The organism is Melaminivora jejuensis (assembly GCF_017811175.1).
Classification (GTDB): Bacteria; Pseudomonadota; Gammaproteobacteria; order Burkholderiales; family Burkholderiaceae_C; genus Melaminivora; species Melaminivora jejuensis.
In genome coordinates this window covers 1,361,965-1,419,009 of the sequence record NZ_JACWIJ010000002.1, presented here as the reverse complement: position 1 = coordinate 1,419,009, position 57,045 = coordinate 1,361,965, and the positions used below count along the sequence as shown (strand labels likewise).

Sequence of the window (57,045 nt, the reverse complement as noted above, 5' to 3'; positions counted from 1 at the left end):
GCGGCGCACGATGTCCTCGGCGCTTTGCACCGCTTCGCCTTCGGGTACGCCGGCATGGATTTCCAGCAGATCGAAGCCGCCGCCCTGGTCGTCTGGGCCTTCGAAGTCGCCCAGGTTGGTGAACACGGCGTTGCGCGTCTTCTGGCGGCGAAACCAGTCCAGCGTGGTATTGGTCAGGATGCGCTGGAACAGCCTGGGCAGCTCGTCTGCGGGACGGTCGCCATAGTGCTCGGCCAGCTTCATCATGCTGTCCTGCACGATGTCCAGCGCCGACTCCTCGTTGCGCACGTGGTAGAGCGTGCGCTTGAAGGCACGCCGGTCCACGCTTTTGAGGAAATCGGACAGCTCTTGCTCGGTGGCCAAGGATCGAAGGCCCCGCAGGCGGGGCAGGCGTATGGGATTCCGGCCCGCATGAAGCGATGCTCCGGCGCTTTGTTGGAAAGCCGACAATTATTGCACTGGCGCGGAAAATATTTGCCCCGGTCGCGTCCTGCCTGTTATTGCAGTGCAATAATCGCCCGATCCAGACAAGGCAAACGGGTCCCGGTCCGGCGCAATACGTGATGCGTCCATGTCCTGGGCCTCAAGTCCCGAGGCTGCTTCACGAGAGCAGGGCCGAGGGGCACCCAAGGTTTTTCGTCAGAGAAATTCGCAAAGGTTGATCATGGAAATCTCCAAGGCCGAAATCGCATCGGCAGCCGCCGCATCCGGCGCCAGCACCTCCCCCGCCTCCTCCAGCGCGCCCCAGGAACTGATGGGCGCCGACATCCTCGTCAAGGGCCTGCAGGCCGAGGGCGTGCAATACATCTGGGGCTACCCAGGCGGCGCCGTCCTCTACATCTACGACGCCCTGTACCGCCAGGACAGCATCCAGCACGTGCTAGTGCGCCACGAGCAGGCCGCCGTCCACGCCGCCGACGGCTACGCGCGCGCCACTGGCGATGTGGGCGTGGCCCTGGTCACCTCCGGCCCCGGCCTGACCAACGCGGTCACCGGCATTGCCACGGCCTACATGGACTCCATCCCCATGGTCATCATCTCCGGCCAGGTGCCCACGCCCGCCATCGGGCTGGATGCCTTCCAGGAATGCGACACCGTGGGCATCACGCGCCCCATCGTCAAGCACAACTTCCTGGTCAAGGACGTGCGCGACCTGGCCATGACGCTGAAAAAGGCCTTCCACGTCGCCCGCACCGGCCGCCCCGGCCCGGTGGTGGTGGACATCCCCAAGGACGTGTCCTTCAAGAAGACGGCCTATGCCGGCTATCCGGCAAGCGTCGAGATGCGCTCGTACAACCCGGTGAAAAAAGGCCACGCCGGCCAGATCCGCAAGGCGCTGCAGCTGCTGCTCACCGCCAAGCGCCCCTACATCTACACCGGCGGCGGCATCCTGCTGGGCAATGCCTGCAACGAGCTGCGCACCCTGGTGGACATGCTGGGCTATCCGGTCACGCACACGCTGATGGGTCTGGGCGCCTATCCGGCCTCGGATCGCAAGTTCCTGGGCATGTTGGGGATGCACGGCACCATCGAGGCCAACAATGCCATGCAGAACTGCGACGTGCTGCTGGCCGTGGGCGCGCGCTTCGACGACCGCGTGATCGGCAACCCCAAGCACTTTGCGCAAAACGACCGCAAGATCATCCACGTGGACATCGACCCCTCGTCGATCTCCAAGCGCGTCAAGGTGGACATTCCCATCGTCGGCGATGTCAAGGAAGTGCTGACCGAGCTGATCGCCATGATCCGTGAGAGCACCATCCGCCCCGACGCCGGCGCGCTCGCCCAGTGGTGGAAGCAGATCGAAGCCTGGCGCAGCCGCGACTGCTTGAAGTACGACCGCGGCAACACCGAAGTCATCAAGCCGCAGCACGTGGTCGAGACGCTGTGGAACATGACCCAGGACGCCGACGCTTACGTCACCTCCGACGTCGGCCAGCACCAGATGTGGGCTGCGCAGTACTACCGCTTCGACGAGCCGCGCCGCTGGATCAACTCAGGGGGGCTTGGCACCATGGGCGTGGGCATACCCTACGCCATGGGCATCAAGCTGGCCAAGCCCAAGGCCGAGGTGTTCTGCATCACCGGCGAAGGCTCGGTGCAGATGAACATCCAGGAGTTGTCCACCTGCCTGCAGTACAACACGCCGATCAAGATCGTGTCGCTGAACAACCGCTACCTGGGCATGGTGCGCCAGTGGCAGGAGATCGAATACTCGGGCCGCTACAGCCACAGCTACATGGACGCGCTGCCCAACTTCGTGAAACTGGCCGAAGCCTATGGCCACGTCGGCATGTTGATCGAGCGCCCGCAGGATGTGGAAGGCGCGCTGCGCGAGGCGCGCAAGCTCAAGGATCGCACCGTGTTCATGGACTTCCGCACCGATCCGACCGAGAACGTCTTCCCCATGGTGCAGGCCGGCAAAGGCATCACCGAGATGCTGCTGGGCTCTGAAGACCTCTGAACATAAAAAAGAGTCAAATCGGCCAGAAACGCTTGCCAGTCAAGCGTTGATAGCTATCATCAAGATAGCAAATTTCTTCACTGACGAATCTATTGCCTGCCAAGCCTGGCGCTTACCGGCGCCAGGGGAGGGCAGCGAAAAACGACAGTTTTCTGCGACCACTTGTTGATCGTGCTGTCGTCGCAAAAAGAGGAAGCTCACCCATGAAACACATCATCGCCGTCCTGATCGAGAACGAAGCCGGTGCGCTGTCGCGCGTCGTGGGCCTGTTCTCGGCGCGGGGCTACAACATCGAATCGCTCACCGTGGCGCCGACGGAAGACCCGTCGCTGTCGCGCATGACCATCCAGACCACCGGCTCGGATGACGTGATCGAGCAGATCACCAAGCACCTGAATCGCCTGATCGAAGTCGTCAAGGTGGTCGATCTGACCGAGGGTGCCTACACCGAGCGCGAACTCATGATGGTCAAGGTGCGCGCCGTGGGCAAGGAGCGCGAGGAGATGAAGCGCATGGCCGACATCTTCCGTGGCCGCATCATCGACGTGACCGACAAGAGCTACACCATCGAGTTGACCGGCGACCAGCCCAAGAACGACGCCTTCCTGCAGGCCATCGACCGCACGGCCATCCTGGAGACCGTGCGCACCGGCGCCAGCGGCATTGGCCGGGGCGAGCGCATCCTGCGCGTCTAGGGCGTTGTAGGACAATCGCCTGTTTTCCACTTCACCCATCACTACTCAATCGGAGCCATTCAGACATGAAAGTTTTCTACGACAAGGACTGTGACCTCTCGCTGATCAAGGGCAAGACCGTGGCCATCATCGGCTATGGCTCGCAAGGTCACGCCCACGCCCAGAACCTGAACGACAGCGGCGTGAAGGTCGTGGTGGGCCTGCGCAAGGGTGGCGCGTCCTGGGACAAGGTCGGCAAGGCCGGCCTGAACGTGCTGGAAGTCAACGACGCCGTCAAGGCTGCCGACGTGGTCATGATCCTGCTGCCCGACGAGCAGATCGCCGAGGTCTATCGCAACAACGTCGAACCCAACATCAAGCAGGGCGCTTCGCTGGCCTTCGCCCACGGCTTCAACGTCCACTACAACCAGGTCGTGCCGCGCGCCGACCTGGACGTGTGGATGGTGGCGCCCAAGGCGCCCGGCCACACGGTGCGCAACACCTACACCCAGGGCGGCGGCGTGCCCCACCTGGTTGCCGTGCACCAGGACAAGTCGGGCCGCGCACGCGACCTGGCACTGAGCTATGCCATGGCCAACGGCGGCGGCAAGGCCGGCATCATCGAGACCAACTTCAAGGAAGAGACCGAGACCGACCTGTTCGGCGAGCAGGCCGTGCTGTGCGGCGGCGCGGTCGAGTTGATCAAGATGGGCTACGAGACGCTGGTCGAAGCCGGCTACGCGCCCGAGATGGCCTACTTCGAGTGCCTGCATGAGCTGAAACTCATCGTGGATCTGATCTACGAAGGCGGCATCGCCAACATGAACTACTCGATCTCCAACAACGCCGAGTACGGCGAGTACGTCACGGGCCCCGAGGTCATCAACGAGCAGTCGCGCGTGGCCATGCGCAATGCCTTGAAGCGCATCCAGGACGGCGAGTACGCCAAGATGTTCATCCAGGAAGGCCGCCTGAACTACCCCAGCATGACGGCCCGCCGGCGCAACCTGGCCGACCACAGCATCGAAAAAGTGGGCGCCCAGCTGCGCGCCATGATGCCCTGGATCGCCAAGAACAAGCTGGTCGATCAGAGCCGCAACTGATGCCCCGCGCCCGCTGCGCGGGCGCCGCATTCCTCGCAGGCCACTTCGGTGGCCTTTTTTGCGTGCTGCGGCGCGGCTACACTGCAGGGCTTTTCCGCAGCCTGCGGATACTATTGAAATAGTAGCTGCCCGCGCTTGACTGGCGGGCGTTGGAGGTCGATTTGATGCAAGAAGGCCAAGGCGGCGATACCACGCGCGGCGTGCTGGTGCGCAAGCGCCGCAAGGGCATCTACATCCTGCCCAACCTGTTCACGCTGGCGGCGCTGTTCGGCGGCTTCTACGCCATTGTCATGGCCGTGGATGCGCGCTTCGATCTGGCGGCGGCTGGCGTGTTCTGGGCCATGGTGTTCGACAGCCTGGATGGCCGCGTGGCGCGCATGACCAATACGCAAAGCGCCTTCGGCGAGCAGATGGATTCACTGTCCGACATGGTGTCCTTTGGCGCGGCGCCGGCCTTGATCGCCTACATGTGGGCGCTGCAGGGCCTGGGGCGCTGGGGCTGGATAGCAGCCTTTGTGTACTGCTCGTGCGCGGCGCTGCGCCTGGCGCGCTTCAACGTCAACACCGGCGTGGTGGACAAGCGCTGGTTCCAGGGCCTGCCGTCGCCCGCTGCCGCTGCCCTGGTGGCCGGCTTCATCTGGCTGCTGACGGATGCTGGCGTGCGCCCGGGCGAGGATGGCTGGCTGGACTGGAGCACGGTGACCTGGATCATGTTCGCCTGCACGCTCTACGCCGGCCTGACCATGGTGACCAATGTGCCGTTCTACAGCTTTAAGGACGTGCAGCTCAAGAAAAGCGTGCCCTTTGCCGTCATCGTGCTGATCGCGCTGGCCATTGCCGTGGTCAACATCGACCCGCCCAGCGTGCTGTTCGGCGTGTTCGTGCTCTATGGCTTGTCGGGCTATGGGGTCTATGCCTGGCGCAAAGCCAAGGGGCAGCACACCAGCGTCATCAGCACCTCGACCGACGAACCCGACGAGCGCGGGCTGCACGACTGAAGGGGGTGTGCTACATTCGCCGCCATGCATTTGCTGTCGCTAGCCCTACTACTGATGTCCAACGGGCAGGCAAAGTAGCGAGCGACAGGCACCGTCCCTACTTCTTCGGCCCGTTTGCACCAGCAACGGGCCGTTTTCGTATGGATGCAGGTTGCTGGTGGTTTATCCAACCCCTTGAGCGAAAGACCAGCACCATGTTGAACAACCCTGCCAGCAAGTACCGCGCCTTTGCCCCCATCGCGCTGCGCGATCGCACCTGGCCTGACACGCAGCTCACCCATGCCCCGCGCTGGCTGTCCACCGACCTGCGCGACGGCAACCAGGCGCTGATTGAGCCCATGGATCTGGCGCGCAAGCTGCGCATGTTCGAGCTGCTGGTGCGTATCGGCTTCAAGGAAATCGAGGTGGGTTTTCCGGCCGCCTCCCAGGTCGAATGGGACTTTGTGCGCCAGCTCATCGAGGAAGGCCGCATTCCCGAGGACGTGACCATCCAGGTCATGACGCCGGCACGCGAGGAGTTGATCGAGCGCACCGTGCAGTCGCTTGCGGGCGCGCGCCGGGCCATCGTGCATGTGTACAACGCCGTGGCGCCGGTGTGGCGCGAAGTAGTGTTCGGCATGAGCGTGGCCGAGGTCATGGCGCTGGTCGAGCAGCACGTGCGGCAAGTACGCACACTGACCGATGCGCGCCCCGAAACCGAATGGGTGCTGCAGTATTCGCCCGAAACCTTCAGCCTGGCCGAGCTGGAGGTTTCGCTTGAGGCCTGCGAGACGGCGATCGCCGCCTGGGGGCCAGGCCGGCCCATCATCCTGAACCTGCCCACCACCGTGGAGGCAGCCACACCCAACATCTTCGCTGACCAGATCGAGTGGATGGCGCGGCGCTTTGCCGACCGCCCCGAAGTGGTGCTGTCGGTTCATCCGCACAACGACCGAGGCACCGGCACTGCAGCCGCTGAGCTGGCGCTGATGGCTGGCGCACAGCGCGTCGAGGGCTGCCTGTTCGGCAATGGCGAGCGCACCGGCAACCTGGACATCGTGAACGTCGCGCTCAACCTGTATGTGCAGGGCGTGGCGCCGCAGCTCGACTTTTCCGACATCGACGCCATTCGCGCCGAGGCCGAGCACTGCAACCAGCTGCCCGTGCCGGCGCGCCACCCGTACGCGGGCGATCTGGTGTACACGTCGTTCTCGGGCTCGCACCAGGACGCCATCAAGAAGGCCTTTGCCACGCGCCGCGCGGGCGACGTGTGGGCTATTCCCTACCTGCCCATCGACCCCCAAGACCTTGGCCGCAGCTATGAGGCGGTGATCCGCGTCAACAGCCAGTCGGGCAAGGGAGGCATTTCCTATCTGCTGGAGGCCGAGTACGGCGTGCAACTGCCGCGGCGGCTGCAGATCGAATTCAGCCAGGTGGTGCAACGCACCATGGACGTGCAGGGCAAGGAGCTGGCGGGTGCCGACCTGTGGCGCCTCCTGTGCGACGAATATGGGCTGGAGAGCACACCCGATGTGCTGCAGCGCCACATCGCCACGCGCGAGGATGCCCAGGGCGTGGCGCAGACCGAGCTGCGCGGCAGCATCCAGTGGCAAGGCCGCGAGCGCGTCTTGCAGGGCTGCGGCAACGGCCCCATCGATGCCTTCGTGAATGCGCTGGGGGCGGCTACGGGCCACGGCATCCGTGTGCTGGACTACCAGGAGCACGCCATCGGCGGCACTGGCTCCGTGGGCGGCAACGCCCGGGCTGCAGCCTATGTGGAGCTGCGTGTGGACGAGGGTCAGCAGGTCTTCGGCGTGGGCATGGATCACGACATCCTCAGTGCCGCCCTGCGCGCCGTGACTTCCGGCGTACTGCGCGCGACACGCAGCCAGGCCCGGGCGGCTGCGCCCCAGGAGCAGGACAATCCGCGCCAGGAGACCGTGCCCGCCGCCTGACTGCGCTCGTCCCCAGATTCCACCTGCAGCCGCCCGCCCCGCCCGGCCAACCTACCCACACCCACACCAAGAAAGACCCTCATGACAGACAAGCTCATCATCTTCGACACCACCTTGCGCGACGGCGAACAGTCGCCCGGCGCCAGCATGACGCGCGATGAAAAACTGCGCATCGCCCGGCAACTGGAGCGCCTCAAGGTGGACGTCATCGAGGCCGGCTTTGCCGCCAGCTCCAATGGCGACTTCGAGTGCGTGCAGGCCATTGCCCGCGCCGTCAAGGACTCCACCATCTGCTCGCTGTCGCGCGCCAACGACCGCGACATCGCCCGCGCCGCCGAGGCGCTCAAGGACGCCAACCGCGCGCGCATCCACACCTTCATCGCCACCAGTGCGCTGCACATGGAGAAAAAACTCCGCATGTCGCCCGAGGAGGTGCTGGAGCAGGCGCGGCTGTCGGTGCGCTTTGCACGCAATCTGCTGGGTGACATCGAATTCAGCGCCGAGGACGGCTACCGCAGCGAGCCGGACTTCCTGTGCCGCGTCATCGAGGCGGTGATTGCCGAGGGCGCCACCACCATCAACATCCCCGACACCGTGGGCTATGCCATCCCCGAGCTGTACGGCAACTTCATCAAGAACCTGCGCGAGCGCGTGCCCAACAGCGACAAGGCCATCTGGAGCGTGCATTGCCACAACGACCTCGGGATGGCCGTGGCCAATTCACTGGCTGGCGTCAAGATCGGCGGTGCACGCCAGGTCGAATGCACCATCAACGGCCTGGGCGAGCGCGCCGGCAACTGCTCGCTCGAAGAAGTCGTCATGGCCGTCAAGACGCGGCGCGACTACTTCGACCTGGAGGTCGGCATCGACACCCAGCACATCGTGGCCGCCAGCCGCATGGTCAGCCAGATCACCGGCTTTACCGTGCAGCCCAACAAGGCGGTGGTCGGCGCCAACGCCTTTGCCCATGCCAGCGGCATCCACCAGGACGGCGTGCTCAAGGCACGCGACACCTACGAGATCATGCGCGCCGAGGACGTGGGCTGGAGCGCCAACAAGATCGTGCTGGGCAAACTCTCGGGGCGCAACGCCTTCAAACAGCGCCTGCAGGAGCTGGGCGTGGAGATGGAAAGCGAGGGCGACATCAACGCCGCCTTCGCCCGCTTCAAGGAGTTGGCCGATCGCAAGAGCGAAATCTTCGACGAGGACATCCTGGCGCTGGTCAGCGACGATAGCCTGAGCGGCGGGGGCGACCAGTTCGGCTTCGTCTCGCTGGCCCAGCGCAGCGAGACCGGCGAGCGCCCGCAGGCCGAGATCGTCTTCACCATGGACGGCAAGGAAGTGCGCAGCAGCGCCGAGGGCAACGGGCCGGTGGATGCCTCGCTCAAGGCCATCGAAGCGCATGTCAAGAGCGGGGCCGAGATGATCCTGTACTCGGTCAACGCCATCAGCGGCTCGACCGAGAGTCAGGGCGAGGTGACAGTGCGCCTGCAAAGCGCAGGCCGCGTGGTCAATGGCGTGGGTGCCGATCCGGACATCATCGTGGCCTCGGCCAAGGCATACTTGAACGCTCTGAACAAGCTGCAAAGCAAGGTCGAGCGGGTCGCCGCCCAGGGCTGAGTCGCCTGCGGGACAGTTCAAGTAACTTCTCAAGGAAGCCGCGCAAGACATTGATCTTGCGCGGTTTTTTTGGTCTTAGTACACTGCAACACGGTTTTTTCTCCCTGGAGCATCTGATGCCTGTGCGCCTGCCATCCGCCCTCCGCGCGTCTCCCCGTGTGTTTCACCTGGCAGCCCTGGCCACTTTGACCCTGGCGCTGGCCGTGCCGGCGGTGCAGGCGGCTCCGCGCAAGCAGGCCAGTGCCAAGAAGCCGGTCAGCACGGCGGTGGCCAAGCGCGCTGCCGCACCCTCCGCCGCCAAGGCGCCGCGCGCGGCCCGCAAGGGCGCGGCCAGCGCTGCCCCGCGCGTGGCCGCACGCAGCTCGCGCAATGCGGTGCGCGCTGCGGCGGTTGCGCCAGTGCCGGCGCGCCTGTCCTTCGGGCAGATCGCCGGCCTGCACAACACGCCCGACCCGCTCGACCTCAAGTCCAGCGTCGCCCTGGTCATGGATCAGGACACCAAGGAAGTGCTGCTGAGCAAGAACGACCGCGCCGTGCTGCCCATCGCCTCGCTGACCAAGTTGATGACCGGCCTGCTGATCTCCGAGGCGCACCTGCCCATGGACGAGGCCATCACCATCACCCAGGACGACGTGGACACGGAAAAGCACAGTGGCTCGCGCCTGCGCGTGGGCAGCACGCTGACGCGCGGCGAACTGCTGCACCTGGCGCTGATGTCCAGCGAGAACCGCGCTGCCCATGCCCTGGGCCGCACCTACCCGGGCGGTATGCCGGCCTTCGTCGAGCGCATGAACGCCAAGGCCCGGCTGCTGGGCATGGCGGACACGCGCTATGTGGAGCCCACCGGCCTGTCCAGCCAGAACCAGTCCAGCGCGCAAGACCTGGCAGCGCTGGTCAACGTGGCCCATGCTGATCCGCTCTTGCGCGAGCTGTCCACCTCGCCGGGCCATGAGGTCGCCGTGGGCAACCGTGTCCTGCAATACAACAACACCAACCGCCTGGTTAAAAGCCCGGCCTGGGATATCGGCCTGCAAAAGACCGGCTACATCTCCGAGGCCGGGCGCTGCCTGGTCATGCAGACCCAGGTGGCCGGGCGCAAGCTGATCATGGTCTTCCTGGATTCGGCCGGAAAATTCAGCCGCCTGGGCGATGCCGAGCGCGTGCGCTCGTGGGTCGAGGCCTCGGCAGCCGGCACGGGCACCATGCTGGCCGGCGGAGCGGGCAGCTTCAAGCCCTGAAGCGCTACCTGCCGAAGGGCAAAAAGCTGCTGGCTGCGCAGTGCAGCCAGCAGCTTTTTTTTGCCCACCGCCGCCCCAGCCAGCGCCGCCGCCGGCTTGCAATCAACCTGCGGACGTGTTCAGGGCAGCCGTGCGCGTCGCTGCCGCTGCATAGCCCAGGGCGCGCGAGATGTCCTGCGCCGCCGCCTGCAGCTTGGGCAGCCAGCCCTCGTCGAGCCGATTGGCCGGCGCCGAGATCGACAGGCCGGCCACCAGCTGGCCCTGGTCGTCGAAGACGCCGGCGGCCATGCAGCGCACGCCCAGCTCCAGCTCCTCGTTGTCGTGGGCAATGCCGTATTGGCGCGCGCGGCTGAGTTCGCGCTCCAGCGCCGGCAACTGGGTGATGCTGTTGCGCGTGTGGCCGGGCAGGCCGGTGCGCGTGGCATAGGCGCGCACGCGCTGCGGATCGTCCGCCGCCAGGAACAGCTTGCCGGTGGAGGTCAGATGCAGCGGCGCGTGGCCGCCGATGGCGCGCACCACCTGCATCCCGGAGCGCTCGCTGTAGGTGCGCTCGATATAGACGATCTCGTCGCCCTGGCGCACGCTCAGATTGACGGGCTGCTGGATCAGCTTGTGCAGCTGGCGCATGGGCACCACGGCGGCGTCGCGCACCGACAGGCGCGCCTTGACCAGATTGCCCAGCTCCAGCAGGCGCATCCCCAGCCGGTAGCTGCCGGCCTCGGGCCGATCGACGAAGCGCCCGATGGTCAGGTCGTTCAGGATGCGGTGCGTGGTGGAGGGATGCAGTCCGGTCTTCTCGCTGATCTCCTTGAGCGAGATGGCCTCCTCGCGCGAGGCCAGCACGTCGATGAGCTGGAACATGCGCTCCAGCACCTGCACGCTGGGTTTGGCGGGCGCATCCGCAGGGCTTTTCTTCATGGGCGGGCTACAGGGGCGAAAAGCGCCGGATTTTATCTAATGAAAAAAAAGGGCGCTTGCCGCGCCCTTGTCAGCCGGTTTTCCTGCGGCCCGGTCAGCTGCCGCGCGTCACTGGCGTCGGGGCGTTCTTGCCATAGTTCCCGTACTTGCCCAGCTCCCACTTGGCGATGGCGTTGCGGTGGACTTCATCCGGGCCGTCGGCAAAGCGCAGCGTGCGCGCATTGGCGTAGGCGTAGGCCAGCGGATAGTCGTCGCACATGCCGCCGCCGCCATAGACCTGCATGGCCCAGTCGATGACCTGGCAAGCCATGCTGGGGGCGACGACCTTGATCATGGCGATCTCGGCCTTGGCGACCTTGTTGCCCACGGTGTCCATCATCCAGGCGGCCTTGAGCGTGAGCAGGCGCGCCATGTCGATGCGGCAGCGCGCCTCGGCGATACGCTCCTGCGTCACGGTCTGCGCGGCGATCGGCTTGCCGAAGGCCACGCGGCTGCTGGCGCGCTTGCACATCAGCTCCAGCGCGCGCTCAGCCTGGCCGATCAGGCGCATGCAGTGGTGGATGCGCCCGGGGCCCAGGCGCCCCTGCGCGATCTCGAAACCACGGCCCTCGCCCAGCAGGATGTTGTCCACCGGCACGCGCACGTTGTCGAAGATGACCTCGGCGTGGCCGTGCGGCGCGTCGTCGTAGCCAAAGACGTTGAGGGCGCGCACCACCGTGATGCCGGGGGTGTCGGCAGGCACCACGATCATGCTTTGCTGCGAGTGCTTGGGTGCGTCCGGGTCGGTCTTGCCCATGGTGATGAAGACCTTGCAGCGCGGATCGTTGGCGCCTGATGTCCACCACTTGCGGCCATTGATGACGTAGTGGTCGCCGTCGCGCTCGATGCGCGTGGCGATGTTGGTGGCGTCGCTCGATGCCACGTCCGGCTCGGTCATGGCGAAGGCCGAGCGGATGCGCCCTTCCAGCAGGGGCTTGAGCCACTCGGCCTTGATGGCCTCGGAGCCGTAGCGGGCGATGGTCTCCATGTTGCCGGTGTCGGGCGCCGAGCAGTTGAAGACCTCGCTGGCCCACAGCACGCGGCCCATGATCTCGGCCAGCGGGGCGTATTCGGCATTGGTGAGGCCGGCGCCGTGGTAGCCCGAGGCCTCGGCCGTATCTACCGGCAGGAATAGGTTCCACAGGCCGGCGGCCTGGGCCTTGGGCTTGAGGTCTTCCACCGTCCTGAGCGGCTGCCAGCGGTTGCCGGCGGCGGTGTTGGCCGCCATTTCCTTGGCATGGGCCTGCTCGGCAGGGTAGATGTGCTCATCCATGAACTGCATCAGCCGGGCCTGCAGTTCCCGGGTCTTGGGGGAGTAGTCGAAATCCATGGAGTTTCCTCTCGGGTTGGTGGTGAATCGGGATGGTGGCCGGCGGCTTCAGCCGCGCTGGGCGAACGACCAGGCCAGCTCGGCCATGGGCCGGGCGGTGGCGCCGGCGGCGCGGGCCTGGGCGCTGGCGGCCGTGCCGGCCTCGACGCGCTTGGCGATGCCCTGCAGGATGGCGGCGATGCGGAACATGTTGTAGGCCAGGTAGAAGTTCCAGTCGGCGGCCAGCGCGTCGGCATCGGCGATGCCGGTGCGCTGGCAGTAGCGCTGGATGTATTCGCGCTCATCCGGGATGCCCAGCGCCGCCAGATCCAGCCCGCCGATGCCGCGCGAGAGTTCGTGCGGGATGTGCCAGCTCATGCAGTGGTAGGCAAAGTCGGCCAGCGGGTGGCCCAGCGTGGACAGCTCCCAGTCCAGCACGGCGATCACACGCGGCTCGTCGGGGTGGAACATCAGGTTGTCCAGCCGATAGTCGCCATGCACGATGGACACGCGGCTCTCGTCGCGTGCGCTGGCCGGCATGTGGGCTGGCAGCCAGGCCATGAGACTATCCATCTCGGCAATGGGCTGGGTGACGGAGGCCTGGTATTGCTTGCTCCAGCGCCCGATCTGGCGCTCGAAGTAGTTGCCCGGCTTGCCGTAGCCCGCCAGGCCCTGTGCGGCAAAGTCCACCTTGTGCAGCGCGGCGATGACGCGGTTCATCTCGTCGTAGTGGGCGGCGCGCTCGTGCGGCTGCATGTCCGGCAGGGATTGATCCCACAGCACGCGGCCCTGCATGAACTCCATGATGTAGAAGGCCCGGCCGATGACGGCCTCGTCCTCGCACAGCGCCAGCATCTGCGGCACCGGCACGTCGGTGCCGGCCAGGCCGCTCATGACGGCGTATTCGCGCTCGATGGCGTGCGCCGAGGGCAGCAGCTTGGCCACCGGCCCGGGCTTGGAGCGCATGACGTAGCTGCGCTGCGGCGTGACCAGCTTGTAGGTCGGATTGGACTGGCCGCCCTTGAACATCTCCACGGCGAGCGGCCCGGCGAAGCCGGCGACGTGCTGCGCCATCCAGGCGCTCAGGGCTTCGGTGTCGAAGAGGTGCTGCTGCGCCACGGGACGGGTGCCGATGAAATGGTCGAAGTTGCTCATGGTGATTCCGGTGTTCCAGGCCTGGATGTCAGAAATGTCAAAAATGTGAGCTGCCTGCGCTTGCCAGACAATGGTTTGCAAGTGTTTTGATACGCAAAGCCTTGTGGGACAAGCGCTGGCAGCTATGATTTTTTATCAGACTGCTGCCTCGGCGGTGCGCAGCAGGGACGGGCGGTCGCAGATCACCAGGCCTGCTGGCTCGATGCGGATGATGGCTTCGCGCTCCATGGACTTGAGTTCCTGGTTGACGCGCTGGCGCGAGGCGCCCAGCAGCTGGGCCAGCTCCTCCTGCGCCAGCTGCAGGCTGATGCGGATCTCGTCGCCATTGGCCAGGTTGGGCACGCCATAGCTGCGCACCAGGTGCAGCAGCTGCTTGGCCAGGCGCGCGCGCAGCGGCAGCGTGTTGAGGTCTTCCACCAGGCCGAACAGCACGCGGATGCGCCGCGCGTGCAGGCGCAGGAGCGCGTCGTACAGCTCCACGTGCTGCGCCAGGATCTTGCGGAAGTCGCCGCGCGCCACGCAGACGATGGTCGTGTCGCCGTGGGCATAGGCATCGTGCGTGCGCTGCTCGCCGTCGAAGAACGCCACGTCGCCGAACCAGATGCCCGGCTCCACGTAGGTCAGCGTGATTTGCTTGCCCGAGATCGAGGTCGAGCTCACGCGCACTGCGCCGCGCGCACAGGCGATCCACTCCTCGGGCGGGTCGCCGCGCGCCGCAATCAGCGCGCCGTCCTTGAAGCGTTTGACGTAGGAGCATCGGAGAATGTCGTGCCGCAGGGAGGGAGAAAGGGAGGTGAACCAGCGACCAGAGTTGATCGCCTCGCGTTCGTCGATCGTAAGAATGGGTTCGTGCATGGGCTGTCTTATGCGTGACTGGGGAGCCAAACATTGTCGCCCGCGAGACCTGCGCCAGCGCGCCGGCTGAGCAATCGCTACAATGGCGGGCTTTGGCAACACCATGCAAGGGCGAGAAAGGCACTTTCGGTTATGACACCGCGAACTACCACGGAGACCTCCACCAGCCCCTGATGGCTGGCCGTTCGCGCCTGCACGAAAGAAGCCAAGCCTCTTTCCCCCTCCAAAAGCGCGGACTGTGTTCCGCGCTTTTTGCGTTCTGAGCAAGCCGCACGGGGCTGTCCGGGACGCGGCGCTCCTCATCCATTGCCCCAGTCAAGGACTCACCGACCATGATCCAGATCACGCTGCCCGACGGCTCGCAACGCGAGTTCCCCGGCCCTGTCACCGTCGCCGAAGTGGCGGCCTCCATTGGCTCCGGCCTGGCCAAGGCGGCCCTGGCCGGGCGCATCGGCGCGGGCGACGCTGCGCGCGTGGTGGACACCAGCTACCTGATCGAGCAAGACAGCGCGCTGGCCATCGTCACCGCCAAGGACGCGGCCGGCCTGGAGGTCATCCGCCACTCCACGGCCCACTTGCTGGCCTATGCCGTCAAGGAGCTGTTTCCCGACGCGCAGGTGACCATCGGCCCGGTCATCGAAAACGGCTTTTATTACGACTTCGCCTACAAGCGCCCCTTTACGCCGGAAGACCTGGCGGCCATCGAAAAGCGCATGGCCGAGTTGGCGGCCAAGGACGAGCCGGTGCTGCGCCGCGTGCTGCCGCGCGATGCGGCGGTGGAGTATTTCAAGGGCCTGGGCGAGCACTACAAGGCCGAGCTGATCGCCAGCATCCCGACCAACGAGGAGGTCAGCCTGTACCGCGAGGGCAGTTTCGAAGACCTGTGCCGTGGCCCGCACGTGCCTTCGACCGGCAAGCTCAGGCACTTCAAGCTGATGAAGGTGGCCGGCGCCTACTGGCGCGGCGACCACCGCAACGAGATGCTGCAGCGCATCTACGGCACGGCCTGGGCCAGCAAGGAAGATTTGCAGCAATACCTGCACCTGCTGGAGGAGGCGGAAAAGCGCGACCACCGCAAGCTGGGCCGCGAGCTGGATTTGTTCCACCTGGACGAGCACGCGCCCGGCACGGTGTTCTGGCACCCCAAGGGCTGGCAGCTGTGGCAGCAGGTCGAGCAGTACATGCGCCGCGTGTACAACGACAACGGCTACCAGGAAGTCAAAGGCCCGCAGATCCTGGACAAGACGCTGTGGGAGATGACCGGGCACTGGGACAAGTACCGCGAGAACATGTTCATCACCGAGAGCGAAAAGCGCGACTACGCGCTCAAGCCGATGAACTGCCCGGGCCACATCCTGATCTTCAAGCAGGGCATCAAGAGCTACCGCGACCTGCCGCTGCGCTATGGCGAGTTCGGCAACTGCCACCGCAACGAACCCACGGGCGGCCTGCACGGCATCATGCGCGTGCGCGGCTTCACGCAGGACGATGGGCACGTGTTCTGCACCGAGGATCAGATCCAGCCCGAGGTGCTGGCCTTCACGCAGCTGCTGCAAAAGGTCTATGCCGACTTCGGCTTCAGCGACATCATCTACAAGGTCGCCACGCGCCCCGAAGCGCGCATTGGCTCCGACGAGAGCTGGGACAAGGCAGAAAGCGCGCTGATCCACAGCCTGGAGGCCTCGGGCTGCCAGTACGAGCTGTCGCCGGGCGAGGGGGCGTTCTACGGCCCCAAGATTGAGTACACCCTCAAGGACGCGCTGGGCCGGCAGTGGCAGTGCGGCACCATCCAGGTGGACTTTTCCATGCCCGAGCGGCTGGATGCCGAGTACGTCGGCGAGGACGGCGCGCGCCACCGGCCCGTGATGCTGCACCGCGCCATCGTGGGCAGCCTGGAGCGCTTCATCGGCATCCTGATCGAGCAGCACGCCGGCGCCATGCCGGCGTGGCTCGCGCCAGTGCAGGTGGCGGTGCTGAACATCACCGACGCGCAGGCCGACTACTGTCGCGAAATTGCTGCAAAGCTGCAAAAAGCGTTGCCGAATCAAGACCTTAGGGTGGTGACCGATCTGCGCAACGAAAAGATCACGTATAAAATACGCGAGCATTCGCTGCAAAAGCTGCCTTACATCCTGGTCGCGGGCGACAAGGAAAGGACAGCCGGTACCGTGGCGGTGCGCGCCCGGGGTGGCAAAGACCTCGGTGTGATGTCCATCGACGCCTTTGTCGAACTGATCGCACGGGACATCGCCTCCAAAGCCTGATTCTTTGAATTTCTCAAGGGTCAAGAACCGCTTGGAAGCGCACGGGTTGTGCGTGAGCAGCTATGCTTTTCGTAGCTTTTTACATAGAGGGTGAGAACCATCGCTACCGAATTTCGTGACCGCCGCCACCGGGAGGAGCGCAAGCACCGCCTGAACCGGGAAATCATGGCCCCTGAAGTGCGCCTGTCCGGCCCCGACAACGAACCCCTGGGCATCGTCAGCCTGCAGGAAGCCCTGCGCATGGCCGGCGAGCTGGATGTGGATCTGGTGGAAATCGCCGCCACGGCCAATCCGCCCGTGTGCCGCCTGATGGACTACGGCAAGTTCAAGTACCAGGAGCAAAAGAAGGCAGCCGAGGCCAAGGCCAAGCAGACGGTCATCGAGATCAAGGAAGTGAAGTTCCGCCCCGGCACCGACGAGGGCGACTACCAGATCAAGATGCGCAACATCCGCCGCTTCTTGGCGGAGGGCGACAAGGTCAAGGTCACGCTGCGCTTTCGCGGCCGCGAGATCACGCACCAGGAGCTGGGCCTGGCCCTGCTCAACCGCCTGCGCGACGAACTCGCCGACTCCATCCTGGTCGAGCAGTTCCCCAAGCTGGAAGGCCGCCAGATGATCATGATGATCGCCCCGGCGCGCAAGAAACCTGCGGCGGCAGCCCCTCGGCCCGCCGCCGACGGCGCTCAGCCTTCCGCCGCCTGAAGGAAAGCATGGAAGGATTCCGGTCGGCGGCGCCTCGGCGCTGCTGGCCAGAAGGCAGTGCCCCTGCGGCATTGCAAGGCGCCGGGCCATGCCCGGCGTACACAAGAAGTGGCTCGGGGCCAACAAGGTTGCACAAGGGTTGTGCAAACGCCTCACGAGCACAAGGCAATTGGAAGCATTCACATGCCCAAAATGAAGACCAAGAGCAGCGCGAAGAAGCGTTTTCGCGTTCGTCCGGGTGGCACCGTCAAGCGCGGTCAAGCCTTCAAGCGTCACATCCTGACCAAGAAGACCACCAAGAACAAGCGCCAGTTGCGCGGCGTCGTGAACGTGCATGAGGGTGACATGGGCTCCATCGCCAAGATGCTGCCCATGGCCGGCCTGTAATTCACACTGACGAACAAGGAGAAAACACATGCCTCGCGTCAAACGTGGTGTAACGGCACGCGCCCGTCACAAGAAAGTTCTCGCCCTGGCCAAGGGCTTCCGTGGCCGTCGTGGCAACGTCTTCCGCATCGCCAAGCAGGCGGTGATGAAGGCTGGCCAGTACGCCTACCGTGACCGCCGCAACAAAAAGCGCGTGTTCCGCCGCCTGTGGATCGTCCGTATCAACGCCGCTGCGCGTGAAATGGGCCTGACCTACAGCCAGTTCACCAACGGCCTGAAGAAGGCTGCCATCGAGATCGACCGCAAGATGCTGGCCGACCTCGCTGTACACGACAAGGCTGCCTTCGGCAGCATCGTGGAGCAAGTCAAGGCCAAGCTGGCTGCTTGAGTTCACGGCGCGCAGCTATTGATTTGATAGCTGTCAGCGCACCACCAGCAAGGGCTAGGGCTTGAAAAGGCACTAGCCCTTGTTTTTTCGCCTTTCGCAAAGAGCAACATGAACGAGTTGGAATCCCTGGTGACGAGTGCGCGCGAGTCGTTCGCGCGCTGTGCAACCCCGGCCGAGCTGGAAAACGCCAAGGCGCAATTCCTGGGCAAATCGGGCCGGCTGACCGAGCTGATGCGCGGCATGGCGCAGCTCTCGCCCGAGGAGAAAAAGACGCGCGGCGCGGCCATCAACGTCGCCAAGCAGGGCGTCGAGGCGGCTCTGGCCGAGCGCCGCCAGCAGCTGGCTGATGCCGAGCTGGAGCGCCAGCTCAAGGCCGAGGCGCTGGACGTGACGCTGCCGGGGCGCCAGCGCGGGCGCGGCGGGCTGCATCCGGTGTCGCTGACGCTGGAGCGCATCGAGCGCATCTTCGGCTCCATGGGCTTCGACGTGGCCGACGGCCCCGAGATCGAGACCGACTGGTTCAACTTCACCGCGCTGAACACGCCCGAGGATCACCCGGCGCGTTCCATGCACGACACCTTCTACGTCGAGGGCGGCACGCCCGAGGCCCCGCACCTGCTGCGCACGCACACCAGCCCCATGCAGGTGCGCTACGCCGTGCAGCACGTGAAAAAATACCGCCACCTGATCGACGCCGGCCAGCCGATGCCCGAGATCCGCGTCATCGCCCCGGGCCGCACCTACCGCGTGGACTCGGACGCCACGCACTCGCCCATGTTCCACCAGTGCGAGGGCCTGTGGATCGGCGAGAACGTCAGCTTCAAGGACTTGAAGGTCGTGTTCACCGACTTTTGCCGGACGTTTTTCGAAAGCGACGACCTGGTGCTGCGCTTTCGCCCCAGCTTCTTCCCCTTCACCGAGCCCAGCGCCGAGATCGACATCCAGTTCCAGCAGGGGCCGCTGGCCGGCCGCTGGCTGGAAGTCGCCGGCAGTGGCCAGGTGCATCCCAACGTGGTGCGCAACATGGGGCTGGATCCCGAGCGCTTCATCGGCTTTGCCTTCGGCATGGGGCCGGATCGCTTGACCATGCTGCGCTATGGCGTGAACGACCTGCGCCTGTTCTTCGACGGCGACATCCGCTTCCTGTCGCAGTTCCAGTGACAGCGTGCGCCATCGCACGGCGCTGATGAATTCAAAAAAATGAGCGCCTGACGCTTGCCAGTATTGAGTTTGAGAGTGTTTTGTATCTCAAACCCTTGCTGGACAAGCGCTGGAAGCTCATCTTTTCAGAGCAAAAAACCCAGAGTTAACGACCATGCAATTTCCCGAATCCTGGTTGCGCGAGTTCTGCAACCCGCCCCTGAGCACGCAGGAGCTGGCCGACACCCTGACCATGGCCGGCCTGGAGGTCGAGGAGCTGCGCCCGGTGGCGCCGCCCTTCACCAAGATCGTGGTCGGCGAGATCAAGAGCGCCGGGCAGCACCCCAACGCCGACCGCCTGCGCGTGTGCCAGGTCGATGTCGGCGCGCCCGAGCTGCTGGCCATCGTCTGCGGCGCGCCCAATGCCCGCGCCGGCATCCGCGTGCCCTGCGCGCTGGTGGGCGCCGAGCTGCCCCCGGGCGAGGATGGCAAGCCCTTTGTCATCAAGGTCGGCAAGCTGCGCGGCGTGGAAAGCCGCGGGATGCTGTGCTCGGGCCGCGAACTGGGCCTGTCGGACGACCACGGCGGCCTGCTGGAGCTGGCCGCCGATGCGCCGCTGGGCCAGGACATCCGCCAGCACCTGTTGCTCGACGACACGCTGTTCACGCTCAAGCTCACGCCCAACTTGGCGCACTGCCTGAGCATCTACGGCGTGGCGCGCGAACTGGCCGCGCTGACCGGCGCGCCGCTGCTGCGCCCGGAATTCCCACAGGTGGCCACGCAGATCGAGGACCGCGTGCCGGTGCGCATCGAGGCGCCTGATCTGTGCGGGCGCTTTTCCGGGCGCGTGCTGCGCGGCGTCAACCCGCGCGCGGCCACGCCGCAGTGGATGGTCGATCGCCTGGCGCGCTGCGGCCAGCGCAGCGTCGCGCCGCTGGTGGACATCTCCAACTACGTCATGTTCGAGCTGGGCCAGCCCTCGCACATCTTCGACCTGGACAAGATCCACGGTGGCCTGCAGGTGCGCTGGGGCCGGGCCGGCGAGACGCTCAAGCTGCTCAATGGCAACACCGTCAGCGTCGATGAGAAAGTGGGCGTGATCGCCGACGAGCGCGAGGTCGAGTCGCTGGCCGGCATCATGGGTGGCGACGCCACGGCCGTGGGCGACGACACCAGGAATATCTATGTTGAGGCCGCCTTCTGGTGGCCTGGGGCCATTGCTGGGCGCTCGCGCCGCTACAACTTCTCCACCGATGCTGGCCACCGCTTCGAGCGCGGCGTCGATCCGCAGCGCACGGTGGAGCACATCGAGCGCATCACCCAGCTGATCCTGGACATCTGCGGCACACCCGAGACGGTGTGCGCGCCCATCGACGATCAGCAGGTCAACCTGCCGCAACAGCCGCCCGTGCGCCTGCGCGTGGCGCGTGCGGCCAAGGTCATCGGGATGCCCCTGACCGAGGCGCAGTGCGTGCAGGCACTGCAGCGCCTGGGCCTGCCGGTGCAGGCGCAAGACGGCGTGCTGACGGTGGTGCCGCCGTCCTGGCGCTTCGACCTGCGCCTGGAGGAAGACCTGATCGAGGAGGTGGCGCGCATGGTCGGCTACGACCGCCTGCCGACCACGCCGCCGCTGGCGCCCATCACGCCGCGCCTGCCGCTGGAGTCGCGCCGCAGCAGCTTTGCCGTGCGCCGCGAACTGGCGGCGCTGGGCTATCAGGAAACCATCAATTTCAGCTTCGTCGAAGAAGCCTGGGAGCGCGACCTGGCCGGCAACGACGCGCCGATCCGGCTGCTCAACCCGATTGCCAGCCAGTTGAGCGTCATGCGCTCGTCGCTCTTGGGTTCGCTGCTGCAGGTGCTCAAGTTCAACCTGGATCGCAAGGCCGAGCGCGTGCGCGTGTTCGAGCTGGGCCGCGTCTTCCGGCGCGACGCCAGCGTGCCGGCCAGCGACGCCACTGTGCAGGGCTATGACCAGCCCATGCGCGTGGCCGGCTTGGCCTGTGGCGCGGTGGATGCGCTGCAGTGGGGCGCCAAGGCCCGGACTGTCGATTTCTTCGACGCCAAGGGTGATGTGCAGGCGCTGCTGGCACCGCTGAAGGCGACGTTCGAGGCCGCCGAGCATCCGGCCATGCACCCGGGCCGCTGCGCGCGCGTGCTGCTGGACGGCCAGGTCATCGGCCATGTGGGCGAGTTGCACCCGCGCTGGCGCCAGTCCTGGGAGCTGCCTGCCGCGCCAGTGCTGTTCGAGCTGGAACTGGATGCCGTGCTGCGCCGCCGCGTGCCGCAGTTCGAGGCCGTGGGGCGGCGCCAGCCGATCGAGCGCGACATCGCCGTGGTCGTGGCCGAGCGCATCACGCACGATGCCGTCATGCAGGCCGTGCGTGCCGCACTGCCGGCGCAGCTGCTGCGCTCGGCGGTGCTGTTCGACGTGTTCCGCCCGCAACCCGAGCGCGCCGGCCAGCCGGGCCAGCTGGCCGTTGGAGAAAAGAGCCTGGCCATCCGCCTGACGCTGGCCAGCGATGTCCAGGCGCTGCAGGACGCCGAGATCGACGCTGCCGTGCAGGCAGTGCTGCAGCGCCTGGCCGACAGTACGGGAGCGCGGCTGCGATGAAGCGTGAGATCTCTGGCCAATCCTCGCCCTTGTTGTCGGCGCAGGGCCTGGAGGCGCCGGCCCTGACCAAGGCGCAACTGGCCGAGTTGCTGTTCGAGCAGATCGGCCTGAACAAACGCGAGTCCAAGGACATGGTCGATGCCTTCTTCGAGCTGATGGCCGAGCGTCTGGCGCAGGGCGAGGATGTGAAGCTGTCGGGTTTTGGCAACTTTCAGATCCGCACGAAGGCGCCGCGCCCGGGGCGCAACCCGCGTACCGGCGAGCTGATCCCCATCGAGGCACGGCGCGTGGTGACCTTTCACGCCAGCAGCAAGCTCAAGGAGCAGATCCAGCAGGAACTGCTGCCGGGCAAGGCCTGATTTGCCCCATGGTGCAGCAGGGGCAGCCGGGCTACCCTGTTGCTCCTGTCGAACGCTTCGCGCCTGTGTCGCCTGTGCCATGAATTCCGAGCTTCCTCCCCTGCCGGCCAAGCGCTATTTCACCACCGGTGAGGTGGCGCAGCTGTGCGGCGTCAAGCCCCATGTGCTGCGCTACTGGGAGCAGGAGTTCACGCAATTGCGCCCCATGAAGCGCAGAGGCAACCGGCGCTACTACCAGCACCATGAGGTGTTGATGATCCGGCGCATCCGCGAACTGCTGTACGAGCAGGGCTTCACCATCAGCGGCGCGCGCAACCGCCTGCAAGAGCTGGGCCTGGGCGGGCGCGGCGCCCAGGAGCTGGCTGTCCATGCCGCCCTGCTCGCTGATCCGCCGGATGAGGCGGTCAGCGCCGTGCAGCCGCAGCCGGCCCCTGTCACCGTGTGCCTGGAAGCCGGCCCGGGTGCATCGGCTCAGGCCGCCCAGGTCGATCCGGCAGCGCTGCGCCGGGAGTTGGAAGAAATTCGCGCGATTCTCTTTTGAGGCTGTTTTTTCTGCATATAATCTAGGTCTTGTCGGCGTGTAGCGCAGCCTGGTAGCGCACTTGCATGGGGTGCAAGGGGTCGCGAGTTCGAATCCCGCCACGCCGACCAATTTCAGGAAAGACTCTCGGGTTTTTCCAAACCGACCCACAGGCGCGTAGCTCAGCTGGTTAGAGCACCACCTTGACATGGTGGGGGTCGTTGGTTCGAGTCCAATCGCGCCTACCAGGATGACACATCCGCAGCAGACCAGGCTACGGAAAAAATGTGGAAACTCCGTGAAAAGCCACCCGCTCACCCGGGTGGCTTTTTCATTTTTTGCCCTGCTGCCAGCTCATCCCACGCTGGTGCGGCCCTCGGGCACGCTGCTCATGTGAGCGCTCGACTACCCACGTTTTCGGATGCGCGCGCCAGATGCTGCCAGGCTCGCACCGCCGCCAGCACGGTCTGCATCTGCACCGTGTGCGCGAAGCGAAAGGCCGGCCCGTGGATGGTCTCGTCCGGAAACTCGCTGATCAGCGTGACCGGCGCATCGCGCGTGTTCTCCTGCACCATGCAGGCGATGCCGTCGATGACCTCGAAGGGCAGGGGCCGGCGTGGCATTCGTACAGCTGGCGCTGGCGCTGGTTGAATTCGGCCAGGCCAGGGACTTGCAGCAATTGCCGGCACACGCTGTGCAGCAGGGCGCGGGCGCGCCCCTGCCAACCGCTGTGGTGGCGCAGGATCAGGAAAAAGCCCTTGGGCAGCATCCAGTCCGCAAAGCCGCGCGGCATGTAGCCAGACAGGGGCCGTGTCCATTCATGCGCCGGGTAGCCGTGCAGGTTGACGTGCAGCCGGGCGCCCGACAGCGCCAGGGCGGTCTGGCGCGCCTGGCGCTCCAGCAGCGGGGCGTGTTCGCGGTATTCGATGTCATCGCCCAGCGCGCTGTAGCGCGCCGCGTGGTGCATGTGGCCCGGGTGCTGCTGACACAGCTCGCGGTGCAGGGCGTAGCCGTCCGGGTTTTCCAGCGCGATCAGGGCGAAGTGCGCCCCTGGCTGCGCGTGCAGCGCCTGCGCCGCCCGCAGGGCGCCGACGATGCCCGAGGTCTCGTTGGCGTGCTGCCCGGCGCTGATGAAGACCGGCTCCTGGCTGCCGGCGCGGTAGCAGCCCTGCACCGCGCGGCCCTGGCGCGTCGGCGCGCTGAAGCGCTCGGCAGGCCAGGTGCGCATGATGCGCTCGATGAGTGCTGCTGGAGGCGGGCTGTCCAGCAGCTCCAGGGGCGGCTGGCCGTTCTGGGCCAGGCCACGGGCGCCCTGCGCCTCGGCCCTGGTGCCGGGCCAGGCGCCTTTGGGCGGCTCAGGTTCATCGAACGCGCGCAGTTGCACGCGCACGCGCACCTGTTCGGCGCCAGCGCGTACGTCCGGCACGATCTGCCCGGGCTGCAGCCGGCGATCGCCCGCAGTGCGGCCACTGTGCTGCTGGAAGAACTCCAGCAGCGAAAAATACACGTCCTCGTGCAGCGCCTCCAGGGTGCTGATGGTCTCGTCGGCCCAGGTGATGGGCTGCTCGTAGCCGGGCAGGTCGATGCGGATGTCCAGGCGCTCGAAGTAGGGCTCCTGCGCCGGCCAGGGGTGGCGTGCAACGGCCTGCATGATCTGCTGCCAAGCCTCCTCGTAGTCGGTGCTGACGGCGCTGTCGAGCACATCCGCCAGCCCGGCGCTGCTGCCCACGCGCAGCCAGCCGGTGGGCGAGAGCACCGGGGTGCCGGTGCTGTCCGGGTGTTGCCGGTTGGGCGCATGGATGCGTGCCGTCCTCGTGCGGCCACCGTGCCAGCGCAGGCGCACGCCATACCAGGGCTGCTGATCACTGCGCGCCAGCAGCTGCACGGCGCCGGCAGGCAGCAGCGCGGCCAGCGGATAGGCCTCCAGAGCGAAGCGCCGGGCATCGCCTGCCGCCGGCTGCGGGTAGTCGATATGGACGCTGGCCAGCTGCGCTGCGGTTGCGGCGCTCACCACTTCATCGAGGAAGAACTGCACCAGCGGCTTGTAGGCGCTGTGAAAGCGTGCCTGCACGCCGGCGGCCGCCAACTGCTGCTCGGCAGCGCGCCGTGCCGGTGGGCTTTCGAACAGCCAGCCCTCGATGAATTTGCCGCGCCACTGCGGCTGCGAGAAGCGCTGCACCCAGGCCGTCAGGGTGCGCTCCAGCGCGAGGTCCAGGATGGGCGGCGCCTGATCGAGTGGCGGGTGCATGGCAGGCTTGGATTTATGATGAAAATCGGCTCAAACCCTTGCTGGTCAAGCACTGATAGCTATGAATTCAGGAGTCAAACGTCATGCTCGCGGCTGGTGCTGCTCAGGCTGGGCGGCACTGGCTCGCCCATGCGCCGGGCGCGAAACAGCGCCGCGCGCATCAGGAAGATGGTGGTCACCGGCACCGTCACCGCCACGAACAGGGCGATCAGCAGCGCGTGCAGTGCCAGGCGGTCGATGGCGGAGAAATAGATCAGCGTGGCGTGCATGACGCACCAGCAGCCCAGCGTGGCGATGATGGACGGGGCGTGGACGCGCTCGAAGTAATTCTTCAGCCGCAGCAAGCCGAATGAGCCCATGAAGGCGATCAGCGCGCCCAGCAGCACCAGCGCCGAGATCACGATGTCCAGCCACAGCGGCAGCTCGGCGGGGTTCATTCGATCAGCTCCCCGCGCAGCAGGAACTTGGCCAGCGCCGTCGAGCTGACAAAGCCCAGCAGGGCGATCAGCATGGCTGCCTCGAAGTAATTGATGCTGCTGTAGCGGATGCCCAGCAGCAGCATGACCAGCATCCCGTTGAGGTACATGCAGTCCAGTGCCAGGATGCGGTCTTGCGCGTTCGGCCCCAGCACCACGCGCACCAGGCACAGCAGCATGGCCAGCGCTAGCACCAGCAGCGCCAGCGGCACGGCCCAGGACAGGACGGGGCTTGTCATGACTCGAAGATCTCCATCAGCGGGCGCTCGTAGCGCATCTTGACGTGCTCGATGATGGCCGGCGCATCGGCCACCTCCAGCACATGCAGCATCAGCAGCGAGCGATCCAGCGATAGCTCGGCCCAGGATGTGCCGGGTGTGATGCACACGATCATGGCCAGCACGGCCAGCGCGTTGGGATCGCGCAATTGCAGCGGGATGATCACGAAGTCCGACGGATGGCGCGGCGGGCCGGGACGCAGCAGGGCGCGCAGCACGGCGATGTTGGACTCGGCCGTGTCCACCATGACGATGTAGCACAGGCGCAGCACGGCCAGTGGCCGGCGCACGCGCACCTGCTGCGGGCGCAGCGAGGCAAAGACCAGCGGCAGCGCCAGCGCCAGCACGCCGGCCAGCAGCAGGTGGCCGGCGCTGAGCGAGTGGTTGAGCATCAGCCAGATCAGGAACAGCCCCAGCGACACCAGCGGCGCGGGCAATATCTTCTTCACGAGCTTGTTCTCCTCTTTGCGTGCCTCAGGGTTGCGCCGCTGCCGTGGCCGGCGCTACTTCGGCGGGGGCCGGGTTGGGCACGGCGCGTGTGCCCAGCACGGCGCGGACATAGGTCTGCGGGGCGTGCAGGGCGTCGGCGGCGGCCTGGGTGAAGCGCAGGGCTGGCTCGGCGCGCAGCGTCAGCGCGGTGCAGGCCAGCAGCAGCGCCGCCACCGGCAGGCCTTCCAGCACATGCAGGCGCGGCGCCAAGCGCTCGGACGCTGCCCAGAAATTGCGGATGCCGGTGCGGGTCAGGGCGGTGAGCGACAGCAGCCCGGTGCCGATCAGCAATGCCAGCAGCGTCCAGCCGGCCATGCCGGGCCGCACTCCGGCAGACGCGCCCAGGCCCAGTGGATTGAGCAGGGCCGTCAGCATGGCGAACTTGCCGACGAAGCCCGACAGCGGCGGCAGTCCGGCAATGACCAGCGTGCTGACCAGCCAGGCCAGGCCCAGCAGCGCGGCGGCGGCGGGGATGACGCGGCCCACCAGCACCTCCTCCTCGTCGTCCAGGTTCAGGCCGGGGCGCGGCACCAGCTCGGGCGTCAGAAAGGGCGCCTCGTCGCCGTCGTCGGCGCGCAGGGCCGTGCCGTCGATGCGCCAGCGCTCGATCAGGTCGGCCAGCAGGAACAGCGCGGCAATGGCCAGGGTCGAGCCGGGCAGGTAGTACAGCATGGCGGCGGTGAGCTGGTTCTGGCCAAAGCCCGTGGCCGCCAGCACCGTGCCCGAGGACAGTACGGCGGCAAAGCCGGCCAGCTGCACGGGCCGCTGAGAGGCCATCATGCCGATGGCGCCAAACGCCATGGTGACCATGCCGGCGCCTGTCAGCCACGGCCCGCCGAACAGCGCCGAAGCGCCGGCCTCGCTGCCGAACAGCAGCGTCCACAGGCGCAGCAGCGTGTAGATGCCGACCTTGGTCATGACGGCAAACAGCGCGCCTACCGGCGCCGTGGCTGCGCCATAGGCCGGCACCAGCCAGAAGTTGAGGGGCCACACGGCAGCCTTGATCAGGAAGGCCGTGGCCAGAATGGCGGCGGCGGCGTGCAGCAGGCCCACATCGCTGCCGGCCACCAGCGGCACGGCGCGCGCCAGGTCGGCCATGTTCAGCGTGCCGGTAATCCCATACAGCATGGACGCGCCGATCAGAAACAGCGAGGACGCCGCCAGGTTGATGGCGATGTAGTGCAGGCCCGACTGCACGCGCGTGCGCCCCGAGCCGTGCAACAGCAGCCCGTAAGAGGCAGCCAGCATGATCTCAAAGAACACGAACAGGTTGAACAGGTCGCCGGTCAGGAAGGCACCGGCCAGGCCCATCAGCTGCAGCTGGTACAGGGTGTGGAAATGCACGCCTGCGCGGTGCCAGCGCGTGCCGGCAAAAATGATGGCGCACAGGGCGATGGTGCTGGTCAGCGTCAGCATCAGCGCGGTCAGCCGATCGAGCACCAGCACGATGCCAAAGGGCGCTTCCCAGTTGCCCTGCAGATACACGCCCATGCCAGCTGGCGTGCTGGATTGGTGCGTCCAGCGCAGCAGCGCCAGGGCGATGAGCAGGCCCAGTGCGGTGGAGACGATGTTCAGGCCCAGCTTGAAGCGCTGGCGCTCCTCGCGCATGAGCAGCGTCAGCGTGGCCGTCAGCAGCGGCAGGGCGATGGGCGCCAGCATCAGGTGCGGCATCCAGCGTGCCGCCAGTTCGGCAAGAGCGGTCACGGCATCTCCTGGCTGTCATGGGCGTGCGTGCCGTCCACGTGGTCGGTGCCGCTGATGCCGCGCGAGGCCAGCAGCACCACCAGGAACAGCGCCGTCATGGCAAAGCCGATGACGATGGCGGTCAGCACCAGGGCCTGGGGCAGCGGGTCGGCGTAGTGCTGCAGGTCGGTCGGCACGCCGGGTGCGAGGACGGGCTCCTGCCCCTCGGCCAGGCCCAGGCGGCCCATGCTGAAGATGAACAGATTGACCGCATACGACAGCAGCGACAGGCCCAGGATGATCTGAAAGGTGCGCGGGCGCAGCAGCAGCCACACGCCCGAGCCGGTCAGCACGCCAATGGCCAGGGCCAGTATCAGTTCCATCAGCGTGCCTCCCGCACGGGTGTCGTGTCGTCGTCGTAGCTGACCAGTGTCGCCATGGCCAGTTGCTCTTCCTCCAGCAGCCGGGCATGCCAGCGGTGGCTGCGTACCGACTGGTGGGCAATCGCCGTCAGGATCAAGAGCGTGCTGCCGACTACCAGTGCAAATACCCCGGCGTCGAAGAACAGGGCGCTGGCGATGTGTAGTTCGCCGACTACCGGCAGTTGCAGCGATGCCATGTGGCTGGTCAGGAAGGGGTAGTCCAGCACTACCGCGCCCAGGCCGGTGCCCAGCGCCAGCAACATGCCGGTGGCGATCCAGCGGCGCGGGAACAGGCGCATGTGCGCCTCCACCCATTCGGTGCCGGAGATGATGTACTGCAGCACCAGCGCCACGGAAAACACCAGCCCGGCGACAAAGCCGCCGCCTGGCCTGTCGTGCCCGCGCAGGAACAGATAGATCGATACCAGCGCCGTGAAGGGCAGCAGCAGGCGCACCAGCACTGCCGGCACCATCAGGTAGCCGATGGCGGTGTCGGCGGCGTTGCGCGGATTCAGCAGGTCGGTCTGCAGGTCGGCGGGCAGGTAGCGCTGCTGCTCGGGCAGATCCATGGCCTCGCCGGCGGGGCGAAAGCGCCGCAGCAGCGCATAGACCGTGAGCGCCACCACGCCCAGCACGATGATCTCGCCAAAGGTGTCGAAGCCGCGGAAGTCCACCAGCATGACGTTGACCACGTTGGCGCCGCCGCCCTCGGGCAGGGCGCGTTCCAGGAAGAAGGTCGAGGTGCTGTCGGCAAATGGGCGGCTCATCATGGCAAAGGCCAGCCAGGCCATGCCGCCGCCTGCGGCCAGGGCGATCAAGAAGTCGCGTAGGCGGCGCGCGCGGGCGATCAGGGCGTGGGAGTCGGCCGCCGGCAGGGTGGCGTCGCGCCTGGGTAGCCAGCGCAGGCCCAGCAGGAACAGCACCGTGGTCACCACCTCTACCGACAGCTGGGTCAGCGCCAGATCGGGTGCCGAGAACCACAGAAAGGTGATGCACACGCACAAGCCCGCACCGCCCATGAAGACCAGCGCTGCCAGCCGGTGGTATTTGGCCTGCCAGGCCGTGGCCAGCGCGCACATGGCGCCCAGCAGCCACAGCAGTGCAAACGCGGGCGACAGCGGCAGTTGTGGGCGCACTGCGCCCTGCGTACCCACGGCAGGCAGCAGCGGCAGGGCGGCTGCGGCCAGCGTGGCCAGCACCAGCCACAGCATCTGCCATTGCAGCCGCCGGGTGGACAGCAGGCGCCGTGCCCGGCGGCTGCCATTGGTGGCCCAGGCCAGCAGCCACTCGAAGATGCGCTTGCCGCTGACGCGCGCCACCAGCGGCGCAGCCTCGACGCGCCCGGCCTCGCGCTGGCGGCGCAGGAACAGGTACAGCGCCGTGCCGCCACCCAGCGCCACGAAGCTCATGACCAGCGGTGCATTGACGCCGTGCCACAGTGCCAGGCTGAAGGGCGGCAATTCGCCGCCGACCACCGGCAGGGCGGCGGCGTCCAGGTAGCGGCCTATGGCCCAGGCCGGGAAGACGCCCACCACCAGGCAGATCAGCACCAGCAGCTCGACCGGCACGCGCATCCAGTGCGGCGGCTCGTGCGGCTCGTGCGGCAGGTCTGTCGCCGGCGGCCCGCCGAAGACATCGACCACAAAGCGCAGCGAATAGGCCACGCTGAACATGCCGCCCAGCGTGGCCGCTGTGGGCAGTGCCATGCCGACCAGGGGCGAGACGTCCAGATAGACCGTCTCGGCAAAAAACATTTCCTTGGACAGAAAGCCGTTGAGCAGGGGCACCCCGGCCATGGCGGCGCTGGCCACGGCAGCCAGCGTGGCGGTGATGGGCATCATCAGGCGCAGGCCCGACAGGCGGCGGATATCGCGCGTGCCGCTTTCGTGGTCGATGATGCCGGCGGCCATGAACAGCGAGGCCTTGAAGGTCGCGTGGTTGATGATGTGGAACACGGCGGCCACGGCGGCCAGGCGGCTGTTCAGTCCCAGCAGCAGCACGATCAGGCCCAGGTGCGAGATGGTCGAATACGCGAGCAAACCCTTGAGGTCGTTTTGGAACATGGCCGCGTAGCCGCCCACCAGGAAGGTACATACGCCAGCGCCGCCGACCAGCCAGAACCAGGCCTCGGTGTCGCCCATGACGGGCCACAGCCGCGCCAGCAAAAACACCCCGGCCTTGACCATGGTGGCCGAGTGCAGGTAGCTCGACACCGGCGTGGGCGCAGCCATGGCGTGCGGCAGCCAGAAGTGGAAGGGAAACTGCGCGCTTTTGGTGAAGGCGCCCAGCAGCACCAGCACCAGTGCCGTCAGGTACAGGGGATGGGCGCGCAGCAGCTCGGCGGATTGCAGCACGTGCTCCAGGTCGTAGCTGCCGACGATGTGGCCCATGACCAGCACGCCGGCCAGCAGGCACAGGCCGCCCGAGGCCGTCACGGTGAGCGCCATGCGCGCGCCGCGCCGGGCGTCCTCGCGGTGGTGCCAGTAGCCGATCAAGAGAAAGGAGAACAGGCTGGTCAGCTCCCAGAAGAAGACCAGCACGATCAGGTTACCCGACAGCACCACCCCGGCCATGGAGCCCATGAAGGCCAGCAGGAAGGAGAAAAAGCGCGGAACCGGATCGGCCGGCGACATGTAGTAGCGCGCATACAGCACCACCAGCGTGCCGATGCCGAAGACCAGCATGGCGAACATCCAGGCAAAGCCGTCCATGCGGATGGTCAGCTGCAGGCCCAGCGCGGGCAGCCAGTCGATGTCCTGGCGCAGCACGCCGCCATCTTCGATGGCCGGGAAGGACAGGGCTGTCCAGACAGTGCAAAAAAGCGCGATCACTCCGGCCAGGGTGGATTCGGTATTGCGCGCGTTGGCCGGCAGCACGGCAGCCAGCAGGCTCCCGGCGAAGGGCAGCAGGACAAGGAAGACCAGGGACATAGGAGCGCGCATTTTAGGGGCAGGCGCGCCCCGGCCCTGCTATGAAAAGCAAAGCGGTGGGCGCGCTGCCGGTACGGGCCGCCCGCTCAATTGCCGGGAAATTGCGGGTGGCTCGCCAATGCCAGCCCGCGCAGGCCATCCTCAGCGCCGGGTGGCGCGGCAGGCCCGGGCCAAGCCTGGCCCTGCACGCGCAAACCCTGCTCGGACAGCCGGGCCGCCGTCGCCGGGCCTATGCCCTTGACCCGGCCCAGAAAATCCCCCCAGTCATCAAAGGTCTTGGCCCGGCGCGCCGCCAGGATGCGTCCGGAAATGACCGGCCCGATGCCGATCAGGCCATCGAGCTGGGCCTCGCTGGCCTGGTTGACTTCCAGCGTGGCGCTGGCCGGGGTCGGTTGCGGCCCGGCTGCCCCAGCCGGCCCGGCCGGCAGCAGCCAGAGCATGGTCAGCAACAGCCCGCCCAGCAGCACAGTGAATCTGGTACGCAAGCGCATGACGGCAACCTCCCGCAGGGTGTGGATGAAGCCCGCAATGTGCCTGCGTGGCGCCGGCGTGGCAATGACGCGGCAGTGGCGGCGCTACAACTCCTCGACGCGCCGCGCCGGGTAGCTGTCCCAGCTCTGGCAGCCCGGACACTGCCAGAAATGCTGGCGCGCCTCGAAGCCGCAGGCCGCACAGCGGTAGCGCGTCAGGGGCCGACTGGCGTGCTCCAGCGCGCGCTGCACCTGCGGATGGAACTGCTGCTGGGCCAATTCTTCGCCGGCCAGCCAGCGGGTGGCGGCGACCAGCGAAGGCTCGTGCTCCAGGTGGCGCACGTACCAGTTGCGCGCCTGCGTGCCGTTGGTGCCGGCGCTCTCCAGGGCCACGATGGCGTCCAGCAGATCCAGCGCCGGCATGTCCTGGTAGCGCTGCACCAGCAGGGCGTGGGCCGCGTCCAGCTGCCCGCTGGCGCTGGCCACTTCGACCAGCAGCGCAGCCGCCAGCGGCAAGGCCGCCGGGGCGGCCTCGGCCAGCTCGTGCAGCACGTGCCAGGCGGCGCCAGCGTCGCCCATGCGCTGGTGCAGCCGGGCCAGCTCGATGCGCGCGCGCGCGGCCTGGGGAGCGGCTTCGACGGCCTTGTGCAGCAGGGTCTGGGCGGCTTCGAGTTCGCCCCGGGCAGTGCAGGTCAGGGCCTGTTCGCACAGGTAATGCGCTTGGCGTGTGCCGAAGTCGCCCTGCTGCGCGGCCTGCATACGCCGGGCGATGTCGCTGGCGTGCGGCCAGTCGCGCGAGCGCTCGTAGATGGCCAGCAGCGCCATGCGCGCCTGCGCCTCGAAGGGCGTGCCCTCCAGGCGGCGCAGGGCGTCTTCGGCGCGGTCGAGCAGTCCGGCCTTGAGAAAGTCCAGCGCCAGCGCGTGCTGGGCGCGTTCGCGGTCGGCGCGCGAGAGGTCGCCGCGCGCCAGCAGATGCTCATGCACGCGCACGGCGCGGTTGTATTCACCCCGGCGCCGGAACAGGTTGCCCAGGGCAAAGTGCAGCTCGGTCGTGTCCGGGTCGTTCTGCACGGCCTCGATGAAGGCGTCGATGGCCTGATCCTGCTGTTCGTTGAGCAGATAGTTCAGGCCCTTGAAATACGCCTTGGGCGCGCGCCGGCTGTCCTGGCGCACCTGGCGCAAGTCCAGCCGAGAGGCCAGCCAGCCCAGGCCGAAGGCGATCGGCAGGCCCAGCAGGATCCAGTTCAGGTCAAAGTCCATGCAGCGGCGACGGCACCAGGGCGGCTTCGGTCTCGGGAGTGGGGGCGGCTGGCGACTGCGCTGGCGCTGGGGCGCTGGCGCGGCGTGCGGCGCTGCGGTGGCTCCACCAGCGCGGCACCATGCCCAGCGCACCCACCGCTACGCCCAGGGCAAAGGCACTGAGTACCACCAGCACCAGCGGCGCCGTCCAGTGCGTGCCGAAGAAGAAATGCACGGTGGCGCTTTGCTGGTTGTTCAGCGCAAAGGCGAACAGGGTAAAAAAAATGGCTGCCTTGAGCAGCCACAGGAGGTATTTCATTGCAGACATCGCTTCGTCAGGCCGGCGCCATTTTACGGGTACCGGATGTTTTCAATGAAATCTGCCTCAAACCCTTGTCTAGCAAGCGTTGGGAGCTATATTTTGAGGAGCATCCGTGATGGTGCTCTCATGGCTGCGGGCTGGCGCCCTGATCGACCGCTTCACGCAAGGCCTTGCCGGGCTTGAAGTGCGGCACGCGCTTTTGCGGGATGGGCACGGCCTCGCCGGTGCGTGGGTTGCGGCCCATGCGCGGCGGGCGGTGGGTCACGGAAAAACTGCCGAAACCCCGGATTTCGATGCGCTGTCCGCTCACCAGAGCATCGCTCACGGCATCCAGGATGGTCTTGACGGCCAGCTCGGCATCGCGCTGCGTGAGCTGGGCAAAGCGCGCCGCAAGTTCATCGACGAGATCGGATCGGGTCATGCTGCTGGCCTGTACGAAAGTGGGAGGGCATGAAGAGAAACGGGCACCCCAGGTGCCCGCTGCGAAGGCCGGCGCAGGAGCAACGGCCAGAACCGGGTCGAGAGGCGCAGGCCGCGAGCAGCCTGTGCCTTGACCGGGGTGTGGATTACTTGTCCGAGCTGTCCAGCTTGGCGCGCAGCAGAGCACCCAGGCTGGTCGTGCCGGCGTTTTCCTTGGCCGACTGGGCCGACAGGTGGGCCATGGCGCCTTGCTCGTCGGCCATGTCCTTTTGCTTGATGGACAGCTGGATGTTGCGCGTCTTGCGATCGACGTTGACCACCACGGCGCTGACCTCGTCGCCTTCCTTGAGCACGTTGCGGGCATCTTCCACGCGGTCGCGCGAGATTTCCGAGGCGCGCAGGTAGCCCACGATGTCGTTGCCCAGGTCGATCTCGGCGCCGCGTGCGTCCACGGTCTTGACCGTGCCGGTCACGACCTGGCCCTTGTCGTTCACCGTCACGAAAGTCGTGAACGGATCCTGGTCAAGCTGCTTGATGCCCAGGCTGATGCGCTCGCGATCCACATCGACGGCCAGCACGATGGCCTCGACTTCCTGGCCCTTCTTGTAGTTGCGCACGGCGGCTTCGCCGGGCTCGTTCCAGGACAGGTCGGACAGATGCACCAAGCCGTCGATGCCGGCAGCCAGGCCGACGAAGACGCCGAAGTCGGTGATCGACTTGATGGGGCCCTTGACGCGGTCGCCGCGCTTGGTGTTCTGCGCGAATTCCTGCCAGGGGTTGGCCTTGCACTGCTTCATGCCCAGGCTGATGCGGCGCTTGTCCTCGTCGATGTCCAGCACCATGACTTCGACCTCATCGCCCAGGGACACCAGCTTGTTGGGCGCGACGTTCTTGTTGGTCCAGTCCATCTCGGAGACGTGAACCAGGCCTTCGATGCCGGGCTCCAGCTCCACAAACGCGCCGTAGTCGGCGATGTTGGTGACCTTGCCGAACAGGCGTGTGCCCGAGGGGTAGCGGCGCGACACGCCCAGCCAGGGGTCGTCGCCCATTTGCTTGAGGCCCAGCGAGACGCGGTTCTTCTCGGTGTCGAAGCGCAGGATCTTGGCGGTGAGTTCCTGGCCGGCGTGTACCACCTCGGAGGGGTGGCGCACACGGCGCCAGGCCATGTCGGTGATGTGCAGCAGGCCGTCGATGCCGCCCAGATCCACGAAGGCACCGTACTCGGTGATGTTCTTGACCACGCCGTTGACGATGGCGCCTTCCTTGAGCGTCTCCATCAGCTTGGCGCGCTCTTCGCCCATCGAGGCCTCGACCACGGCGCGGCGCGAGAGCACCACGTTGTTGCGCTTGCGGTCGAGCTTGATGACCTTGAACTCCAGGGTCTTGTTCTCGTAGGGGGTCAGATCCTTGACCGGGCGCGTGTCGATCAGCGAGCCGGGCAGGAAAGCGCGGATGCCGTTGACCAGCACCGTCAGGCCGCCCTTGACGCGGCCCGAGGTCGTGCCGGTCACGAAGTCGCCCGACTCCAGCGCCTGCTCCAGCGCCAGCCAGGAGGCCAGGCGCTTGGCGGTGTCACGGCTCAGGATGGTGTCGCCGTAGCCGTTTTCGATCGAGCCGATGGCGACGGAGACAAAGTCGCCCACCTGGACTTCGATCTCGCCCTGGTCGTTCTTGAATTCGTCGATGGGCACATAGGCTTCGGACTTGAGGCCGGCGTTCACGACGACGAAGTTGTGCTCCACGCGCACGACTTCAGCGGTGATGACCTCGCCCGGGCGCATTTCCGTGCGTTGCAGCGACTCTTCGAACAGGGCGGCAAAAGATTCAGACATGTGGTTCCTTGGCCACGAGACAGGTTTCCACGGGCACCATTGCCCGTGTTGCTATGGCTGTCTGTGGGGGTGTTTGCGGCTGTTGCGCCGCAGGGGTTGAAGGTGGCAAACCGCCCGGGGCAAAGGCCGCCGGGAGGGCGAAGAACCAGCCTTCGGGTGTGCTCAGAAGGGCTGGCGCGCCTGCCACCAGTCCAGCACCTGCGCCGTGGTCTGATCGACCGACAGCAGCGAGTTGTCCAGCGGCAAGGCGTCTTCGGCGGGCTTGAGGGGCGAGGCGCTGCGGCTTGCATCGCGCGCGTCGCGCGCTTCAAGGTCTGCGCGAAGGTCGGCAATTGTACTGACAATGCCCTTGGCAATCAATTGCCTGTGCCGCCGCTCGGCGCGCACGGCGGCGCTGGCGGTGAGGAAGACCTTGAGCGGCGCGCCAGGGAAGATGGCCGTGCCCATGTCGCGCCCGTCGGCCACCAGGCCGGGCAGGCGGCGAAAGGCCAGTTGCAGCGCCACCAGTGCCGCGCGCACCTGGGGCAGGGCGGACACGCGCGAGGCGTTCATGCCCACTTCCTCGGTGCGGATGGCCTCGGTGATGTCGTCGCCGGCCAGCCAGATGCGGCCAGCGTCGAAGCGCACCGGCAGGCTGCGCGCCAGCTCGGCCAGTTGCGACTCGCGTTGCGCCTCGATGGCGATGCCGGCGCGCATGGCGGCCAGCGCCGTGGTGCGGTACATGCTGCCCGAGTCCAGGAAGTGGTAGCCCAGCTGTTGCGCCACGCTGGCCGCCAGCGTGCCCTTGCCCGAAGCCGTGGGGCCGTCGATGCAGATGACCGGGATGCACTCGGGCGCGGCCTGAGCCACGGAAAACAGCGCTTCGAAATAATCCGGAAAGGTCTTGCCCACGCAGCGCGGGTCTTCGATGCGCACCGGCAGCCCGGCCGGGTTGAAGGCGGCGAGCGAGAAACACATGGCGACGCGGTGGTCGTCATAGGTGTGGATGCTGGCGGCGCGCCAGTCGGCCGCAGCGCGCAGGGGATGGACGCGCAGCCAGTCGGCGCCTTCCTCCACGCTGGCGCCCAGCTTGCGCAGCTCGCGCGCCATGGCGGCGATGCGGTCGGTCTCCTTGACGCGCCAGCTGGCGATGTTGCGCAAGGTGCTCGGGCCGTCGGCGTACAGCGCCATGACGGCCAGCGTCATGGCCGCGTCGGGGATGTGGTTGCAGTCCAGCTCGATGGCCTTGAGCGGCCAGGCGCCGCGCTCGACCTGCAGCCAGCCGGGGCCGCCCTGCACGCGCGCACCCATGGCCTGCGCGGCTTCGATGAAGCGGATATCGCCCTGGATGGAATCCAGCCCGACGCCCAGGATTTTCAAGGGATTTTGGCTGCCAGGCGGCGCCGCCAGTGCGCCAAGTGCTATGAAATAGCTAGCGGAAGAGGCATCTGCCTCGACATGGATGCTGCCGGGCGAGGTGTAGCGGCTGCCCGCCGGAATGGTGAAGCGCTGCCAGCCGTCGCGCTGCACGGCGATGCCAAAGCGCGCCAACAGCTCCAGCGTGATGTGGATGTAGGGCTGGGAGATCAGCTCGCCCACGACCTCGATGGCGATGGCCTGCTCGCGCGCCGCCAGCGGCAAGGCCAGCAGCAGCGCCGTCAGGAACTGGCTGGATACGTCGCCGCGCACGCGGATCGGGGCGTCCAGCGCCAGCGGCGGCACGCCCGCGCCGTGGGCGATGCGCAGCGGCGGATAGCCCTCCTGGCCCAGGTAGTCGATGGCGCAGCCGAGCTGGCGCAGCGCATCGACCAGGTCGCCGATGGGGCGCTCGTGCATCCGCGCGATGCCCGACAGCTGGTACTCGCCGCCCAGCAATGCCAGCGCCGCCGTCAGCGGGCGCATGGCAGTGCCGGCGTTGCCCAGGAACAGGCTGGCGGGCGAGTGCGGCTCGCGTCCGCCCAGGCCGGTGATATGGACTGGGGCGCTGGCCGGGTTTTGCGGCTCCTGCACGTCGCAGCCGATCTGGCGCAGCGCATCGAGCATGACGCGCGTGTCGTCCGAGGCCAGCAGGTCATGCACCTCGGTCGTGCCCTCGCTCAGGGCGGCCAGCAGCAGCACGCGGTTGGAGATGCTCTTGGAGCCGGGCAGCCGGACGCTGCCGCCAGCGCCGAGCAGCGGCGGTACATCGAGAAACGCAGTGGTGTACATCAGTGATCCGAAGGCAGGGCGGCATCGCCCAGGCGCCAGCGCGCACGCGAGGTGCTGGCCAGCGTGATCAGGTCTTGCAAAAGCTGGGCATCCCCGGCGCGCATGGCCTGCTGGAACTGCTCCAGCGCGCCGGCGAAGTGCTGCGCCTGCGCCAGCACCTGCTCGCGGTTGGCCAGCAGCACGTCACGCCACAGCACCGGGTCGGCGGCGGCAATGCGGGTGAAGTCGCGAAAGCCCGGCCCGGCCATGGCCAGCAGGCGCTCGGCGTCGGGCTGGGCGTTGATGCCGCCCATGGTGGCAAAAGCCAGCAGGTGGGGCAGGTGGCTGACGGCAGCCAGGGCAGCATCGTGCAGCTCGGGCGCCATGCGGGCGACCCGGCAGCCCAGCGCGCGCCACAGGTCTTCGGCGCGCTGGAGCTGGGTGGCCAGGGTGCGCTCGGTGGGCGTCAGGATGACCTGGGCGCCCTGGTACAGCCCGGCGTCGGCGTGCTCGACCCCGGCGGCCTCGCGCCCGGCAATCGGGTGGGCCGGCACGAAGGAGCCGATGCGCTCGCGCAGCGCATCCTGCGCGGCCTGCACCACATCCGTCTTGGTCGAGCCGACATCCATGACCAGCGTCTGCGGCGTGACCAGGTGCCGGATGGCCTTGAGCGTCGCTCCGGTGGCGGCTACCGGCACGGCCAGCAGCACCAGATCGGCTCCGGCCACGGCCAGCAGGGCCGAGGGCGCCTCGATGTCGATCACGCCCATCTGGCGCGCCCGCTCGGTGGTCGAGGGCGATTTGCTGTAGCCCACCACGCGCTGCACCAGGCCGGCGCGCTTGCACGCCAGGGCGAACGAGCCGCCCATCAGGCCGCAGCCAATCAGTCCCAGTTGCTCGAACATGTCACGCTGCCACGGGGTAGGTGCCCAGCACCTTGTAGAAGGCGGCGAGCTGCTGCAGCTCGCCCAGGGCGGCGGCCACGTTGGCCTGCGCCGGATGGCCCTCGATATCGATGTAGAAGTAATACTCCCACTGGCCGGTGCGCGCCGGGCGCGACTCGAAGCGCGTCATGGACACGCCGTGCTTCTTGAGCGGCACCAGCAGGTCATGCACTGCCCCTGGGCGGTTGGGCACGGAGATGATGATGCTGGTGCAATCCTTGCCCGAAGGCGCAGGCGTCGCCAGCGTGTGCGGCAGGCAGATGATGGCAAAGCGCGTGCGGTTGTAGGCGTCGTCCTGGATGGCGCGCGCCACCACATGCAGGCCGTATTGCTGCGCTGCGCGTTCGCTGGAAATGGCGGCCCAGGCCGGATTGGTGGCGGCCAGGCGCGCGCCTTCGGCGTTGCTCGATACCGGGCGGCGCTCGGCGTGCGGCAAGTGCTTGGCCAGCCAGGCGTGGCACTGCGCCAGTGCCTGCGGGTGCGCCAGCACGGCCTCGATGCCCTCGGCCGAAGGACTTTGGCGCAGCAGGTTGTGGCGCACCAGCAGGCTGACCTCGCCGACCACATGGCAGGGCGTGTGCAGAAACATGTCCAGAGAGCGCGTGACCACGCCCTCGTTGGAGTTTTCCACCCCGACCACGCCATACTGCGCGCCCCCTGCCGCCGTGGCGTGGAAGACTTCGTCGAAGCTGTTGCAATACATCAGGTCGGCTGCGCCGCCGAAGTATTCGATGGCCGCAGCCTCGCAGAACGTGCCTTCCGGGCCGAGTACGGCCACGCGCTGGGGCGACTCCAGCGCCAGACAGGCCGACATGATCTCGCGCCAGATGGCCGAGACATGCGCGCCCTTGAGCGGGCCGGGGTTGGCGGTGGTGATTCTTTCGATGACCTGGGCCACCCGATCCGGGCGGAAAAACGGCGTGCCCTCGCGCTTTTTCAGCTCGCCCACTTGCTCGGCCACCCGGGCGCGCTGGTTGAGCAGGGCAAGGAGCTGCTGATCGAGGCTGTCGATCTGCACACGCAGGCTGGCAAGGTCGGGCGAGGCGGAGGGTGTGGTCATCGGTGGGCAGGGCGGGGCTGGCGGGGCCGGGTGGCCCGCGCTGGCACTCGTTCGTGGTCTGTTGGAAGGGCGACTGGCTGCAGGCGCTGGCGGGATCAGGCGTGCAGCCGCTCGAATTCTTGCATGTAGGCGATCAGGGCTTCGACACCCGCCATGGGCATGGCGTTGTAGAGACTGGCGCGCATCCCGCCTACGGACTTGTGGCCCTTGAGCTGCAGCAGGCCGCGCTCGCGCGCGCCGGTCAGGAAGGCGTCGTTGCGGCTCTCGTCGCGCAGGAAGAACGGGATGTTCATGCGCGAGCGTGCGTTGGCTGCGACCTTGTTCAGGTACAGCTGCGAGCCGTCGATGTAGTCGTACAGGCGCTGCGCCTTGGCCTGGTTGCGCAGCTCCATCGCGGCCACGCCGCTGGCGTTGCCCTCGCGCTGGCGCCTGAGCCACTGGAAGGTGAGGCCGGCGATGTAGATGCCCCAGGTGGGGGCGTGTTGTACATGGAGCGGTTGTCGGCCACCAACTGGTAGTCGAAGGCACTCGGGCAGGCCGGCAGGGCGTGGCCCAGCAAATCCTCGCGCACGATGACCAGCGTCAGGCCGGCGGGGCCGAGATTTTTCTGCGCGCCACCGAAAGCCAGGCCGACGCGCGACCAGTCCACCGGGCGCGAGGCGACATGCGACGAAAAATCGATGACCAGCGGTGCATCGCTGCCCAGGGCCTTGAGGTCGGGCAGCTCGTGGTATTCGATGCCGTGGATGGTCTCGTTGCTGCAGATGTGGACATAGCTGGCGCCACGGCTGAGCTGCCAGCTGGCCGGGTCGGGCAGGGTGGTGAAGCTGCTGTCTTCGCTGGAGGCGGCGGTGTGTACCTCGGCGGCGTATTTCAGCGCTTCCTTGCGCGACTTCTGGCTCCAGGCACCGGTGACCACGAAGTCCACCGTGGCAGCGCGCGACAGGTTCAGCGGCACGATGGCGTTCTCGGCCAGGCCGCCGCCCTGCATGAACAGGATCTTGAAGTGCTCGGGCACGGCCAGCAGTTCGCGCAGGTCGCTTTCCGCCTGCTCATAGATGGCGATGAACTCCTTGCCCCGGTGGCTCATCTCCATGACGCCCATGCCGCTGCCGTGCCAGTCGAGCATCTCGGTGGCGGCGCGTTGCAGCACTTCTTCGGGGATGGCCGCCGGGCCGGCGGAGAAGTTGTAGGGACGATTCATATGGAAAATTTGAATGAAATACTGCTTTTGACCAAGCTGGGCAAGCGCTGGTAGCTATATTTTTAATAGCTTACAGACAGAGCGATCCGGCGGCTCATTCCTGCGCTGGCGGCTGGGCGGAGTCTTCCTGGCTGCCGGCCGGTGTGTCGCTGCCCTGCGTATCGCCCTGTACATCGCCTTCAGCATCGCTTTGCGCGTCGTTTTCCACGATGCGCTGCAGACCGGACAGGCGTGCGCCGTCGTCCAGCGCGATCAGCGTCACGCCCTGGGTGGCGCGGCCCAGCTCGCGGATCTCCGCCACGCGCGTGCGCACCAGCACCCCGGTGTCGGTGATCAGCATGATCTCGTCGTCCTCGCGCACCAGGGTGGCGGCGACGACGCGGCCATTGCGCTCGGATTGCTGGATGGCGATCATGCCCTTGGTGCCACGGCCATGGCGCGTGTATTCGCCAATCGGCGTGCGCTTGCCGAAGCCGTTTTCGGTGGCGGTGAGCACGGCCTGCGTCTCATCCTCGGCCACCAGCATGGCGATCACGCTCTGGCCCTCCTCCAGCGTCATGCCCTTGACGCCGCGCGCGTTGCGGCCCATGGGGCGCACGTCGTTCTCGTCGAAGCGCACGGCCTTGCCGCCGTCGGAAAACAGCATCACGTCGTGCTGGCCGTCCGTGAGCGCTGCGCCGATCAGATAGTCGCCCTCGTCCAGGCCCACGGCGATGATGCCGACCTTGCGCGGGTTGGAGAACTCCGACAGAGCCGTCTTCTTGACCGTGCCCATGCTGGTGGCCATGAAGATGTAGTGATCCTGCGGGAAGTGCCGCATGGCACCCGTGAGCGGCAGCACCACGTTGATCTTCTCGCCCTCTTGCAGCGGGAACATGTTGACGATGGGCCGCCCGCGCGAGCCGCGCGAGCCGGCGGGCACCTCCCACACTTTCAGCCAGTACATCCGCCCACGGTTGGAAAAGCACAGGATCCAGTCGTGCGTGTTGGCGATGAAGAGCTGGTCGATCCAGTCGTCTTCCTTGGTCTGCGTGGCCTGCTTGCCGCGCCCGCCGCGCCGCTGGGCGCGGTACTCGGACAGGGGCTGGCTCTTGATGTAGCCACTGTGGCTGAGGGTGACCACCATGTCGGTGGGCGTGATCAGGTCTTCGGTGGACAGATCCTGCGCGCTGTGCTCGATGGTGCTGCGGCGCGCGCCCAGGCGGGTCTGGCCGAATTCGGTGCGCAGGGCGGTGAGTTCGCCGCCGATGATGGTCGAGACGCGCTCGGGGCGTGCCAGGATGTCCAGCAGATCGTCGATCTGTGCCATGACATCCTTGTATTCGGCGACGATCTTGTCCTGCTCCAGCCCGGTGAGGCGCTGCAGGCGCATCTGCAGGATCTCCTGCGCCTGGGTGTCGGACAGCCGGTACAGGCCGCCGGTCTGCATACCGTACTCGCGCTCCAGGCTCTCGGGGCGGTAGTCGTCGGCATTCACGGTGCCGCCATCGGTGCGGGTGCGCGTCAGCATCTCACGCACCAGCTGGCTGTCCCAGGCGCGGCTCATCAGCTCGGCGCGTGCCACGGGTGGTGTGGGCGCCTGCCGGATGATGTGGATGAACTCGTCAATGTTGGCCAGCGCCACCGCCAGGCCTTCCAGCACGTGGCCGCGCTCGCGCGCTCGGCGCAGCTCGAACACCGTGCGCCGCGTGACCACCTCGCGGCGGTGCTGCAGGAAGACGACGATCAGATCCTTCAGGTTGCACAGGCGCGGCTGGCCATCGACCAGGGCCACCATGTTCATGCCGAAGGTGTCCTGCAGCTGGGTCTGCTTGTAGAGGTTGTTCAGCACCACCTCGGGCACTTCGCCGCGCTTGAGCTCGATCACCAGGCGCATGCCGGACTTGTCCGACTCGTCCTGGATGTGGCTGATGCCTTCGAGCTTTTTCTCATGCACCAGCTCGGCCATGCGCTCTTGCAGCGTCTTCTTGTTGACCTGGTAGGGCAGCTCATCGACGATGATGGCCTGGCGCTGGCCGCGGTCGATGTCTTCGAAATGCACCTTGGCGCGCATGACCACGCGCCCGCGACCCGTGCGATAGCCTTCCTTGACGCCGTTGATGCCGTAGATGATGCCGGCAGTAGGGAAGTCCGGCGCCGGCACGATCTCCATCAGCTCGTCGATCGTGGCCTCGGGGTGGCGCAGCAAATGCAAACAAGCGTCCACCACCTCATTGAGGTTGTGCGGCGGGATGTTGGTCGCCATGCCCACGGCGATGCCGGCGCTGCCGTTGACCAGCAGGTTGGGCAGGCGGCTGGGCAGCACCAGTGGCTCGGTTTCGCTGCCGTCGTAGTTGGGGCCGAAGTCCACCGTTTCCTTGTCGATGTCGGCCAGCATCTCGTGGGCGATCTTGGCCAGGCGGATTTCGGTGTAGCGCATGGCGGCGGCGTTGTCGCCGTCCACCGAGCCGAAGTTGCCCTGGCCATCGACCAGCATGTGGCGCAGCGAGAAATCCTGCGCCATGCGTACGATGGTGTCGTACACCGCGATGTCGCCGTGCGGGTGGTACTTGCCGATCACGTCGCCGACGATACGGGCGGACTTCTTGTAGGGCCGGTTCCAGTCGTTGTTCAGCTCGTGCATGGCGTAGAGCACGCGCCGATGCACGGGCTTGAGGCCGTCGCGTGCATCCGGCAGCGCCCGGCCCACGATCACGCTCATGGCGTAATCGAGGTAGCTGCGCCGCATCTCCTCTTCCAGGCTGATGGGTAGGGTCTCTTTGGCGAACTGATTCATGGTGGCTGACGAAAGGCTGGGCAGGCAGGACGGTAACCGGGCATTCTAGGCGCTGCGCCTTGTCGCAGTCGCGCAACATAATGCCGGGATTGCGCTGCAGTCCTACGGCTGGCACCCGGGCGGGCCGCCTCGTGCTTGTTACGTATGGCACAATGATTTCAGCGTTTTTAGTGATGGTCACTGACGACGTCCATTCAATTCGCAGCGCGGCTGCGCCTTTATCCCCAAGAGGAGAACCATGAAGAAACTGAACAAAGTGGCGATACTGTTGGCCTCTGCCGTGCTTGCTACCTCGGCTGGTGCCCAAATCAAGGCTGCCGATGGCGGCAAAACCATCGACAACTGGCAAAACGGCACGGGCGAGTTGGTCTGGAAAAACGGCACCAACGAGCTGTGCTGGCGTGATGCCAACTGGACGCCTGCCACGGCGGCCGAAGGCTGCGACGGAGCCTTGGTGAAGGCTGCTGCCCCGGCCCCCGCTCCTGCAGTGACCCCGGCTGCTCCGGTCGCAACGCCTCCGGCACCGGCTCCCGCGCCTGCGCCCGCTGCTGCCAGCAAGGTGACCTACGCCGCTGACGCTTTCTTCGACTTCGATAAGTCCGTCCTCAAGCCCGAAGGCAAGGCCAAGCTGGACGATCTGGTCTCCAAGGTCAAGGGCATCAACCTGGAAGTGATCATCGCCGTCGGCCACACCGACTCCATCGGCACCGACGCCTACAACCAGAAGCTGTCCGTGCGCCGCGCCGAAGCCGTGAAGGCCTATCTGGTCTCCAAGGGCATCGAGAAGAACCGCGTGTACACCGAAGGCAAGGGCGAGAAGCAGCCCGTGGCCGACAACCGCACCGCCGAGGGTCGCGCCAAGAACCGCCGCGTGGAAATCGAAGTGGTGGGCACCCGCGCCAACTGATCTTCGTTCAGTGACCAGAAAAAGCCCCGGCGACGGGGCTTTTTTTTCGTCTGCCTCGATTCGTGTAGACAATGCTGTCATGACCGAAAACGTGAACGCCGACCCTGCAGAGCTAGCGAAATTCTCCGAACTGGCGCACCGCTGGTGGGATGCGGATGGTGAATTCCGCCCCTTGCACCAGATCAATCCCTTGCGCCTCGACTGGATCGGCCAGCACCGCCCCCTGGCTGGCCAGTGCGTGCTGGACGTGGGCTGTGGAGGCGGCATCCTGTCGGACTCCATGGCGCGCAGCGGAGCCGACGTGCTGGGCATTGATCTGGCCAGCAAGGCGCTGCGGGTGGCGAAACTGCACGCGCTGGAGGCCCAGACACCCCGGGTCCGCTATCGGGAGATCAGCGTCGAGGCCCTGGCGCAGGAAGCTCCGACATCCTTCGATGTCGTCACCTGCATGGAGATGCTAGAACACGTTCCCGACCCGCAGTCGGTCGTGAAGGCCTGCGCCCTGTTGCTCAAGCCGGGTGGCTGGGCCTTCTTCTCGACCATCAACCGGAACCCGAAGTCTTTTGTGCAAGCCATCGTGGGCGCTGAATACATTCTCGGCATGTTGCCCCGGGGCACCCATGAATACGCAAAATTCATCCAGCCCAGCGAACTTGCCGCCGCCTGCCGCTCGGCAGGGTTGACCGTCGTGGATATGCGAGGCATGCAATACAACCCGATCACGGCCCGCTACTGGCTCAGCAGCGATACCAGCGTGAACTATTTGCTGGCCACCACAAGGCCTGCAGCATGAGTGCTCTCGACTGGAGCCGCACCCAGGCTGTGCTTTTCGATCTGGATGGAACCCTGATCGACAGCGCCCCCGATCTGGGGCGGGCGGCCAACAACTTGCGCATCGCACGTGGCCTGTCCGAACTGCCATTGGATAGCTATCGCGCCATGGCTGGAGCCGGAGCACGCGGCATGCTTGGCATTGCCTTTGGCCTGACCCCGGAGGATCTGCAATTCCCCGGCCTGCGTGAAGAGTTCTTCGACAGTTATGAGCGCTGCATCCACGACCAGACCCGGGTCTTCGATCAGATCGAGGAGCTGATCGCCCGTCTGGAAGGCAGCTCGCTTGCCTGGGGTGTGGTGACCAACAAGGCTAGCCGCTTCACGAGCCTGATCGCCCAGCGCATGAAACTGTTCGATCGTGCAGCCGTCATCGTGAGCGGTGACACCACCCCGCACATCAAGCCGCACCCGGCGCCGCTCCTGGAAGCAGTCAGGCATCTTGGCATTGCTGCGGACGGCTGCATCTACGTCGGCGATGACCTGCGTGACGTCCAGGCCGGCAAGGCAGCCGGCATGGGCACTGTAGCTGCCCTCTACGGCTACCTGGGGCAGGACGCCGAAGCCACGACCTGGGGGGCTGACGCCACCATCAATCAACCCCTCGAACTCTTGAACTTGCTGAAATTGACCTAAAATCGACTGCATGGGGCTGTCCTGGTTTCGACGTGGGTTCGGAATCGGAGTGGTGCATGTCGAGCTTGAGTGACGCTCGTAAATCTCCATTCGACAAAGTAACTGCAAACGACGAACGTTTCGCACTCGCCGCTTAAATACCGGTGAGCCTTGCAACAGCACGCTGATGGGCTGGGCAAGGGGGTAGCAATACCTCCCGGCTGCAAGGGAATTCACATCAGCTGGCCTTCTGCCGGGTACCTTGGCAGGGGGCGAGATCCAAGGGTACTGGCTTGCTGCACAGCGTGCGTCTGCGCGGTGCAGGAGGCGAGATTCAAATCAGAGCGCTAAACATGTAGATCTGCCCGAAGAAGGCTTGCGGACGCGGGTTCGATTCCCGCCAGCTCCACCATCCACCAAAAAAAAGGCCGCCAAGGAACACCACCTGGCGGCCTTTTTCATTGGTAAATCAGGCACTTACGCAGCAGGAAGGCTTTGTTGCACAAATCGCCTCGCTGCCACGCGCAGACTGACGGCGTGACAGAAGCGAAGAGAAGGCAGCGGAGCAAGTACCGCACGACGAACTGGAAAGCGTACAACGCGGCGCCGAAGGCGCGAGGCTCGCTGACGATGTGGCTGGATCAGGGCATGCAGTGGCTTGGCACGCCGAGTGGCAAGCGCGGACGCAGCCCGACCTTCTCGGACGCGGCCATCCAGTTCTGCCTGAGCATCAAGAGCCTGTTCGGCCAGCCCTTGCGCCAGGCGCTTGGCATGGTGCAAAGCCTGCTGCGGCTGGCCAAGCTGGACTGGCCAGTGCCTGACTTCAGCACGGTCTGCCGACGCCACAAGACCTTGCAGGTCGAACTCAGCTACCAGCGCCCCCAGTGGCCGCTGCAGTTGCTGGTGGACAGCACCGGCATCCAGTTCCTGGGCGAAGGTGAGTGGAAACGCAACAAGCATGGTGCCGAGTATCGGCGCGAATGGCGCAAAGTCCATCTGGGCATCGACGCCACGAGCCTGCAGATACGCGCCATCGAGGTGACCAGCAACGCCATCGGAGACGCACCGATGCTGCCCGAGTTGCTGGCCCAGATTGCCGCCGACGAGCCCATCGAAAGCGTCTGTGCGGATGGTGCCTACGACACGCGAGGCTGCCTGGACGCCATTGCCCAACGGCAGGCGATGGCGGTGATCCCGCCGCGCAAGAACGCCAGCCATTGGAAGAAGTCCAGTCCGGGCTGGGCGCACCGCAACGAAGCCATTGCTGCGTGCAAGCGCCTGGGTCGCAGCATCTGGAAGAAGTGGAGCGGCTAGCATCGACGCAGCCTTGTGCAGACGAAGATGCACTGCTTCAAGCGACTGGGCGAGCGTGTGACGGCGCGCACGTTCGAGCGCCAGGTGGTGGAGTTGCATGTACGCGTGGCCTTGCTGAATCGCTTCAGCCAGATCGGCCGTCCTCGAACCGTACCAGTGGCTGCCGTGGCATAGATCTGTCTGGGGTGGGGTCATGCCGTCTGCAACTCGATTTGTGCAACAAAGCCCATCGCCGGCTACCTGGATGCCGAAACCGCCCGCATCGACACGCTGATTCAGGAAAAGGAGGGGCTGATTGGGTTGCTGCGGGAAGCTCGCTTCAACCGCATCAGCGAACTGATTTCCGGGGATGGCTTGCCAGGGCGGGCGACAGATAACCCGTGGGTGCCGCAGTTGCCCGATGGTTGGTGGCTCAAACGGCTCAAGCATCTGGCCCAGGTGCGTTCCGGCCTGGCACAGGGCAAGGACACGGGTGATCGGCCGACGGTGGAACTGCCCTATCTGCGGGTGGCCAACGTCCAGGAAGGCCGTTTGGATTTGCGTGAGATCACGACCATGCCGGTTGAAGTGGACGCGGTGGAGCGGTTTTCTCTGCTGGCCGGTGATGTGCTCATGAATGAGGGCGGCGACTATGACAAGGTGGGGCGCGGAGCTGTGTGGACGGGCGAGATTTCTCACTGCCTGCATCAGAATCATGTGTTTGCCGTGCGCCCCATGCAGCAAGACTTGTCGGAATGGCTGGCTGCCATCACGCAGACCCAATACGCCAAGTTCTATTTCATGAACAACGCCAAGCAAAGCACCAACTTGGCATCCATCAGCCAAGCCAACGTGAAAGAGCTGCCGGTGTTGTTGCCACCGAAAGAACTGCGCGATGCCCTGCTCGAGAAAATGAAAGCAGAAGTGACAGCATTCGACACCCTCATCACCCACACCCAGGAAGCCATCGCGCTGCTGAAAGAACTGCGCGCCGCCACCATTGCCGATGCCGTGCTGGGCCGGGTGGATGTGCGGCAAATACTATCGAAACAATAGCTGTTCGCGCTTGATGGACGGGCACTAGAGGCTGATTTGATTCATATTTCCTGGCTTTATGCCTCGGCCCGCAGCCAGTTTTCCAGCGCCAGCCCCGGCACGCGGTGAAACTCGCCTTCGTTATCGGTCACCAGCGTGGCGTCGGCCGCCAGCGCCTGGGCGGCAATCCACAGGTCGTTGGCGCCGATGGGCTGGCCCTGGCGCTCCAGCTGGGCACGAATGCGGGCGTAGTGCCGGGCGGTGCTGGCGTCCACGCCCAGCAGCGGCAGGCGCTCGGTCAGTTCGTTCAGGCGCTGGCGGTTGCGTGCGGCCCAGGCGCTTTTCTCGGCGCCAAACTCCAGCTCGCCCAGCACCACGGTGGACAGCAGTAGCGCATTCAAGGGCGTGTGCTCCAGCTGCTGGCGCACGCCCGGTGCGCCCTTGAGCGCGGCAATCAGGATATTGGTGTCGAGCAGGTAGCGCGTGCTCATGGTGCGGCATCCAACGCGGGCAGGTCTTCGGCGGGAAGATCGGGCGGGGCTTGCAGGTCAAAGTCTGCACTGTCGCCCCAGAAGTCGGCAAAGGCATCGGCGGCCATGCGCGGGCGGGCGGGCACCAGCCGCGCCACCACCTTGCCGTGGCGGGTGATGTCGATCTCGGCGCCCTCATCCACCTCGGCCAGCAGGGCGGAAAAGCGGCTTTTGGCTTCGACCACGGTGACGTTTCTCATGGTGCGCTCCTTGAAAATGACCATATGGTCATATTATTGCGGCAATGCCCTTGGGCGGCAACCCGCCGGGCTGCGTGGCGGGTGTTGTCGGGATCGTGGGAACACGACCCGCATAATCTTTGCCAACATCTTTTGCTTTTTGCCACCCGTGTGCTCTATGCCCGCCATCCACACCGAAGCGCAGTTTGAAGATGAGGTTTGCCAGGCCCTGAAAGACCAGGGCTGGCTGATGGATGGGCCCTTGCCCTACCAGAAGGGGTTTGCCTACGACCAAGGCTACGACCGGCGCACGGCGTTGTTTCCCGAGGATGCCGTTGCCTGGGTGAAGGAGACGCAGCCCGAGGTCTGGGAAAAGTTTGCCAAGAACCACGCCAAGAACCCGGAAGGCGTGTTCATCCAACGGCTGGCCGAAGAGCTGGACAAAGACCGCCCGACGATCAGGAAAGACACGCCGCAGCTATGGGGCACGCTGTACGTGCTGCGCAAGGGCTTCAAGGCATCTCGTTATACACAACCCTCTACCATCCACATTTCTCCGTAAAGAAGCAAACCGATGAGCTGGGCAGCCCAAGAATTTGAAACCCTCGATCTGGGCGATGCACGGCTGAACAAGCGGGCGGTGCTGCTGGCCGAACGCCTGGCCGCCAAGCCGACGGCGAGCATCCCCAACGCCTGCAGCAATTGGACAGAGACGATTGCGGCCTACCGTTTCTTGAGCAACGACCGCCTGTCCTGGGAGGGCGTGATGCAGCCGCACTGGCAAGCCAGCGTCCAGCGCATTGCCGCGCACCCGCTGGTGCTGTGCCTGCAAGACACCACGGAGCTGGACTACAACGGCCAGCAAATGCAGGGCCTGGGGCCGCTGAGCTACGAAGCCCAGCGCGGCATGTACCTGCACCCCACTTACGTCATCACCCCGCAGCGTGAACCGCTGGGCGTGACCGACGCCTGGATGTGGGCACGCGAGCCCAAGCCGGTGAGCTGGACTATCCAGTCGACTATCTGGTGCGCTGCAAGCACAACCGCGTCCTGCCCGAAGGCGGCAAGCTGTGGCAAAACGTGATGGACAGCGCGCCACTGGGGTGCGTGCGCTTTGAGATTGCCGCCGGTCGTGGCCGCAAGGCGCGCAGCGTCAAACAAGAGGTGCGCGTGCGGCGTGTCGTTGTCAAGGACAGCCGCCAGGGCCGCATCGAAGTCAGCTGCCTGATAGCCACCGAGATCGATCCCCCGCCGGGAGTGCAGCCCGTGGTCTGGCGGCTGCTGAGCAACCGCCAGGCCGTCACCTTGGAGCAGGCCTGTGAGCTGATCGACTGGTACCGCGCGCGCTGGGAAATCGAGCTGTTCTTTCTGGTGCTCAAGGAAGGCTGCCAAGTCCAGCGCCTGCAGCTGGGCAACACGCAGGCGCTGCAAACGGCTCTGGCGCTGTACATGGTGATTGCCTGGCGCATCAACCGCTTGATGCGTCTGGGACGCACCCTGCCCGAGCTGCCCGCCGATCTGCTGCTGGAGACCCAAGAGTGGCACGCGGCGTTCATCTTGAACAAGAAAAAACCGCCCAAGGAGGTGCCCCAGCTCAATACGGTGCTGCGGCTGATCGCACAGCGCGGTGGGTTTCTGGCACGCAAGGGCGATGGTGAACCCGGCGCCAAGACGATCTGGCTGGGAATGCAGGACGTAGCGGCGTTTGTGGCCGGGGTGCGCTACATGCGCGAGGCCGGGCTGGGGTGAGTTGTGTATAACGAGATGGGTTGAGCCACACTTGAGCCACCGGCTGCCAATTGCGCGTTGCCCGGCCATTCCTGCGCTCAGGGCGCTCGCTTCTGGCCCGGGTGTAGGTGTCATGGCGCTGTTGCAAGATCGCCGTATCCAACCCCGCGTGGCGCTGGCTGGGTGTGACGAACCGAATCGCGCTGTGGCAGTGCTCCTTGTTGTGCCAATGCACAAAGCGCTGTACCCACAGGCGGGCTTGCTGCACATCGGCAAAGGGTTTGTCAGGGTAGGTCGGGGTGTATTTGAGCGTTCGAAACAACGCCTCCGAGTACGGGTTGTCGTCACTCACCGAAGGCCGACTGAACGAGGGCATGACGCCCAGCCGCTGCAGCGTGGCGAGCATCGTCGCGCCCTTCATGGCGCTGCCGTTGCCCGACGCTGCCGGCCACGACAGATGCAGACGCAATCGATGCGGCTGCTGCAGCAACAGCGCCTGCTCGATGCGCTGGGCCGACTGGGCCACCAAGTGCTTGAGCTCAGGCCGCTCGGGCACATCGACGCCAGTTGCATCCAACATGCCCAGGCACTCGCCCGATGGCCCGAACAGTGGTGCGCCGGCGCAGCTGTAAACCGCCGTGTGGCGAAAGAAGTGCTCGCCCTGATGTAGCCAGACCGGAATTTTCTCGGCCAGCGCGGCCCCGATGGCGCTGGTGCCGATGCTGTCCTCGGACAGATCGACGCCCACGCGGGCGATGGCGTGCGAATGCGGCTCGGCATGGTCGATAGCGCCCGCCGTGTCGATCACCAGGCCGCGCGCATCGGTCAGGATGACGAAATAGCGGATAGGCGCCAGCAGCGCTCCCAGGCGCTCCAGTTCGGGACGTGCAGCCGCCAGCAGCCCGGCCTGAGCCTGCCGGGCCTGCCGCGCTGCGCTGGCTGTCACCGGTTGGAACACCACGGGTTCATCAGGCTGGCGCCCCTGGGCCAGGCAGCGGCGCCAGCTCTGCATGATCCAGGCGCGGTCGTACCAGGCGCTGGCCAGTATCTGGGTCAATTCGCCACCGCTGGCCAGCAGGCTCTGGCGTGCCTGTGAGATCTGTCTGAGGCGCAGGTCGTCGTGCATGGTTGCTGGATAGATGGCTGCAGCAGCGGCGGGGCTGCGGGAGTAGCGGGTGCCGACGTCTCAATGTGAGAATTTCTCCGCCTTCGCCCGGGAATCGAGGGTTTCCCCGTGGCACTGGGACGGCGGCTTGTTCCAAGAATGTCCCGTTCCCGCTGACAAGACTACCGCAACCCACGACAAGGACAAGGAGACGCCCGCGATGCAAGTAGAACTCGTCGTCAATGGCAAGCCGGTTTCGGCTGATGTGCCGCCCAACACCCTGCTGGTGCAGCTGCTGCGCGAGCACCTGCGCCTGACCGGCAGCCACATGGGCTGCGACACCGCCCAGTGCGGTGCCTGCACGGTGCTGGCCGATGGCCGGGCCATCAAATCCTGCAACGCCCTGGCCGTGCAGATGCAAGGCTGTGAGATCACCACCATCGAGGGCCTGGCGCAAGCCAACGGCACGCTGCACCCGGTGCAGGCCGCCTTCAAGGAGTGCCACGGCCTGCAATGCGGCTTCTGCACGCCCGGCATGGTGCTCAGCAGCGTTGATTTGCTGGCGCGCCACCCGGATGCCGACGAAGCGCAGATCCGCGAGCAGCTCGAAGGCAACCTGTGCCGCTGCACCGGCTACCAGAACATCGTGCGCGCGGTGCAGACCGCGCAGCAGCAGACCACCCCCGCCGCCGCCTGAGGCCAGCGCACAAGGAGAGCACCATGGGAGCCAGTGACTTCGCCAAGCTGCCGCACATCGGCGTATCGCTCAAGCGCAAGGAAGACGAGCGCTTTCTGACCGGTGTGGGCAACTACACCGACGACATCCAGCAGGCCCACCAGAAGTACGCCGTGTTCGTGCGCTCGCCGCACGCGCACGCGCGCATCCTGGCCATCGACACGGCTGCCGCTGCCGCCATGCCTGGCGTGGCCGCCGTCTATACCGGCCGCGACATCGAGGGCAAGATGGGCGGCCTGCCCTGTGGCTGGCTGATCAGCAACCCCGACGGCACGCCGATGAAGGAGCCCATGCACCCGATTCTTGCCATCGGCAAAGTGCGCTACGTGGGCGACCACGTGGCCATGGTCGTGGCCGACAGCCTCCAGCAGGCCAGGGACGCCGCCGAGGCCGTCGAGGTGGACTACCAAGAGCTGGCCCCGGTCATCGACATGAAGCGTGCCAAGGACGGCCCGGCCCTGCACGATGAGGCACCCGACAACCAGTGCTACAAGTGGACGCTGGGCGACAAGGCAGCCGTCGATGCGGCCTTCGAGGGCGCGGCGCATATCAGCCGGCTCGATCTGGTCAACAACCGCCTGATCCCCAACGCCATCGAGCCGCGTGCCGCCAACGCCAGCTACAACCGCGCGACCGACGAATACACCCTGTACGTGGCCAACCAGAACCCGCACGTGGAGCGCCTCCTGATGACGGCCTTCGTGCTGGGTCTGCCCGAGCACAAGGTGCGCGTCATCGCGCCCGACGTGGGCGGCGGCTTCGGCTCGAAAATCTTCCTGTACGCCGAGGACGTGGCCGTGACCTGGGCGGCCAAACAGCTCAATTGCGCCGTCAAATGGACGGCCGAGCGCAGCGAGTCCTTCCTGAGCGACTGCCACGGGCGCGACCACATCACGCACGCCGAGATGGCCATGGACCAGGATGGCAAATTTTTGGCCATGCGCGTACATACCGACGCCAACCTGGGCGCCTACCTGTCCACCTTCGCCTCCAGCGTGCCGACCATCCTCTACGGCACGCTGCTGGCCGGGCAGTACGCCACGCCGCAGATCTATGTCGAGGTCGATGGCTGGTTCACCAGCACCGCGCCTGTCGATGCCTACCGCGGCGCAGGCCGCCCGGAGGCGACCTATGTGGTCGAGCGCCTGGTCACGCGCTGCGCCTGGGACATGGGCCTGGCCCAGGACGAGATCCGCCGGCGCAACTTCATCACCCAGTTTCCCTACCAGACGCCAGTGGCGCTGCAGTACGACATCGGCGACTACCCCGCCTGCATGGACAAGGCGCAGGAGCTGGGCGAGGTGGCCGGCTTCGAGGAGCGGCGCCGCGCCAGCGAGGCCCGGGGCCTCAAGCGCGGCATCGGCTACAGCAGCTACATCGAAGCCTGCGGCCTGGCGCCGTCCAACATCGCCGGCGCCCTGGGTGCGCGCGCCGGCCTGTTCGAGGCTGGCGAGGTGCGCGTACACCCCACGGGCAGCGTCACCGTGTTCACCGGCTCGCACAGCCACGGCCAGGGGCATGAGACGACCTTTGCCCAATTGGTGGCCGCCCGCCTGGGGCTCGACCCCAGCCAGGTGGACATCGTGCATGGCGACACGGGCCGCGTACCTTTTGGCATGGGCACCTACGGCAGCCGCTCGCTGTCCGTGGGCGGAACGGCCATCATGAAGGCGCTGGACAAGATCGAGGCCAAGGCCAAGAAAATCGCCGCGCACCTGCTCGAAGCGTCGGACGCCGACATCGAATTTGCCAATGGCGAGTTCACCGTCAAGGGCACGGACAAGAAGGTGCCCTTTGCCCAGGTGTCGCTGGCCGCCTACGTGCCGCACAACTACCCGCTGGACAAGCTGGAGCCGGGCCTGAACGAAACCGCGTTCTACGACCCGACCAACTTCACCTACCCGGCAGGCACGCACATCTGCGAGGTCGAGATCGACCCCGAGACCGGCGTGGTGCGCGTCGATCGCTATACCGCCGTCGATGACTTCGGCGTCATCATCAACCCCATGATCGTCGAGGGCCAGGTGCATGGCGGCCTGGTGCAGGGCATCGGCCAGGCGCTGATGGAGCACGGCGTCTATGACCCGGACAGCGGCCAACTGGTCACCGGCAGCTACATGGACTACCAGATGCCGCGCGCCTCGGACTTCCCCGAGTTCAGGCTGGGCCACGTCTGCACGCCCTGCACGCACAACCCCATCGGCGCCAAGGGCTGCGGCGAGGCCGGCGCCATCGGTTCGCCCCCGGCGGTCATCAACGCCGTGCTGGACGCCCTGAAAGACCTGGGCGTCCAGGACTTCGACATGCCGGCCACGCCGCACCGCGTCTGGCAGGCCATCCAGCAAGCCAAGGCCTGAACGCCAGGGAGACCTAGACCATGTACGCATTCACCTACGAGCGCCCCACCAGCCGCGATGCGGCCCAGTCGCTGATGCGCGCCGGCGGCCAGGCCATCGCCGGCGGCCAGACCCTGCTGCCCTCCATGCGCCTGCGCCTGGCCGCGCCCGGGCAGTTGATCGACCTGGCGGGCGTGTCCGAGCTGGCCGGCATCCGCCGCGAGGGCGATAGGCTGCACATCGGCGCCATGACGCGCCACCACCAGGTTGTGGAGAGCGCCGAAGTGCGCTCGGCCATCCCGGCGCTGGCCCATCTGGCCAGCCTGATCGGCGACCGCCAGGTGCGCGCACGCGGCACGCTGGGCGGCTCGGTGGCCAACAACGACCCGGCTGCCGACTACCCGGCCGCCGTGCTCGGCCTGGGCGCCACCGTGCAGACCACGCAGCGCAGCATCGCCGCCGACGATTTCTTCCAGGGCCTGTTCGCCACGGCGCTGGAAGATGGCGAGCTGATCACCGCCATCGACTTCCCCATCCCGCAGCGTGCGGGTTACGCCAAGTTCCGCCAGCCGGCCTCGCGCTTTGCGCTGATCGGCGTCTTCGTCGCGCAGACGGCGCACGGCGTGCGCGTGGCGGTGACCGGCGGCGGCAACGGCGTGTTCCGGCATACGGCGCTGGAGCAGGCGCTGTCGGCCAACTTCGCGCCCGAGGCGGTGGCCGGCGTGGCCACCGACGAGGCCGAGATGTCCAGCGACCTGCACGGCAGCAGCGCCTACCGCGCACATCTGGTGGGCGTGATGGCCCGCAAGGCAGTGCAGCAGGCCCTGACCTGATCCCGTCCCTGCTCCCTCTCCCCCAAGGGGGCGAGGGAGCCAGGCAGCCGTGGCGCACCGTCCCGCCAAACGAAGACGCAGCACAAGACCTGCACACTGCCTGCATACCACCTGCCATGCGTGCCACGGCCACGTGCAGGCAGCCATATCGTTCATCAGAATCATCAAGATTGATAGCTGACATCGCTTATCCCACAAAGGTTTGAGCCGGATTTCATTGTTTTTTTAGACTGCCCCTGATGACTTCACCGCCCAGTCCCAGCGCCGCCTTCGCCTCCATCGACGCCCTGCAGGCTGCCCTGCAGGCGGTCGGCTACTACGCCGACCGCCGCCTGGCCACGGCCACCTTCCTGGCGCTGAGGCTGGGCCGGCCCCTGCTGCTGGAAGGCGAGCCGGGCGTCGGCAAGACTGAGCTGGCCAAGGCCCTGGCCGCCGTGCTGGGGCGCCAGTTGCTGCGCCTGCAGTGCTTCGATGGCCTGGAGCAGCGCGAAGCCCTGTACGAATGGAACTACGCCGCCCAGCTGCTGCACCTGCGCGCGGCAGAAGGCAGGAACACCGCCGAGGAGCTGGAGCAGGAGGTCTATCAGCCGCGCTACCTGGTGCGCCGCCCGCTCCTGCAGGCGCTGCAGACGCCCGAGCCGGGAGCGCTCTTGCTGATCGACGAGGTCGATCGCGCCGACGAGCCATTCGAGGCCTTCTTGCTCGAATACCTGGGCGAGTACCAGGTCAGCATTCCCGAGCTGGGCACGGTGCGCGCCGCCGTGCCACCGGTGACCATCCTGACCAGCAACCGCACGCGCGAACTGCACGATGCCGTCAAGCGCCGCTGCCTGTACCACTGGCTGGACTACCCCGAGCGCGCGCGCGAGTTGGCCATCGTGCGCGCCCTGGTGCCTGAGGCACCGCAGCAGCTGGCAGCCCAGGTCGCCGCCTTCGTGCAGCAGCTGCGCAGCGCGCCCTACGGCGGGCAGTTCCAGCGCGCACCCGGCATCGCCGAGACGGTTGAGTGGGCGCGCGCCCTGGTGGCGCTGGACACCATCGCGCTCGACCCCGAAGTGGTCGTGGACACCGCCGGCATCCTGTTCAAGCAGCGGGGTGACGTGGCCGCCCTGAACCTGGCGCTGGCCGATGAAGCCCTGCAGGCCGTGCGGTTGCAGCAGGAAGATCAGGCAAAAGAACAGGTAAAGGAACAGCAAAAGACAGCGCTGCAGGCCGCAGTCTCCCGGGCTGCCCCAGGATTCCAGCAAGATTAAGAGCCAAAACCGGCGCAAACCCTTGCT

46 protein-coding genes, 2 tRNA genes, 1 other RNA gene and 6 pseudogenes (1 of these 55 only partly in view) are annotated in these 57,045 nt (G+C 66.3%); 29 read left to right on the top strand and 26 right to left on the bottom strand.

Annotated features, from left to right (window positions below; all coding sequences use genetic code 11):
• Nucleotides 1-363: the 5' portion of an RNA polymerase sigma factor gene (locus tag IDM45_RS06830; protein ID WP_209422177.1), read on the bottom strand. It extends 207 nt beyond the left edge of the window; 363 of the gene's 570 nt are visible here — the first part of the coding sequence; it begins with the start codon at nt 361-363; its stop codon lies off the left edge, out of view.
• Nucleotides 364-664: 301 nt separating this feature from the next.
• Here IDM45_RS06830 and IDM45_RS06825 point away from each other — a divergent pair, with 301 nt between their 5' ends.
• The 7 genes from IDM45_RS06825 (at nt 665) to IDM45_RS06795 (ending at nt 10,031) form a co-directional block, all read left to right on the top strand.
• Complete coding sequence (locus tag IDM45_RS06825; RefSeq protein ID WP_209422176.1) at nt 665-2,464, top strand: acetolactate synthase 3 catalytic subunit; 1,800 nt, start codon at nt 665-667, stop codon at nt 2,462-2,464.
• 203 nt (nt 2,465-2,667) lie between these two features.
• A complete protein-coding gene (gene ilvN / locus IDM45_RS06820) occupies nt 2,668-3,159 on the top strand; it encodes an acetolactate synthase small subunit (protein WP_209422175.1) in 492 nt (163 codons plus the stop codon).
• A gap of 65 nt (nt 3,160-3,224) precedes the next feature.
• Nucleotides 3,225-4,241 carry a ketol-acid reductoisomerase gene (gene ilvC, locus IDM45_RS06815; protein ID WP_209422174.1) on the top strand — a complete coding sequence of 339 codons (1,017 nt, stop codon included), beginning with the start codon at nt 3,225-3,227 and terminating at the stop codon, nt 4,239-4,241.
• Nucleotides 4,242-4,405: 164 nt separating this feature from the next.
• Nucleotides 4,406-5,239 carry a CDP-diacylglycerol--serine O-phosphatidyltransferase gene (gene pssA, locus IDM45_RS06810; protein ID WP_209422173.1) on the top strand — a complete coding sequence of 278 codons (834 nt, stop codon included), beginning with the start codon at nt 4,406-4,408 and terminating at the stop codon, nt 5,237-5,239.
• A 194-nt stretch (nt 5,240-5,433) separates the two neighbouring features.
• Nucleotides 5,434-7,173: a 2-isopropylmalate synthase gene (gene leuA, locus IDM45_RS06805; RefSeq protein WP_209422172.1), complete on the top strand. Its 1,740-nt coding sequence runs from the start codon at nt 5,434-5,436 to the stop codon at nt 7,171-7,173.
• An 81-nt stretch (nt 7,174-7,254) separates the two neighbouring features.
• Nucleotides 7,255-8,793: a 2-isopropylmalate synthase gene (locus IDM45_RS06800; protein WP_209422171.1), complete on the top strand. Its 1,539-nt coding sequence runs from the start codon at nt 7,255-7,257 to the stop codon at nt 8,791-8,793.
• Between the two features lie 116 nt (nt 8,794-8,909).
• A complete protein-coding gene (locus IDM45_RS06795) occupies nt 8,910-10,031 on the top strand; it encodes a serine hydrolase (RefSeq protein WP_209422170.1) in 1,122 nt (373 codons plus the stop codon).
• Between the two features lie 102 nt (nt 10,032-10,133).
• On the opposite strand, the gene IDM45_RS06790 is transcribed toward IDM45_RS06795, so the two are convergent.
• From IDM45_RS06790 to IDM45_RS06775, 4 genes are all read right to left on the bottom strand, one after another.
• Entirely contained in the window at nt 10,134-10,949 is an 816-nt protein-coding gene (locus IDM45_RS06790; RefSeq protein ID WP_209422169.1) for an IclR family transcriptional regulator, read from the bottom strand.
• 94 nt (nt 10,950-11,043) lie between these two features.
• Entirely contained in the window at nt 11,044-12,318 is a 1,275-nt protein-coding gene (locus IDM45_RS06785; protein WP_209422168.1) for an acyl-CoA dehydrogenase family protein, read from the bottom strand.
• A 48-nt stretch (nt 12,319-12,366) separates the two neighbouring features.
• Nucleotides 12,367-13,452 (bottom strand): phosphotransferase family protein, encoded by a 1,086-nt coding sequence (locus tag IDM45_RS06780; protein WP_209422167.1) that lies wholly within the window; start codon nt 13,450-13,452, stop codon nt 12,367-12,369.
• A gap of 135 nt (nt 13,453-13,587) precedes the next feature.
• Entirely contained in the window at nt 13,588-14,307 is a 720-nt protein-coding gene (locus tag IDM45_RS06775) for a Crp/Fnr family transcriptional regulator (protein ID WP_209422166.1), read from the bottom strand.
• 332 nt (nt 14,308-14,639) lie between these two features.
• Here IDM45_RS06775 and thrS point away from each other — a divergent pair, with 332 nt between their 5' ends.
• The 10 genes from thrS to IDM45_RS06725 all read left to right on the top strand — a co-directional run bounded on the left by thrS (nt 14,640) and on the right by IDM45_RS06725 (nt 22,926).
• On the top strand, nt 14,640-16,571 hold the full coding sequence (thrS, locus tag IDM45_RS06770; RefSeq protein ID WP_209422165.1) for a threonine--tRNA ligase: 1,932 nt from the start codon (nt 14,640-14,642) through the stop codon (nt 16,569-16,571).
• Between the two features lie 90 nt (nt 16,572-16,661).
• Nucleotides 16,662-17,273, top strand: coding sequence for a translation initiation factor IF-3 (gene infC / locus IDM45_RS06765; RefSeq protein ID WP_209422164.1), 612 nt, complete (start codon nt 16,662-16,664; stop codon nt 17,271-17,273).
• Between the two features lie 183 nt (nt 17,274-17,456).
• Complete coding sequence (rpmI, locus tag IDM45_RS06760; RefSeq protein WP_209422163.1) at nt 17,457-17,660, top strand: 50S ribosomal protein L35; 204 nt, start codon at nt 17,457-17,459, stop codon at nt 17,658-17,660.
• Between the two features lie 28 nt (nt 17,661-17,688).
• On the top strand, nt 17,689-18,048 hold the full coding sequence (gene rplT, locus IDM45_RS06755) for a 50S ribosomal protein L20 (protein ID WP_209422162.1): 360 nt from the start codon (nt 17,689-17,691) through the stop codon (nt 18,046-18,048).
• Between the two features lie 108 nt (nt 18,049-18,156).
• Nucleotides 18,157-19,209, top strand: coding sequence for a phenylalanine--tRNA ligase subunit alpha (gene pheS / locus IDM45_RS06750; RefSeq protein WP_209422161.1), 1,053 nt, complete (start codon nt 18,157-18,159; stop codon nt 19,207-19,209).
• A 154-nt stretch (nt 19,210-19,363) separates the two neighbouring features.
• Nucleotides 19,364-21,799, top strand: a complete 2,436-nt coding sequence (gene pheT, locus IDM45_RS06745; RefSeq protein ID WP_209422160.1) for a phenylalanine--tRNA ligase subunit beta — start codon at nt 19,364-19,366, stop codon at nt 21,797-21,799.
• Nucleotides 21,796-22,158, top strand: coding sequence for an integration host factor subunit alpha (locus IDM45_RS06740; RefSeq protein WP_209422159.1), 363 nt, complete (start codon nt 21,796-21,798; stop codon nt 22,156-22,158). Before pheT ends, IDM45_RS06740 begins: the two co-directional genes overlap by 4 nt.
• Nucleotides 22,159-22,237: 79 nt before the next feature.
• Entirely contained in the window at nt 22,238-22,699 is a 462-nt protein-coding gene (locus tag IDM45_RS06735) for a MerR family transcriptional regulator (protein ID WP_209422158.1), read from the top strand.
• A gap of 33 nt (nt 22,700-22,732) precedes the next feature.
• Nucleotides 22,733-22,809 (top strand) — tRNA-Pro (locus IDM45_RS06730).
• Nucleotides 22,810-22,849: 40 nt separating this feature from the next.
• Nucleotides 22,850-22,926 (top strand) — tRNA-Val (locus tag IDM45_RS06725).
• A 141-nt stretch (nt 22,927-23,067) separates the two neighbouring features.
• On the opposite strand, the pseudogene IDM45_RS06720 reads toward IDM45_RS06725, so the two are convergent.
• The 17 genes and pseudogenes from IDM45_RS06720 to gyrA all read right to left on the bottom strand — a co-directional run bounded on the left by IDM45_RS06720 (nt 23,068) and on the right by gyrA (nt 43,637).
• Nucleotides 23,068-24,926, bottom strand: a pseudogene (locus IDM45_RS06720) (peptidase M14).
• A gap of 74 nt (nt 24,927-25,000) precedes the next feature.
• Nucleotides 25,001-25,363 (bottom strand): monovalent cation/H(+) antiporter subunit G, encoded by a 363-nt coding sequence (gene mnhG, locus IDM45_RS06715; RefSeq protein WP_209422157.1) that lies wholly within the window; start codon nt 25,361-25,363, stop codon nt 25,001-25,003.
• A complete protein-coding gene (locus IDM45_RS06710) occupies nt 25,360-25,641 on the bottom strand; it encodes a K+/H+ antiporter subunit F (RefSeq protein WP_209422156.1) in 282 nt (93 codons plus the stop codon). The genes mnhG and IDM45_RS06710 overlap by 4 nt, the downstream gene beginning before the upstream one ends.
• Complete coding sequence (locus tag IDM45_RS06705; RefSeq protein ID WP_209422155.1) at nt 25,638-26,129, bottom strand: Na+/H+ antiporter subunit E; 492 nt, start codon at nt 26,127-26,129, stop codon at nt 25,638-25,640. Before IDM45_RS06705 ends, IDM45_RS06710 begins: the two co-directional genes overlap by 4 nt.
• Before the next feature lie 25 nt (nt 26,130-26,154).
• The gene (locus tag IDM45_RS06700; RefSeq protein ID WP_233457589.1) at nt 26,155-27,840 is read right to left on the bottom strand and encodes a monovalent cation/H+ antiporter subunit D; all 1,686 of its coding nucleotides are present in this window, start codon (nt 27,838-27,840) and stop codon (nt 26,155-26,157) included.
• Between the two features lie 29 nt (nt 27,841-27,869).
• Nucleotides 27,870-28,235, bottom strand: a complete 366-nt coding sequence (locus tag IDM45_RS06695) for a Na+/H+ antiporter subunit C (RefSeq protein ID WP_209422153.1) — start codon at nt 28,233-28,235, stop codon at nt 27,870-27,872.
• Nucleotides 28,235-31,204 carry a monovalent cation/H+ antiporter subunit A gene (locus IDM45_RS06690; RefSeq protein ID WP_209422152.1) on the bottom strand — a complete coding sequence of 990 codons (2,970 nt, stop codon included), beginning with the start codon at nt 31,202-31,204 and terminating at the stop codon, nt 28,235-28,237. The genes IDM45_RS06695 and IDM45_RS06690 overlap by 1 nt, the downstream gene beginning before the upstream one ends.
• An 86-nt stretch (nt 31,205-31,290) precedes the next feature.
• A complete protein-coding gene (locus IDM45_RS06685) occupies nt 31,291-31,695 on the bottom strand; it encodes a ComEA family DNA-binding protein (RefSeq protein WP_233457479.1) in 405 nt (134 codons plus the stop codon).
• Between the two features lie 84 nt (nt 31,696-31,779).
• Nucleotides 31,780-32,934: a lipopolysaccharide assembly protein LapB gene (gene lapB / locus IDM45_RS06680; protein WP_209422151.1), complete on the bottom strand. Its 1,155-nt coding sequence runs from the start codon at nt 32,932-32,934 to the stop codon at nt 31,780-31,782.
• Nucleotides 32,924-33,232: a LapA family protein gene (locus tag IDM45_RS06675; protein WP_209422150.1), complete on the bottom strand. Its 309-nt coding sequence runs from the start codon at nt 33,230-33,232 to the stop codon at nt 32,924-32,926. Before IDM45_RS06675 ends, lapB begins: the two co-directional genes overlap by 11 nt.
• 127 nt (nt 33,233-33,359) lie before the next feature.
• Nucleotides 33,360-33,656 (bottom strand): integration host factor subunit beta, encoded by a 297-nt coding sequence (locus IDM45_RS06670; RefSeq protein ID WP_209422149.1) that lies wholly within the window; start codon nt 33,654-33,656, stop codon nt 33,360-33,362.
• A 145-nt stretch (nt 33,657-33,801) separates the two neighbouring features.
• On the bottom strand, nt 33,802-35,487 hold the full coding sequence (gene rpsA / locus IDM45_RS06665) for a 30S ribosomal protein S1 (protein WP_209422148.1): 1,686 nt from the start codon (nt 35,485-35,487) through the stop codon (nt 33,802-33,804).
• A gap of 162 nt (nt 35,488-35,649) precedes the next feature.
• Nucleotides 35,650-37,674, bottom strand: coding sequence for a bifunctional 3-phosphoshikimate 1-carboxyvinyltransferase/cytidylate kinase (locus IDM45_RS06660; protein WP_209422147.1), 2,025 nt, complete (start codon nt 37,672-37,674; stop codon nt 35,650-35,652).
• Nucleotides 37,674-38,558: a prephenate dehydrogenase gene (locus tag IDM45_RS06655; protein ID WP_209422146.1), complete on the bottom strand. Its 885-nt coding sequence runs from the start codon at nt 38,556-38,558 to the stop codon at nt 37,674-37,676. Before IDM45_RS06655 ends, IDM45_RS06660 begins: the two co-directional genes overlap by 1 nt.
• Nucleotide 38,559: 1 nt before the next feature.
• The gene (gene pheA, locus IDM45_RS06650; RefSeq protein WP_209422145.1) at nt 38,560-39,657 is read right to left on the bottom strand and encodes a prephenate dehydratase; all 1,098 of its coding nucleotides are present in this window, start codon (nt 39,655-39,657) and stop codon (nt 38,560-38,562) included.
• 95 nt (nt 39,658-39,752) lie between these two features.
• Nucleotides 39,753-40,861, bottom strand: a pseudogene (gene serC / locus IDM45_RS06645) (3-phosphoserine/phosphohydroxythreonine transaminase).
• 94 nt (nt 40,862-40,955) lie between these two features.
• Nucleotides 40,956-43,637 (bottom strand): DNA gyrase subunit A, encoded by a 2,682-nt coding sequence (gyrA, locus tag IDM45_RS06640; protein ID WP_232654236.1) that lies wholly within the window; start codon nt 43,635-43,637, stop codon nt 40,956-40,958.
• A 238-nt stretch (nt 43,638-43,875) separates the two neighbouring features.
• Here gyrA and ompA point away from each other — a divergent pair, with 238 nt between their 5' ends.
• The 6 genes and pseudogenes from ompA (at nt 43,876) to IDM45_RS06610 (ending at nt 48,339) form a co-directional block, all read left to right on the top strand.
• On the top strand, nt 43,876-44,544 hold the full coding sequence (gene ompA / locus IDM45_RS06635; RefSeq protein WP_209422144.1) for an outer membrane protein OmpA: 669 nt from the start codon (nt 43,876-43,878) through the stop codon (nt 44,542-44,544).
• Between the two features lie 79 nt (nt 44,545-44,623).
• Complete coding sequence (gene ubiG / locus IDM45_RS06630; protein WP_209422143.1) at nt 44,624-45,337, top strand: bifunctional 2-polyprenyl-6-hydroxyphenol methylase/3-demethylubiquinol 3-O-methyltransferase UbiG; 714 nt, start codon at nt 44,624-44,626, stop codon at nt 45,335-45,337.
• Complete coding sequence (locus IDM45_RS06625; RefSeq protein ID WP_209422142.1) at nt 45,334-46,011, top strand: HAD family hydrolase; 678 nt, start codon at nt 45,334-45,336, stop codon at nt 46,009-46,011. Before ubiG ends, IDM45_RS06625 begins: the two co-directional genes overlap by 4 nt.
• A 12-nt stretch (nt 46,012-46,023) precedes the next feature.
• Nucleotides 46,024-46,402: a transfer-messenger RNA gene (ssrA, locus tag IDM45_RS06620) on the top strand.
• Nucleotides 46,403-46,527: 125 nt separating this feature from the next.
• Nucleotides 46,528-47,478: pseudogene (locus tag IDM45_RS06615) on the top strand (IS5 family transposase).
• A 126-nt stretch (nt 47,479-47,604) separates the two neighbouring features.
• Nucleotides 47,605-48,339, top strand: coding sequence for a restriction endonuclease subunit S (locus tag IDM45_RS06610; RefSeq protein WP_209422141.1), 735 nt, complete (start codon nt 47,605-47,607; stop codon nt 48,337-48,339).
• Nucleotides 48,340-48,395: 56 nt separating this feature from the next.
• On the opposite strand, the gene IDM45_RS06605 is transcribed toward IDM45_RS06610, so the two are convergent.
• Nucleotides 48,396-48,809, bottom strand: a complete 414-nt coding sequence (locus tag IDM45_RS06605) for a PIN domain-containing protein (protein ID WP_209422140.1) — start codon at nt 48,807-48,809, stop codon at nt 48,396-48,398.
• Nucleotides 48,806-49,048, bottom strand: a complete 243-nt coding sequence (locus IDM45_RS06600; RefSeq protein ID WP_209422139.1) for a type II toxin-antitoxin system Phd/YefM family antitoxin — start codon at nt 49,046-49,048, stop codon at nt 48,806-48,808. The genes IDM45_RS06605 and IDM45_RS06600 overlap by 4 nt, the downstream gene beginning before the upstream one ends.
• Nucleotides 49,049-49,205: 157 nt before the next feature.
• On the opposite strand from IDM45_RS06600, the gene IDM45_RS06595 reads away from it, so the two are divergent.
• Both IDM45_RS06595 and IDM45_RS06590 read left to right on the top strand, forming a co-directional pair.
• Nucleotides 49,206-49,589, top strand: coding sequence for a hypothetical protein (locus IDM45_RS06595; protein ID WP_209422138.1), 384 nt, complete (start codon nt 49,206-49,208; stop codon nt 49,587-49,589).
• Nucleotides 49,590-49,601: 12 nt separating this feature from the next.
• Nucleotides 49,602-50,776: pseudogene (locus IDM45_RS06590) on the top strand (IS4 family transposase).
• A 10-nt stretch (nt 50,777-50,786) separates the two neighbouring features.
• Here the strand turns inward: IDM45_RS06590 and IDM45_RS17575 are convergent.
• Both IDM45_RS17575 and IDM45_RS18090 read right to left on the bottom strand, forming a co-directional pair.
• A pseudogene (locus IDM45_RS17575) lies at nt 50,787-51,194 on the bottom strand (integrase core domain-containing protein); the annotation flags it as partial.
• A gap of 63 nt (nt 51,195-51,257) precedes the next feature.
• A pseudogene (locus tag IDM45_RS18090) lies at nt 51,258-51,767 on the bottom strand (GAF domain-containing protein); the annotation flags it as partial.
• A gap of 313 nt (nt 51,768-52,080) precedes the next feature.
• Here IDM45_RS18090 and IDM45_RS06585 point away from each other — a divergent pair.
• From IDM45_RS06585 to IDM45_RS06570, 4 genes are all read left to right on the top strand, one after another.
• Nucleotides 52,081-52,557, top strand: coding sequence for a (2Fe-2S)-binding protein (locus IDM45_RS06585; RefSeq protein ID WP_209422137.1), 477 nt, complete (start codon nt 52,081-52,083; stop codon nt 52,555-52,557).
• A gap of 23 nt (nt 52,558-52,580) precedes the next feature.
• A complete protein-coding gene (locus IDM45_RS06580; protein ID WP_209422136.1) occupies nt 52,581-54,953 on the top strand; it encodes a xanthine dehydrogenase family protein molybdopterin-binding subunit in 2,373 nt (790 codons plus the stop codon).
• Between the two features lie 20 nt (nt 54,954-54,973).
• Complete coding sequence (locus IDM45_RS06575; RefSeq protein WP_209422135.1) at nt 54,974-55,765, top strand: FAD binding domain-containing protein; 792 nt, start codon at nt 54,974-54,976, stop codon at nt 55,763-55,765.
• A 239-nt stretch (nt 55,766-56,004) separates the two neighbouring features.
• Nucleotides 56,005-57,018 carry an AAA family ATPase gene (locus tag IDM45_RS06570; protein ID WP_209422134.1) on the top strand — a complete coding sequence of 338 codons (1,014 nt, stop codon included), beginning with the start codon at nt 56,005-56,007 and terminating at the stop codon, nt 57,016-57,018.
• The last annotated feature ends 27 nt before the right edge of the window (nt 57,019-57,045 follow it).

Coding starts and splice junctions, on each gene's coding strand:
- IDM45_RS06785 (WP_209422168.1), bottom strand. CDS start 12,318: ATGGATTTCGACTACTCCCCCAAGACCCGGGAACTGCAGGCCCGGCTG.
- IDM45_RS06570 (WP_209422134.1), top strand. CDS start 56,005: ATGACTTCACCGCCCAGTCCCAGCGCCGCCTTCGCCTCCATCGACGCC.
- pheT (WP_209422160.1), top strand. CDS start 19,364: ATGCAATTTCCCGAATCCTGGTTGCGCGAGTTCTGCAACCCGCCCCTG.
- IDM45_RS06595 (WP_209422138.1), top strand. CDS start 49,206: ATGCCCGCCATCCACACCGAAGCGCAGTTTGAAGATGAGGTTTGCCAG.
- IDM45_RS06685 (WP_233457479.1), bottom strand. CDS start 31,695: ATGCGCTTGCGTACCAGATTCACTGTGCTGCTGGGCGGGCTGTTGCTG.
- ubiG (WP_209422143.1), top strand. CDS start 44,624: ATGACCGAAAACGTGAACGCCGACCCTGCAGAGCTAGCGAAATTCTCC.
- ompA (WP_209422144.1), top strand. CDS start 43,876: ATGAAGAAACTGAACAAAGTGGCGATACTGTTGGCCTCTGCCGTGCTT.
- leuA (WP_209422172.1), top strand. CDS start 5,434: ATGTTGAACAACCCTGCCAGCAAGTACCGCGCCTTTGCCCCCATCGCG.
- IDM45_RS06780 (WP_209422167.1), bottom strand. CDS start 13,452: ATGAGCAACTTCGACCATTTCATCGGCACCCGTCCCGTGGCGCAGCAG.
- ilvN (WP_209422175.1), top strand. CDS start 2,668: ATGAAACACATCATCGCCGTCCTGATCGAGAACGAAGCCGGTGCGCTG.
- IDM45_RS06585 (WP_209422137.1), top strand. CDS start 52,081: ATGCAAGTAGAACTCGTCGTCAATGGCAAGCCGGTTTCGGCTGATGTG.
- IDM45_RS06575 (WP_209422135.1), top strand. CDS start 54,974: ATGTACGCATTCACCTACGAGCGCCCCACCAGCCGCGATGCGGCCCAG.
- IDM45_RS06700 (WP_233457589.1), bottom strand. CDS start 27,840: ATGCCGCACCTGATGCTGGCGCCCATCGCCCTGCCGCTGCTGACGGCC.
- IDM45_RS06600 (WP_209422139.1), bottom strand. CDS start 49,048: ATGAGAAACGTCACCGTGGTCGAAGCCAAAAGCCGCTTTTCCGCCCTG.
- IDM45_RS06695 (WP_209422153.1), bottom strand. CDS start 28,235: ATGGAACTGATACTGGCCCTGGCCATTGGCGTGCTGACCGGCTCGGGC.
- pheS (WP_209422161.1), top strand. CDS start 18,157: ATGAACGAGTTGGAATCCCTGGTGACGAGTGCGCGCGAGTCGTTCGCG.
- thrS (WP_209422165.1), top strand. CDS start 14,640: ATGATCCAGATCACGCTGCCCGACGGCTCGCAACGCGAGTTCCCCGGC.
- rplT (WP_209422162.1), top strand. CDS start 17,689: ATGCCTCGCGTCAAACGTGGTGTAACGGCACGCGCCCGTCACAAGAAA.
- rpmI (WP_209422163.1), top strand. CDS start 17,457: ATGCCCAAAATGAAGACCAAGAGCAGCGCGAAGAAGCGTTTTCGCGTT.
- gyrA (WP_232654236.1), bottom strand. CDS start 43,637: ATGAATCAGTTCGCCAAAGAGACCCTACCCATCAGCCTGGAAGAGGAG.
- IDM45_RS06605 (WP_209422140.1), bottom strand. CDS start 48,809: ATGAGCACGCGCTACCTGCTCGACACCAATATCCTGATTGCCGCGCTC.
- IDM45_RS06580 (WP_209422136.1), top strand. CDS start 52,581: ATGGGAGCCAGTGACTTCGCCAAGCTGCCGCACATCGGCGTATCGCTC.
- lapB (WP_209422151.1), bottom strand. CDS start 32,934: ATGGACTTTGACCTGAACTGGATCCTGCTGGGCCTGCCGATCGCCTTC.
- IDM45_RS06740 (WP_209422159.1), top strand. CDS start 21,796: ATGAAGCGTGAGATCTCTGGCCAATCCTCGCCCTTGTTGTCGGCGCAG.
- IDM45_RS06625 (WP_209422142.1), top strand. CDS start 45,334: ATGAGTGCTCTCGACTGGAGCCGCACCCAGGCTGTGCTTTTCGATCTG.
- IDM45_RS06670 (WP_209422149.1), bottom strand. CDS start 33,656: ATGACCCGATCCGATCTCGTCGATGAACTTGCGGCGCGCTTTGCCCAG.
- rpsA (WP_209422148.1), bottom strand. CDS start 35,487: ATGTCTGAATCTTTTGCCGCCCTGTTCGAAGAGTCGCTGCAACGCACG.
- IDM45_RS06660 (WP_209422147.1), bottom strand. CDS start 37,674: ATGTACACCACTGCGTTTCTCGATGTACCGCCGCTGCTCGGCGCTGGC.
- IDM45_RS06655 (WP_209422146.1), bottom strand. CDS start 38,558: ATGTTCGAGCAACTGGGACTGATTGGCTGCGGCCTGATGGGCGGCTCG.
- IDM45_RS06775 (WP_209422166.1), bottom strand. CDS start 14,307: ATGCACGAACCCATTCTTACGATCGACGAACGCGAGGCGATCAACTCT.
- IDM45_RS06735 (WP_209422158.1), top strand. CDS start 22,238: ATGAATTCCGAGCTTCCTCCCCTGCCGGCCAAGCGCTATTTCACCACC.
- IDM45_RS06675 (WP_209422150.1), bottom strand. CDS start 33,232: ATGAAATACCTCCTGTGGCTGCTCAAGGCAGCCATTTTTTTTACCCTG.
- ilvC (WP_209422174.1), top strand. CDS start 3,225: ATGAAAGTTTTCTACGACAAGGACTGTGACCTCTCGCTGATCAAGGGC.
- pheA (WP_209422145.1), bottom strand. CDS start 39,657: ATGACCACACCCTCCGCCTCGCCCGACCTTGCCAGCCTGCGTGTGCAG.
- pssA (WP_209422173.1), top strand. CDS start 4,406: ATGCAAGAAGGCCAAGGCGGCGATACCACGCGCGGCGTGCTGGTGCGC.
- mnhG (WP_209422157.1), bottom strand. CDS start 25,363: ATGAACCCCGCCGAGCTGCCGCTGTGGCTGGACATCGTGATCTCGGCG.
- IDM45_RS06690 (WP_209422152.1), bottom strand. CDS start 31,204: ATGTCCCTGGTCTTCCTTGTCCTGCTGCCCTTCGCCGGGAGCCTGCTG.
- IDM45_RS06800 (WP_209422171.1), top strand. CDS start 7,255: ATGACAGACAAGCTCATCATCTTCGACACCACCTTGCGCGACGGCGAA.
- IDM45_RS06795 (WP_209422170.1), top strand. CDS start 8,910: ATGCCTGTGCGCCTGCCATCCGCCCTCCGCGCGTCTCCCCGTGTGTTT.
- IDM45_RS06710 (WP_209422156.1), bottom strand. CDS start 25,641: ATGACAAGCCCCGTCCTGTCCTGGGCCGTGCCGCTGGCGCTGCTGGTG.
- IDM45_RS06825 (WP_209422176.1), top strand. CDS start 665: ATGGAAATCTCCAAGGCCGAAATCGCATCGGCAGCCGCCGCATCCGGC.
- IDM45_RS06790 (WP_209422169.1), bottom strand. CDS start 10,949: ATGAAGAAAAGCCCTGCGGATGCGCCCGCCAAACCCAGCGTGCAGGTG.